Here is a 47,162-nt window from a genome sequence, read left to right on the forward strand (position 1 = left end):
CCTGTTATTTTTAAAGGGACAAGTAAAGATATTAAAATTGCTCAAAAAGAATCAAAAGGTAAATTAACTGAAACGTATAGCATGAAGTTAACAGCAAGCAATGGCGCAACATTGACAAGAAATATTGCCTATGAATCAGATGTAGTGGATTATGCAGTTCTTGGTCAAAAAACATCCAATGGTGAAGTGAAGAAATACACTGAAAAAATCACAATTGGCGCCATTACTTATTCCTTAGTCGATTATCAATTTTCACAAGGAACAGTTACTGATAATCGTGCAGCCTCTGATTATTACTCAGGAAATATTATTTCTAGAAAAACCTATGCTTTTGAAACAGGAAAAGGAAAAAATGCTGTTCAAAACACAGTAACAATTGAAACAGATAGTCGACATGCAGGCTATGAGAACTTCTGGGGTGCGACAGAAACTCAAATCACGGAATCTGTTTATTCTTATAGTGATGGTAAAACAAGTCATGTGAAAAATCGTTTATCTACAAGTAAATCACGTGTTTTAAATTATGAGGAAAATCTCGGTAGCTTAGGGAGTTTTGAAGGTGGATATGCAGTCGTAAGTGAAAAGGATGTTATTTCTGAATATACATACGACCTATCTTCAGGACAAAAAGGTACACTTGATTTAGATACAGAGTACATGCCGACAATTGAACGTCTTATCATTCCTAAATTCAGAGATTTAACAACCCATTATGCGAAAGAAGCAATTGAAAAACTTTATTCTCTAGGTATTTACTCAGATTCAAGTAACTTCTTTTCTCCTAATACACCAATGAAACGTGTTGATTTTACGACGGCTATTGGTAAAGCGGTTGATTTACGTGTGTTTGAAGAAAAGAAATCAAAAAAGACACCTACTACAAGTGTTTTTAAAGACTTGAAGCGTTCTATCAAAGATTACGGTTATATTGAATCAGCGTTAAATAAAGGGATAATCAAAGGTGTATCAGCTGACTACTTTAAGCCAGACAATGCTATTAATCGCGCACAGGCTGCAACTATCTTTGTCCGTGCCTTAGGACTTGAAAATAGAGCACCTGATCCTGGCTACTTAACTAAATTTACAGATGACAAACAGATTCCAAATTATGCGAGAGATGGCATCTATATAGCGAATGAACTTGGCTTAATGATTGGTGATGCTGCTGGTCGTTTTAATCCAAATAAACCACTAACGCGTGCAGAGGCGTCAGTTGTTTTAGAACGATTCTTGAAATATTTAGAGGATGACTTAAAACAAAACTATCGTGATGACATATTGTTCTTTAACTAAAGAAAGGATGGAACAAAAATGACATATGTAAAAAAAGCATTGCTTGCTATGCTTTGCTTCATGCTTCTACTGATGACAGCTACACCTACTGTTACGCAAGCAGCTACAACAATTAGAGATGTTCCAACAAATAGCAATAATTATAAAGCTATTTCATGGGCGGTCGATAATGACCTGATGTCCTTAAATAGTGCAAGTAACTTTTTACCAAATGATCAAGTGACAGATCGCGATCTTGTTCTGATGTTTGCCAAACTAGATCGTAACTATGCTTTATCTTATATTGATAGTGTTGCTTATAATTTCTATAGTGATTTTTATTTACCATTTAATGGTACACATGTAAATACGAATCGAACAAAAGCTGTAACACGTGGCCAATTTGCCCAAATTTACGCGGCTTTTAAAGGCTTAGATTTAGATGAGCCACAGGCAGTTCAATATTTATATTCAAATGATTTATCTACAAGCTCTACAGGCAAAAACACTTTCGCTAGCTTTAACCCATCCACAAAACTAACACGGGGTGATGTTGCTGTATTTTTCTATCGTGCTGTTCAAAATAGCACTTTCGCAGTACAAGGATTAAAACGTAGTCCAGCTGGTCGTGATAATGATAGCATTACGTTACCACCTGGTTTTATGGGATCTAGTAGTGCTGATTTTGAAGAGCCAAAGGATAATTCAAATGATTTTACTGGACCAAATAATGTTAATAATGCATTGCAGAGTATCTTGGTGGAAAAGCCTGATTTAATTGCAAATAATGTGGATACAACACTAGTTACAGTTTCTTTAAAGGCTTGTAATGGTGATCCTATCGCTGATGATAAATCTTATTCATTCCGCGTGAAGGCATCCTACGGAAATATTGTTGATACTTCAGGTGAAGCAGTTGACATTGTCCAATCGGATGGTTCAACGGTATCTGCTATAGTGGTAGCACCAAAATTAACTAAATCAGTACGTGATACAATAACTTTTGAGCTGATTAATAATACGGACCCAGCAATGAAGTGTCTTGTTGGTGAGAAACTAAACGCAGAAGTGCGTTATGCACCACAGCCTGAATTGCGTATTGATTACCAAGTATACGACCCAGCAAATACAGATGATAATGGGAGCGTGATTCCTGAATTTCCAAAAAGTGAAGATATTCCAGAGTTCTTTACGCAAAACTTAATTGATGTTTATAGCCCAGTTCCTCTAAATGCTAATTCAGATAAAAAATTATTTAGTATTGGGCAGCAAACAAATGTGACGGACGTTTTAGGGAATGTGCAAAACATCTATTTGCGTTACGGTGGATCTGATCCTAAATATCCGGCATTAGGTTATGAAAATGCTATTCTTCAATTTGAAAACTATGATATTTCTGTTCACTTATTTGAGGAACTTTTAAAGACACGTTTTGAGAACTCTGTTACAACGCCAGCTAAAACGGAAATAATGTATTTAATTGCTGACGATGGTCGTCCTATTTATCGCGTTCAGGGCATAGATGATGATATTGCCTCACAGGTAGAGAACATTAATCCAGTCGGCGCCATTATTCAGCTTATGAAAGAAATGCCAGATGAAAAAGATTTAACATTAGAACATTATGATAGTGTTATGAAGATTTATTCGATCTTCACAAACTTAAGTAACTATGACCGCACGGTTTTATTAAAATACCAAGGCGGTAAATTACTTGGACAAGTAGAGGCGTTTAAAAAACGAGTAGAGGCCCTAAAGGAAAGTGCGGATGCTGCATCAAGACCATCAGGAAAAGATCGTTATACAAAAGTAATGGTGACTTTAGTGCGTCCTGGTGGAGAGCCTATTACAGATTATCAAGGAACAGTCAAAATTAAGTATGACGGAGTAGAAAAAACAGCTTCATTCATTACGAACACTTCTGATCCATTAAATAATACAGGGAATCCAGGTACTGCTGTAGCCTACTTTGATTCAGTTATATATGGCAAATCTAAAGTGGAAGCAAGACTTGTCAATCCAATAGACCCTCGCTATGCAACGTCCTTGAAGGGTTTAAAAGATAAAACAGTGACGAAAGATATTTTTACGAATCCATACTTCAGTAAAAACTCTTGTTCTTTAGCAACAGAAATTGCCTATGTAGTGGATTATTCTTCTTCCATGAAGGCTGTTGATCCAACAAATTATCGTGGGAAGAAAATGATTGAACTAATCAATCAATTAAAGGCTAAAAATAACATAGTCATTGAAACCAATACAAAAGCGACAGTACTTGGAGAAGGTACAACAGAAAATGTGTTGAAAAAAGATCTTTATAAAGCATCGAAAGATAAGGGTGCAACCGATATTTTTGCAGGCATCGATATTGCTTTAACAAAATTCTCGAACGATTCGAAAACATCCAAAGCGATTGTCGTTGTATCTGATGGTAAAACGAGTAAATCAAAAATGACAAAAGTTATAAATGAAGCGAAAAAGCAAGGTGTCAAAGTATACACAGTAAGTATGGGCAAAAAATCACAAGTAAATGACGCCACTTTAATGCAATTATCTTCAGAAACGGGCGGAACGTACTTCCATGCAATTGATAATTTGCAATTGCATCAAGTCTTCCAGAAGTTAATTGATACAATTTTATGTAAAACGCAAGCTTCAAGCTGTATCAATCCAGAAGATTTATTTGAAGAGACAAGTGTTTCGCTACGAAAAGGTTATATTACAATGAGTGCTCGAGTTGATGGTAACTGTCAAAACGTTGCGAAGATGAATGTACGTTTTAATTCAATCAGTGGAGATGTCCAGTTTGATTTGCAAAAGCGTAGTGATCAAGTGTATATGTTAACAAAAACTGTTCAAACTATGCAGGACTTTAAAGTCAATGATGAGATTGAGTTTATAGCATACGATAAAGATGGAAATATGATTGCAATAAAGAGTGTTACAATAACAAATTAATGAGAAAACTGCCTCCGATAATGGGGGCAGTTTTTTAATTTGAAACAACACGTATAATTTGTTACACTTAGTTTATAATAATTCTAATGTAGATGACGAATTGCAGTTCTTCATGACATGTTCACAAATTATTGATGAACTCTTGTCGAACTGTGCTATAATGAGATTTGTGAATTAGAACGTGTGAGGTGTTATTCATGCATACCATCGTAGTAGGCTTGAATTATAAAACAGCGCCTGTTGAAATACGTGAGAAGTTATCATTCATTGAGAGTGAACTGCCACAAGCAATGGAAGCGCTGCAAAAGCAAAAAAGTATATTAGAGAACGTAATTGTTTCGACATGTAATCGTACAGAAATATATGCTGTTGTGGATCAATTGCATACTGGACGTCATTTTGTGAAACAATTTTTAGCCAACTGGTTTGATTTGCCTGTGGAGACATTTTCTTCGTATTTAACGATTCGTGAAGAAGATGAGGCAGTCGAACATTTATTTAAAGTGACAGCTGGAATCGATTCAATGGTTCTAGGTGAAACACAAATTTTAGGGCAAGTAAAAAAAAGCTTTTTAAGTGGACAAGAGATTGGCACAACAGGAACGGTATACAATCAGCTATTTAAACAAGCAGTAACATTTGCAAAGCGTGCTCATAATGAAACAGCGATTGGTGAGAATGCGGTATCCGTTTCCTATGCGGCCGTAGAATTAGCAAAGAAAATTTTTGGCTCATTACAACGCAAGCATGTAGCTATTTTAGGTGCAGGAAAAATGGGGGAACTTGCAATTGAGAACCTTTACGGTAGTGGTGTAGGGAAAGTTACTGTCATTAACCGTACATTTGAAAAAGCAGAAAGCTTAGCAGCTAAATTCCATGGTGAAGCTAAATCAATGAAGGAATTACAATGTTCTTTGTTAGAAGCGGATATTTTAATTACTTCAACAGGTGCTACTGATTATGTTATTGATTATGAGCTAATGCAATTTGTGGAACGTTTACGTAAAGGAAAACCATTATTCATGGTAGATATAGCGGTTCCTCGTGATATTGACCCACGAGTTGGCGACCTACCAAATGTATTCCTATATGATATTGATGATTTACAAGGTATTGTCGAAGCGAACTTAGCAGAGCGTGAACGTGCAGCTGCTGATATTACTAATATGATTGGCGAAGAAGTTGTGCAATTTAAAGACTGGGTAGCTACTCTTGGGGTAGTGCCAGTCATCTCAGCATTACGTAAAAAAGCAAATCGTATTCAACAAGAGACTATGACAAGTATCGAAAATAAAATGCCAGATTTAACGGAACGTGAACGTAAAATTTTAAGCAAACATACAAAATCTATTATCAATCAATTGTTAAAAGAGCCAATCTTGCAAGCTAAAGAAATGGCTAATTCTCCAAAAGCAAATGAACAGTTACGTTTATTCCAACAAATTTTTGGTATAGAGGATGCTGTGGAAGCTGAAGTTCATGAGATGACAAAGCAAGAGCTTGAGCGCAAAGAACGCGCACAGGTATCTCAGACTTCTACTGAACCAAAGTACTCTTTCTAAATTATCTATTGCGCTCACGTAGAAAGCTGTGATTGTACATGGGTGTTACGCGCAATTGGATTTTCTACTGATATTACATGAGGCGTTTTCGTATCTGTATGGTAAACTAAGGATACGAAAACGTTTTTTTGTTTTCTATGCTAAAATAGTTTATTAATTTCACGACAAAGAAGGGATGTCTATTGGCTGATTTGACCATGACGAGGCTCTATGAAGTGATGATCGTCTTGTATGCGATCAGTCTAGTTTTTTACTTTACTGATTATTTTTATAAGCAAGTACGTGCAAGACGCATTGCTTTTTGGCTTGTTTCATTTGTATGGATGATTCAAAGTGCCATTATCATTTTAACGTTTGTGGAAACGAAGCGTTTTCCGATTTTATCCTTGTCTGAGGGAATACTTTTTTATTCCTGGTTACTCGTGACGTTATCCATTATCCTTCATTGCATAGCAAGGGTGGATTTACCTGTGTTTATTATTAATATACTAGGATTTTTATTCGCTAGTATATTTACTTTTATGCCGAAACGTCCTACAGGAGCTGTCGGGGATACTTTAATTTCAGAGATGCTTTTTATTCATATATCATTTGCAATATTGTCTTATGCAGCGTTTACATTAACATTTGTGTTTGCCATTTTGTATCTCGTTCTATATCGATTGCTGAAAAAGAAAAAGTGGTCGCATTTATGGACTAGATTGCCTTCCTTGCAGCAGACAAGTAGCTGGATGAATATTTCATTTTTCATTGGAATTCCGATGTTATTTATAAGTTTAATATTAGGGTTTGAATGGGCACTATTAACATTAGAGAGTCTTTCGATTTTCGATGCGAAAATCATAGGGTCCTTCATTATTTTAATTTTGTATTGTTTTATCCTATATGTGAATCGCAAAAGCAAGCTGACAGGTACAACTTATGCATGGGTACATATTTATGCCTATCTATTAGTTGTTGTAAACTTCTTCTTAGGTAGTAGTTTATCGCGATTCCATTTATGGTATTAGAAGAAAGGTTGGAGACTGTTGAGAAAAATTATTGTAGGTTCTAGGAGAAGTAAATTAGCGCTAACGCAAACAAATTGGTTCATTAATGAATTAAAAGCGGCTGGTGCACCATTCGAATTTGAAGTAAAAGAGATTGTAACAAAAGGTGACCAAATTTTAGATGTACAGCTTTCAAAAGTAGGTGGGAAAGGGTTGTTTGTAAAAGAAATTGAACAAGCCCTTTACGATAAAGAAATTGACTTTGCTGTTCATTCTATGAAAGATATGCCTGCTGTATTGCCAGATGGGCTAGTGATTGGTTGTATTCCACCACGTGAAGATGCTCGTGATGCATTTATTTCGAAAGGGCATGTTAAATTTGCTGACCTTCCTGCGGGAGCAATTGTTGGGACAAGTTCTTTACGTCGTAGTGCTCAGCTTTTAACAGTACGTCCTGATATCGAAATTAAATGGATTCGTGGAAATGTTGATACACGCTTAGCTAAGCTTGAAACAGAAGAATATGATGCCATTATTTTAGCAGCGGCTGGTTTGAAACGCCTTGGGTGGAGTGATGATGTAGTCACTGAGCTTTTACCTGTCGAACAATGTCTACCAGCTGTAGCGCAAGGCTCTCTTGGCATTGAATGTCGTGCCGATGATGCGGAGCTTTTAGCCGAATTAGGTAAGTTGACTGATTCATTCACTTGGCAAGAAGCACATGCAGAACGTGCATTTTTAGCGGCAATGGATGGTGGTTGTCAAGTTCCGATTGCTGGTTATGCCACTTCAAATGGGGAAGAAATTACATTAACAGGCCTTGTTGCTGCTCCAGATGCATCTGTTGTGTATAAGGAAACAGTAGTTGGCACAGATGCACAAAAAATTGGAGAAGAACTAGCTGCTAGTTTAACAAAACAAGGAGCTTTCGATTTAATTCAGCGTGTAAAGGCAGAGCAAGATGCCCAGTAATTTACCTCTAAAGGGTAAAACCATACTTTTAACAGGCACATCTAAGACAACAACCATTGTCGAAAATATAACAGCTTTAGGTGGACATGCCATCGTAGCCCCATTAATTGAAACTTGTGAACGATTAGATAGCAAGGATCCTGAACTATTGAACCGCGCTAAGCAATATGATTGGTTGATTTTTACTAGTCAAAATGCTGTAGAAGCTTTTGCTAGTAAAATGCTTCGACATCAATTTAATGCAAGTCATTTCAAAGGAAAAATAGCTTCCATTGGAACTAAAACAACAACAGCATTAGAAAATTTAGGATTTCAAGTGAGCTTTATGCCCTCCATATTTAGTGCTGATATTTTCGTTAAAGAATTTCCGAGTGTAGCGGGTAATCAACCTAGATGTCTGTTTATTCGAGGAGAAAAGGCGAAAAGTACGCTGAAGGATGGATTGCCTTTTGAATTAAAAGAATGGACAGTCTATGAAACGATAGAACGACATGATCAAACATCTGTTATTGTCAGTTGCATCCAGCAATATCAAAATGTTACAGTGATTTTTGCTAGTCCTTCAGCAGTTGACGTGTATGCAATGGAAGTTGTGCCACATATTGGCTGGGAAGCAGCTCACATTGCAGCCATCGGCCATATTACGGAAGCAGCTCTTGAACAATACGGTGCTACTGTGGATATTATGCCAAGCGTTTATACAATGCAAGCAGTCATCGAAGAAATTATGAAAGTAGGGGACAAATCATGACAAAACTACAATTTCAAAGACACCGTCGTTTGCGTGCCAATGCAACGATGAGATCAATGGTAAAAGAAACATACTTACATAAAGAGGACCTGATCTATCCTATTTTTGTAATAGAAGGCGAAAATATTAAAAATGAAGTACATTCAATGCCTGGCGTTTTTCAATTTTCATTAGATAAACTAGAGGCAGAGGTGGATGAGGTTGTAGCATTAGGTATTCCTGCAGTTATTTTATTTGGCTTGCCAGCTGAAAAGGATGCGGTTGGAACAGGTGCATTTCATGATCATGGCATTGTGCAAGAAGCGACTCGACTCATTAAAACACGTCATCCTGAGTTGTTAGTCATCGCGGATACATGCTTATGTGAATTTACGGACCATGGACATTGTGGCTTAATTGAGGGCGATCAAATTTTGAATGATCCTTCATTAGATGTTTTAGCCCGCACGGCAATATCACAAGCAAAAGCTGGCGCTGATATCATTGCTCCATCTAATATGATGGATGGCTTTGTAACGGCAATTCGCGCTGGTCTGGATGAAGCTGGTTTTGAACATATCCCGATTATGTCCTATGCAGTCAAATATGCTTCCAGTTACTATGGACCTTTCCGTGATGCTGCAGATGGTGCTCCGCAATTTGGTGATCGTAAATCCTACCAGATGGATCCATCAAATCGTCTAGAGGCATTCCGTGAAGCAGAGTCAGATATCGAAGAGGGCGCAGATTTCCTAATTGTCAAGCCTGCCCTTAGCTATTTAGATATTATTCGAGACATGAAAAATAACTATCCATTACCGCTTGTTGCGTATAACGTTTCAGGTGAATATGCAATGATTAAAGCGGCTGCTATAAATGGTTGGATTGAAGAGAAAAAAGTTGTGCTTGAAACATTATTAGGCATGAAACGTGCAGGCTCTGATTTAATTATTACGTATCATGCAAAAGATGCTGCACGTTGGTTGGAGGAGAAATAAATGACACGTTCTTACGAAAAATCAAAACAAGCCTATGCTGAAGCTGTTCAATTAATGCCGGGCGGTGTAAGTAGCCCAGTACGTGCGTTTAAATCAGTAAATATGGACCCGATTTTCATGGAATCTGGCCATGGGGCAATCATTAAAGACATTGATGGCAATGAATATATTGATTATGTATTGTCTTGGGGTCCGCTAATTTTAGGACATACGCATCCAGAGGTAGTGAAAGCAATTGCAGATACAGCTGCGAAGGGTTCTTCCTTCGGTGCTCCAAGCTATACAGAAAATCGCTTAGCTCAATTAGTATTAGACCGTTTACCAGGAATGGAAATGATTCGCTTTGTTTCTTCTGGAACAGAGGCTACTATGTCTGCATTACGTGTAGCACGTGGTGTGACAGGACGTGATAAGATCTTAAAGTTTGAAGGGTCTTATCATGGTCACGGTGACTCCTTATTGATTAAAGCTGGTTCTGGTGTTGCCACATTAGGCCTACCTGATAGCCCTGGCGTACCTGCAGATATCGCCCGCAATACGTTGACAGTTGCCTATAATGATTTAGAAGGGGCAAAAGTGATTTTTGAGAAATTTGGCACAGAGTTAGCTGCAGTAATTGTGGAGCCAGTAGCAGGAAATATGGGTGTTGTACCTCCACAACCAGGTTTCCTAGAAGGTTTGCGTGCACTTACTTCAGAGCACGGTGCATTATTAATCTTTGACGAAGTCATGACAGGTTTCCGCGTAGATTATGGCTGTGCACAAGGGTATTTTGGGGTAACGCCTGATATGACTACTTTAGGTAAAGTCATCGGAGGTGGTCTCCCTGTAGGCGCATTCGCTGGGAAAAAAGAAATTATGGAGCAAGTAGCACCAGCTGGACCAATTTATCAAGCAGGAACATTATCGGGGAATCCGTTAGCGATGACAGCTGGTTATGAAACGTTATCCCGTTTAGACCATGGTACGTATGATTACTTTAAAAAATTAGGGGATCAGCTTGAGGCTGGTTTCCGTGAAGCAGCAACTAAATATAATATCCCGCACACTGTTAATCGTGCAGGCTCTATGATTGGCTTCTTCTTCACGAATGAAGATGTCATTGATTTTGCTTCTGCTAAAACATCAGATTTACAATTATTCGCTGAATATTTCCGTCTAATGGCAGAGGAAGGTATTTTCTTACCTCCTTCTCAATTCGAGGGACTATTCATCTCAACAGCTCACACGGAAGAGCACATTGCGACAACAGTGGCAGCATTCCATAAAGTATTTGCGCAATTAGCGCAATAAAATTTGATAGAGCATGCTAGAATTATTTCTAGCATGCTCTTCTGCTGTTGAAAAACAAAACCATCACTAGAATTTTTGCGAAAGGTGAAAATGGTTTCCGTTGTAGGCTACTTGCTTTCCTGTGGCTCACCTCTTTAGCTATCCCACGGGATTCAAGCACCTTCCACTTCACCCCATAAAAATGATTCTTAATAGCAAGGTTTTCAAATAAAGTAAAAGTGTTCACTACTCATTTTATGTAGAGGTGTTGTCACTCACGAACGCCCCCCTGGAAAGGATGCTAGCGGAACGGAATAAACCCTCGCTTTGTAAAATTGCTTTATATCCCATTGACATTACCTTTTTTAATGGATTAAGCAGAAGGCATTATAGTGCTTGAGGAATACATGAGTAAAAAGGAACAATAGCATATATTTACTAGTAAGTACGCTCAACTATACTGGATGAAGGACCTGCTTTTGTCAAAATTACATCTTTCAGCATAGCCAAATTGTGGGCGATATCGTTTATAATATAGCTATTCATAAAAGAAAGTAGTGAATTGATATGGCAACAGGCACACACACGGTCGAAGTACCCGTAGGGATTGAACATGTATGGGATTTCGTTAGTGATATGGAAAAATGGGCAAAGCTTGTCCCTGGTTATAATGCACATGAAATGATTGATGAGAAACACTCCACTTGGACTTTTAAAGGCAATGTTGGCGTTTTGAAAAAAACAGTTGAAGTAGAAATTACAATCTTAGAATGGATAGCACCATCAAAAGTTACATTTGAATTAAAGGGGCTTTCTGATAACTTCACAGGAAATGGCTATTTCCTCGCAGAAAGTATCGACGCTGAAAATACTAAAATGACAGGATTCTTAGAAGTCATTGCAGGCGGGTTAGCTGGCCCTGTTCTCAATCCGATTTTTAAACCGATCGTACCAAAGGCAACACAAATGCTAACAGATCGTGTAGCTAATAAAATTAAATTAGTAAATGTTTAATGATACGAACATCCATGGGAATGGCATGCTAGACTATTACTTCTAGCATGCCATTTTTTTAGTAGTATCTATTTTTAACTCTGTTCAAATGGCAACATCCTAGCATACTATCCTTCAAATCGTCATATGATGCAAAGGGAGGGATTATTATCGAACACAAAACTTGGAATATGCGCGAAACATTTTGTTTTCCTGGATATGGCTGCCCAACTGAAATAGCAGCTGTTCAAATTAAGCCACAGTGGCAGGCAATGCAGTTAGAGGATTCTTTGCGACTTATGGGCATCTATCATATCACCGCACACGTTCGCTTTGATTTTCAAGATATGCAAGCATTTGCGGAAAATGAAGATTTAATTACAATTGATGCCCTTGATATTCAAGGAGATACTGGTTATTTTGAGTATGCCGTTCCTTTACATGTGGATTTACCAAAAGAATCAGATGTCAAAGATTTAATGGTCAAGGATATTCGCCCTAGTCTAACAAATCAGATGTGTCAGCTTGAGTGGACAGTCACAAGCGCTTTCAATGAATATGAACCTGTTGTTGAAAAAGATGTGTTAGACAATCCGCACCTATCAACACATGCTTTCGAACAAGAGGAGACATTGGCTGCAATTGAAGAAAGTGTTCAAGTGAAACAACCTGCCGCAGTAGCAGCAGCTTCACGCCAAGAGAATTCTACAACAGTTGACCAAAAAGCTGTATTAAGAGAATCCTCAAGCCATATTGTTGTACGCGAATCCAGTACTTGGCATGAAGTGCCTTCTATGATTTGGGATCTAACAGAAGAATATACACCGCTTAAAGTTCGTGTTTCAAATGATGTCTTTCAAAAGTAAATAGCAGAGAAGTAGCAGGAGTAATAAGAAGACTAAATCACCTGATGTTGGCACAATAATGACACGGATAAACTGAAAAGCACAAATCGGCACGATGATGGTTCTGCAATAAAAACGAACTTGTCGTAGCCAAGGTGGTAAAAGCCAAGGGTTATACTTGCGTCGTCGCATTTGAATTGTCACTTCCTTTTCTATTTACTTTCCTCTTACTAAAAGATGACTAAATCACTTGAAAAATGACACGATCCTGCGGTACAATAAGGAAAATCAAATACAGATGCTATGATAGGGAAGAGTAAATTTTGACTACATTTTCAGAGAGGAAACGGTAGCTGAGAAGTTTCTATTTGTACGAAATTGAAGGTAGCCCTTGAGCAGCTTTAGTGAACTAATAGTAGTTAAAGCCGGTTAAACACCGTTACCGAATTGAGAGCCAGTAGAATAGGCTGAGAAAATATGTTTTTTAACATTTATCTTAACCCTGCTGGAATTAAAGGTGGTACCGCGAACTAAAACTCCTTCGTCCTTTTAGACGAGAGGAGTTTTTTTATTGGGTAAAAAAATAAATAGTATTTCTTTACCAACAGTTTTCAAACAATAGGAGGAGTCAATATGACAGAAAACATTTCAATGCCAACTAAATATGACCCACAGTCCATTGAAGCTGGTCGCTATGAATGGTGGTTACAAGGGAAGTTTTTCGAGGCACAGCCTGAAAGTGGGAAAAAGCCCTATTCAATCGTTATTCCACCACCGAACGTAACAGGTAAATTACACCTTGGTCATGCTTGGGATACAACATTACAAGATATTCTCATTCGTATGAAACGCATGCAAGGCTATGATGCCCTATGGTTGCCAGGTATGGACCATGCTGGTATAGCAACACAGGCAAAAGTAGAAGCCAAGCTGCGTGAGGATAATATTACACGTTATGATTTAGGACGTGAAAAATTCCTCGAAAAAACATGGGAATGGAAAGAAGAGTATGCTGGACATATTCGTGATCAATGGGCAAAGCTTGGTCTTGGATTAGATTATACACGTGAACGTTTCACATTAGACAAAGGTCTTTCAGATGCGGTAAAAACAGTTTTTGTTCAGTTATATGAAAAAGGTTTAATTTATCGTGGTGAACGTATTATCAACTGGGACCCAGCAGCAAAAACAGCATTATCTGATATCGAGGTAATTTATCAGGATGTGCAAGGTGCCTTCTATCATATGAAATATCCATTAGCTGATGGCTCTGGCTATGTAGAAGTTGCTACAACACGTCCCGAAACAATGCTTGGTGACTCTGGGGTAGCTGTTCACCCGAACGATGAGCGTTATCAGCACTTAATTGGTAAAAACGTTATTTTACCGATTGTAGGTCGCGAAATTCCAATTGTTGCTGATGAGTACGTTGATATGGAATTTGGTACTGGGGTTGTAAAAATGACACCAGCCCATGATCCGAACGACTTTGAAGTTGGTAATCGTCATAATCTAGAGCGCATTCTAGTAATGAATGAAGACGGCACAATGAATGATCTTGCTGGCAAATATAAAGGAATGGATCGCTTCGAATGCCGCAAGCAAATTGTTGCTGATTTACAAGAAGCAGGTGTGTTAATTCGCATTGAAGAGCATATGCATTCAGTAGGACACTCTGAACGTTCTGGTGCTGTTGTTGAGCCATATCTTTCAGCACAATGGTTCGTTAAAATGCAACCACTTGCTGATGCTTCCCTAGAGCTGCAAAAGGACGAAGAAGGGAAAGTAAACTTTGTTCCCGCTCGTTTTGAAAACACATATTCCCGCTGGATGGAGAATATACGCGATTGGTGTATTTCTCGTCAATTATGGTGGGGCCATCAAATCCCAGCCTGGTACCATAATGAAACAGGCGAAATATACGTAGGTAAAGAAGCCCCAGCAGATGCAGAAAACTGGACGCAAGATGAAGATGTACTAGATACATGGTTCTCTTCAGCACTATGGCCGTTTTCTACTATGGGTTGGCCAGATGAAGCAAATGAAGAATATAAACGTTACTATCCAACAAATACATTAGTAACAGGCTATGATATTATTTTCTTCTGGGTTTCTCGAATGATTTTCCAAGGCCTTGAGTTTACAGATCAACGTCCATTTAAAGATGTGCTAATTCATGGTTTAGTACGTGATGGTGAAGGGCGTAAAATGAGTAAATCACTTGGCAATGGTGTTGATCCGATGGATGTCATTGAACAATACGGTGCAGATTCATTACGCTACTTCTTAGCTACTGGTTCATCACCTGGTCAAGATTTACGCTATACAACTGAAAAAGTTGAAGCAGTATGGAACTTTGCCAATAAGATTTGGAATGCATCACGTTTTGCGCTTATGAATATGGATGGTATGACATATGATGAGATCGATTTAACTGGTGAAAAATCTGTAGCTGACAAATGGATTTTAACGCGCTTAAATGAAACGATTGAACGTGTAACCTCTCTTGCAGAGCGTTATGAATTCGGCGAAGTTGGCCGTGAATTATACAATTTCATTTGGGATGATTTCTGTTCTTGGTATATTGAAATGGCAAAATTACCACTTTACGGTGAAGATGAAGCAGCTAAAAAGACAACTCGATCTATTTTAGCTTACGTACTAGATCAAACAATGCGTCTTTTACATCCATTTATGCCTTTCATTACAGAAGAAATCTGGCAGCACTTACCACACGAAGGTGAATCTATTACAGTGGCAGCATGGCCAACAGTACGCACAGATCTTCATTTTGCTGATGAAGCAGATAATATGAAGCTCCTAATGGATATTATACGTTCAGTACGTAATATTCGTGCGGAAGTAAATACACCGATGAGCAAAAAAGTACCGTTGTTTATTTCAGCGAAAGATGCAGCAACAGCAGCTGTACTTAAAGATAATCAAGCATATCTAGAAAAATTCTGTAATCCTGACACTTTAACAATTGGTGAAGGTTTAGAGGCCCCAGGACAATCAATGACCGCTGTTGTGACAGGAGCACAGGTATTCCTGCCTCTTGTTGGACTGATCAATCTTGAGGAAGAAATTGCCCGTCTTGAAAAAGAATTAGAGAAATGGGCAAAAGAAGTAAAGCTTGTTACAGGTAAATTATCGAATGAGAAGTTTGTATCGAAAGCACCGGAAGCGTTAGTCAACGCAGAACGTGAGAAATTAGCAGATTACGAAAGCAAGCATGCAGTTGTGTTAAAACGTTTAGAAGAATTAAAAAATATGTAAAGACGAAGCAATGGATGACGAAAAAGTCATCCATTGCTTTTTTTATGTAGAGCTAAAGATATACATTGAATTAGGAAAAAATATATAGTATTATTTTAAATAAATTGGTCTAATAGATGATGTGCAGCGCTGAACTAATAGGAAACAAAACCTAATTTCATGTTATTTAGCCGTGAAAAACCAAATCTAAATAGATGGTTTTTTAGATAGACAGTCTTTATTAGTAAAGAAAATAAGAGCCAATGGAGGTGTTGAGAATGTCAGGAAATATTGCAACCATTATTACAAAAGTCAACAAAGCATGTGATGAATTAGACTTTGTAAGCGCGAGAGTATTGATCGAAACGAATCTCTTAAAATTATCCGAAGCAAAGTATTATCGTTTATTGAATACAAGTGGCCGTGTCCTGATTAAGCACATATTAGCAAATAGTAATCCCCAACAGGATAGCACTAAATTATCACGAACAGATTTATTAACGATCCAAAAAATTAATGAATATTGCTCAGATTTTGATATATCGATGCTAAAAAGAACGTTAAAAAATGCTTTTGACTTAGTGCAACGCCCAGATGTTCATCCATTATTAAATAGTGATGCAAAAACCATTTTAAATAATATGGGTGCTTTATTAGGTGCTCACAAAGTACACTAAAATAATATTAATACGAACACGCAGTTGCTAGCTGCGTGTTTTTTGTATTTTGTCATTTTGCTATGTTATTAAACGTTACTTGTACTAAAATAAAGATATTGCAGTAAGAAGGAGTGTTTCTTTTGTTTAACACAATGAACGAATGTACAAAATTTATTTTTACATTAAAAGCAGTTGATCATAAACGTGCGCCACTTGTCCTTATGCGAGAAGTACTAGGGCATTTAGATGAACCTCACAACAAGCTAAGAGTAATCCATGTAGCAGGTTCAAATGGTAAAGGTTCTACGGTGAACGCATTAAGAGAAATGCTTCAACATGCAGGCTACACTGTAGGGGCATTTACGTCTCCACATTTAGAGCGAGTTAATGAACGTATGACCATTAACGGCCACCAAATTTCGGATGAGCAATTTCTCTACTATTTCAATAAACTTGCGAAAATTATAGAAGAAAAATACAATGGTGAATTTCCAAGCTTTTTTGAGGTAGTTACACTCATTATGTTTCAGTATTTTGCACATGAAGGTGTAGATATAGCGCTTATTGAGACAGGGCTTGGAGGGCGTTTGGATGCGACAAATGTCGTAACACCGCTTTTAGCTATTATTACAACGATCTCGTTAGAGCATACAGCCTTTTTAGGCGACACTTTCGCAAAGGTTGCCGCAGAAAAAGCTGGCATCATCAAGGAAGGCATACCAGTTGTTGTAGGTGTTCATAATGAGGAGGCATTGGCTGTCATTAAAGCCACGGCAGAGGAACGACATGCGACGTGCTATGTTTTAGGTCAAGACTTCATGGTGACAAATAGTTGGCAAAGTACTGACTATCAGCATTTTACATATGAAAAGGACCCTGTCTTGATGAAGGATGTACCATTAAAAATGGCTGGTCAACATCAAATAAATAATGCAAGTTTGGCCATCACAGCCATACTAACATTACGTGAGCAGGGGGCAATTGTCATTACTGATGATTCTATTTGTCAAGGTCTACAATGTGCGCAATGGGCAGGCCGCTTTGAGCAATGGCCGAATCAAATTGTGCTAGATGGTGCTCATAATTCAGAGGGGACAGCTGCTCTGATCCAAACACTAAAAAATGTCTATCCAAGAAACAATTATCACTTTATTTACGCGGCATTAGCAGATAAGGATCATGCTAACAGCATAGAACTAATGGATGCTGTTGCCACCTCGATCACTTTTACACAAATAGATCTACCGAATGCAATGCCTGCTGAAAGCTTAGCGATGTTGTCGACTCATGCAAATAAAACGGTTCATACAGAATGGCTAAAAAGCCTTCAAACAGTATTACAAGAACGCCAAAAAGAGGATATTGTTGTCATTACAGGCTCATTATACTTTATAGCACAAGCTCGACAGTGGCTACAGGAGGAAGGACGATGATCCCAAACTTTGATCATTATAAAGAGAAATGGCAGGTTAAAAGTGAGGATATCATTAAACCAGGTCTTACAGCGATTGAAGAGGCTTTATCATATTTAGGTAATCCTGAGCAAACTTTGCGTGTTGTCCACTTAGCGGGCACAAATGGCAAAGGCTCTACGTTAACATTTCTAGAGGCAATTGCACAAGAACATGGCTTACGCGTGGGCAAATTTATGTCACCATGTATCGTTGATGTTCATGACCAAATTCAAATAGCTGGTCAACCTATAACAGAGGCTGAAATGGATCAAGTTTTCCAACAGATGCATGAGGCTGGGCTGAGTGGCAAACTAACCGATTTTGAATTGCTGACGGTGGTGGCATTTTTACATTTTGTCAATGGGCAGGTGGATATTGCGCTGATTGAAGCGGGAATGGGTGGTTTATTGGATAGTACAAATGTGGTAACACCTATTGTCTCTATTATCCCAAGTATTGCTTTAGAGCACACAAAGTTTTTAGGGGATACGCTTGAAAGCATTGCACACCATAAAGCAGGTATTATTAAACAACAACGTCCAGTTATTATTGGTGATTTGCCTGATGAGGCGAAGCGAGTTGTGGATGCAGTAGCCGTTCGAAAAAAAGCCACTCTATTTGCATTAGGTCAGCATTTTGCCATTAAGCAAACAACTGATGGAGAAAGCTATATGAATGACGTACAGCAGTTCCAAATTGCGAACCTGAATCGTTCTATGAAGGGGACACATCAGGGAAACAATATGGCTCTCGCCATTACAGCATTTTTTGAAGTGGCGTCAGAATTAGACGTGTCTATTGATCAAACAGCTATTCGTCAAGCTGTGCAAAAGGCCTCTATTTTGGGACGCTTTGAAGAAATAAAGCCTTTCGTTATATTGGATGGTGCGCATAATCCTGCAAGTGCTGAAAAATTAATAGAAACGATTCAGTGTGAATATCCAAATGAGCAGATAACATTTGTCGTTGGCATACTAGCAGATAAAGATGTTGAGCAGATTCTCGGAATTCTAGAGCAGGTGAGTGATGACTTTTACTTCGTCGATTTTGCTAATTCACGAGCAATGCCAGCCCATCAAATGGTCAAACTTTCTCATGCAACAGCGAAAACAACCTTGCTTGACTATGCATCCTTTATACAGGCACAATCACATAGACAGCAGAGAACCATTGTAGCAGGCTCGTTATATTTATTAACAGAGGTTCGTCATAGATTAAAACAATGAAATAACTAGGGCTCTTGATAGGGAGTCCTAGTTTTTTTATGGCTGCAAATTTAGATTGCAATGAGTTCCGTATCAAAAAATAATAAATTCGCATTTACCCTTTGGAATGTACATATAATATCATATGATGTTGGCATAGATAGGTGGAAGGATGAGGTGATAGTTGAATGAAAATTGTAAGTCATGTGATGAAAAAACAAATATTTCGAGCAATGATTATTGGTGGATTTGTTGGTCTATTAGGTGTAGCAATTTTTCTGGGCGTTTTACAAGCCAGCACACAGTTACCTTTAAAGAAAAATGGTAGTGAAGTGGCAAATAATCAATCACAAACAGAAACGATTCCAACTGCCGGGGAGACAACCAATACATCTAATGCATCGATGTTTTATGCAAGCCAAGCTGGCGTGTATTCAAACTTTGAGAGCGCAAGTTCATTTGTTGCTGAGTATCCTGCCTTAAAAGAGAGCGCGATCGTTCAAGTTGATGACAAGTTTTATGTGTGGACAAGCATGGTGACGGAGGAAAGTCAGCTAAAATTTTTACAGGACCCCGCAACCTTTAAAAAGGCATTTAGCGTCAGTGGTGAAAGCTGTAAAGAACCTACCTTGGCAGAACTACCAACTGCTTTAGCAGATAAAAATGCCGCAAAATTAAATTTTAAGGAAAATGGCAAGGACTCAACGCTACCTGAGGATTGGCAGTCCATTGGCGCAGCGGCCTCTACTATTTCCAACGATATCAACATCATTCGTCTGCATGTTTTTGCACATTACCAATCTAAAAATAGGTGTCTTCAAGTGAAGTTTTAACAATAAAAAATAATGAAATCTTCATTATCTTGTTTTTTTGAAAATTTTCAAATTGTGCATTCTTCTGTATCATAAGGATAAGGAGGAATGATCAGATAATGTTAAAAACAAATCATAAGCTTGTCCTTGCTTCTGCTTCCCCTAGGCGCAAGGAATTGCTTAACATGCTAGCACTCCCGTTTGAAGTCTTGACAAGTGAAGTGGAAGAAACAAGTGTACAAGCTCATACAATGCAGGATTATGTAAAAGGAGTAGCTTTATTGAAGACGCGTGATGTAGCCAAAAAAGCAGTTAATGCCACGATTATTGGTGCAGATACAATCGTTGTTTACAATCAAGAGCTACTACATAAACCTAAAACGCGTGAGGAAGCTATTTCTCACTTATTACGTTTGTCAAATAACAAACATAGTGTGATGACTGCGGTCGCTATAATCGAACCGAATGGAAAGGAAACGACCTTTGTGGAAGAGACTACAGTTGTTTTCCACCGTCTATCGCAGGAATTAATCGAAGCTTATGTAGATTCAGGAGATCCTTTTGATAAAGCGGGTGGTTATGGCATTCAAACGATTGGTACACTATTAGTTAAAAGAATTGAAGGAGATTATAACAATGTTGTAGGTTTACCACTTGCAACTTTGTTTTCGCAATTGGTGGATCTACAGATAGTCCAATTTGCGAAGGAGTGAATATTTTTGCTAGAAGACGCTTTACCAACTTTGATGATACGTGATGTCAATATAGAGGATCGTCCCCGTGAACGGCTATTACGACAAGGAGCTGAAAGTTTATCGAATCAAGAGCTACTCGCTATTTTATTGAGGACAGGCACAAAGGAAGAATCTGTGCTTGTTCTTGCAAATAGGGTGTTAAATGTTTTTGAACGACTCCATCATTTGAAACATGCAACCATCGAAGAAATGATGGCTATTAAAGGAATAGGCGAGGTGAAAGCCATTCAATTAATGGCTGCTGTTGAACTTGGTAGAAGACTGGCTCAAAAACATAATGATGAGAAATTCACAATACGTTCTCCACAAGATGCAGCAACTTACTTAATGCCTGATATGACCTCGCTTAATCAGGAGCATTTTGTAGTGCTTTTTTTAAATATAAAAAATCAAATTATTCATAAGCAAACGATTTTCATTGGCAGTTTAAATGCATCCATCGTTCATCCTAGAGAAATATTTCGAGAAGCTGTCAAAAGGTCTGCCGCTTCTATTATATGTGCCCACAACCATCCAAGTGGGGTGCCAACACCGAGCACGGAGGACATTGAAGTAACAAAGCGAATTGTTGAAGCAGGCTATATTATAGGGATAGAGTTAATTGATCACGTCATCATCGGCGACCATCAATATATTAGTTTAAAGGAAAAAGGATATTTTTAACTCTGCATACAATATGCAGAGTTTTTTATGATGAATCCATTTTGTTGTATAGAAGATTCTATTACTATAAATGACCTTAATTATAACCAGTCATAAAATTTTTGTATTTTTTTGTGGTATATTGGCGAACCTTTTTTCTTACATAACGTTAATGTATTCATAGAAAAGCAATTATCTTCACAAAAATTGGTAGCCTGATACACATTGTCTTATGGGAATAAAAATTATATGCTAATCTATACGTACTATTTTTAGTTTAAGAGGGAATTAAAATAGTATCTTTTCTGTGAGATGAAGTATGTGATACTACAAATTCTTGCGTTTTTCCGTTATAATGAACGGTATGAATTTTATCTTTATTCAGGGAGGACTCCCATCAAAATTGGTGGTGAGGTGAATGAGTGTGTAGTTTTTTCATAGGTGTAAACTACCAACTGACTGGAGATAAAAAAATTTGACAGGTGTTATGGACGTTGAAAGGAGTCAATTGTGTATTTACACAATTCAATTTCCTATACATTGTCGTCAAATATATTGGATGTCAACGAAAGTATGGCTTATATAGAAAGGGAGTACACAATTTGTTTGGACTAGGAAGCAAAGATGTCGGGATTGACCTCGGCACAGCGAATACATTAGTGTTTATTAAAGGAAAGGGAATAGTATTACGTGAACCTTCAGTTGTAGCAAAAAATACAAAAACAGGGGATATTGTTGCCGTTGGTAATGATGCGAAAAATATGATTGGTCGAACACCTGGCTCAATCGTAGCGATTCGTCCAATGAAAGATGGCGTTATTGCTGACTTCGATATTACAACAGCAATGATTGAGTATTATTTAAAAGAAGCATGTAAAAACTCTGGAGGCAACTGGAAAAAACCAAATGTTATGATTTGTGTACCTTATGGTATTACTTCAGTGGAGCAGCGTGCTGTTATTGATGCTGCACGACAAGCAGGTGCAAAAGAGGCGTTCACAATCGAAGAGCCATTTGCAGCAGCAATCGGTTCAAATCTTCCTGTATGGGATCCTACAGGGTCAATGGTTGTTGATATCGGTGGAGGTACAACAGAAGTTGCCGTTATTTCTTTAGGTGGTATTGTAACGAGTGAATCTGTACGTGTTGGTGGTGATGCAATGGATCAATCCATCATTTCGTATATCCGTAAAACGTATAATTTAACAATTGGTGAACGTACAGCGGAAGCCGTAAAAATGGAAATTGGTACGGCATTGGCAGAAGGACCAGAAGCACGAATGGATATTAGAGGACGTGACCTGTTAACAGGTTTACCGAAAACAATTGAAATTTCTTCACAGGAAATTTCTGAATCATTACGTGAAGCGGTTTCCTCTATTATTGACGGTGTTCGTAAAACATTAGAACAAACACCTCCAGAATTATCTGCTGATGTAATGGAGCGCGGTATTGTATTAACTGGTGGTGGGGCACTGCTAACAAACTTAGACAAAGTAATCAGCCAAGAGACAAATATGCCAGTATTCATTGCAGAAGATCCTTTAGACTGTGTAGCGATTGGTACAGGTAAGGCATTAGATCATATCGACTTAATTCGTCAACAACAAGTTAAAGGGTAAGGAGGTTTAGGCAATGCCACACTTTTTTTTCAATAAGAAAGTAATTTTGCTGCTCATAGGCATGGTTTTTCTTGTGGCATTGATTAGCTTCTCATTACGTGATCGGACGAATGCAACTTTACCAGAGCAAATTATTAAAGATACTGTCGGTTTCGCACAATCGCTTGTTGCGAAGCCGGCGAATTATATTAATGGTGTTTTTAATAGTATTGACTCCCTCTTAAACACGTACGAAGAAAATAAACGTTTAAAAGCACGCTTAGAAGATTTTGCAGTTGTACAAGCTGAGGCTACGGATTTAAAATCAGAGAATAACAAGCTTCGAGAGCTTTTGGATAAAACTGAGAGCTTAAAGGCATTTAATCCAATTCAAGCAACAGTGATTGCTAGAAATCCTGACCAGTGGGAAGAGAAAATTATTTTAGATAAAGGGTCTTCTCATGGAGTCAAAAAAAATATGGCAGTTATGACCGCGAAAGGGTTAGTGGGTAAAATTACCCTAGTTACACCTTTCACATCTGAGGTAGAGCTTTTAAATACAAATAATCCAAACTATCGTGTTTCCGCGATGGTGCTAGGAGAAAAAGAAGCATACGGTTTAATCGAGGGCTTTGATGAAGAACGTAATGAACTCATTATGAAGCGAATCGATTCTAGCATGAAGGTGAAAGAAGGCGAGCAAGTAGTTTCTTCAGGTCTTGGTGGTATTTTCCCTAAGGGAGTGCCGATAGGAGAAATTACGGAAGTTAGTACAGATGACTTTGGTTTAACGAAAATGGCGTATGTCAAACCATCTGCTGATTTTTCAATTTTAGAGCATGTTGTGATTGCCAAGCGAACATCCACAAGTATTGATGGATCAGATGGCAATGCAACGAATGAGGATTTATCGAATCCGCAAGAGGCAAGTGAAGAGGAGGCGGAGTGATGGTTCGATTTCTCATCCCCTCTGTAGCGGTTTTACTATTCCTGTTAGAACCAGAATTTGCTATGCTTTCCCCGATTGAAATTAAAGGGGAAGTCTATTTTCTGGTACCGCGTTTTTTAATCTTATACCTTATTTTTATATCCATCTATTACAGCCGTCAACGTGCGGTAATGTATGGACTTTTTTTTGGTGTCTTGTATGATGTGTTTTACATTGATATTATTGGATTATATTCAGTACTTTATCCACTTATATGTTTTTTGGCAGGGTCTATCGTGAAAGTTATACATCAGCACTTAGTTGTAACAACTACAATTTCAGTTGTACTAGTAGCGATTTTAGAATTTATTCTCTATCAATTCTTTTTCCTAATCGATTTTACAGCAATTCCTTTAGCGGATTTCTTACGTTCACGACTACTACCAACAATCATTGCGAATGCTTTATTTTTAATGATTCTTGGGTGGGCCTTCAAGTATCTAATTAATGCGCGTGTCTTACAGAGAGCACGTGAGGTTTCTTAACAAAGAACAACGTGAGGTGAGGCATTCATGAAAAAACAGTTAGTTAATATGAAGGGAACGAAGGACGGTTTTGTACTACGCCTAGACGACCAATGTGCGTATGGTGAACTAGTGGAAGAATTAAAGAATAAGGTTTTAGAGGGCGGTATCGATGGTAAAGTTGATGTACAATTATACTTAGGCTATCGATACTGTACTGAAGAACAATTAAATGAACTTATAAAAATTATAGAAGAAACAGAACAGCTTATTGTATCGAAGGTGCAAAGTGAAGTACTGACTGTCCACGAAAGCAACCAGAAGATGTTTGAAAGCCAACAAGATACATATATAGGAGTGGTCAGATCAGGACAAATTCTGCGTTCATCCGGGGATATTACCATCATAGGAAATGTCAATCCAAACGGTCGTGTTGAGGCTGGAGGTAATGTATATGTCCTAGGTAGACTTAAAGGGATTGCACATGCTGGTATGCAAGGCAATAAAGAAGCAATCATTGCAGCATCTCGATTTGAAGCCACGCATATCATGATTGCCGATCAAGTTCAGGTAATGTCAGATGAACATGTAAAAGCGATTAATCAAGTAGAAATGACTTGTGCATTTATTGGCTACGATGGACGCATTACGTACGATCAAATTCATGCCTTAAAAAATATTCGACCATTGTTAAATGTGTCTAAGGGAGGAAGCTAGTGTGGGAGAAGCGATCGTCATAACTTCAGGTAAAGGCGGTGTCGGTAAAACAACGACAACGGCTAACCTTGGGACTGCATTGGCTCTACAAGGTAAAAAAGTATGTTTAGTGGATACAGATATTGGCCTACGTAATTTAGATGTGATTTTAGGCCTTGAAAATCGTATTATTTATGACCTAGTCGATGTGGTGGAAGGACGCTGTAAAATTCATCAAGCATTGATTAAGGATAAACGCGTAGATGAGAAACTATTTTTATTACCTGCTGCTCAAACAACAGATAAAAATGCTGTTACCCCTGAGCAAATGAAGAGCTTAGTAGAGGAATTGAAAAGAGACTATGATTATGTATTAATCGATTGCCCAGCGGGAATTGAGCAAGGCTACCGTAACGCTGTTGCTGGTGCAGATCATGCGATTGTTGTCACAACACCTGAAATTTCTGCTGTTCGTGATGCAGATCGTATTATTGGTTTACTGGAGCAGGAAGAGATAACAGCACCTAAACTCATCATTAATCGTATTCGACAACATATGATGAAGAGCGGTGACACACTGGATGTCAATGAAATTACAACTCATTTATCTATTGATTTATTAGGCATTATTATAGACAGTGAAGGTGTCATTTCATCTTCTAATAAAGGTGAACCAATTGTAATGGACCCCTCAAATAAAGCGTCATTAGGCTATCGAAATATTGCCCGTCGTATTCTTGGTGAATCAGTGCCATTAATGGCTATACAAGATGAGCAAAGAGGGATGTTTTCAAAACTTAAAGCCCTTTTCTCAAAATAAATTAAAACCTTTTCGTGCAATTGTACGAGAAGGTTTTTTCTTGTGCATGTTTGGACATGCAATCACATATAGTGAGGAAAAAAGGATGAGGGCTTGTTTAAAAAATGGAAATGGTTTGTCACGATACTTCTTGTGGCGGCGATCATGCTTGTAATTCGTTTAGAGGACCAGGGTGTAGTGGATACACCTGTTCGGAAGCTTGTTACAACCTCTGCTGATTTAACGTATTTAAGTGAGCTCGGGCAAAGCTGGTTCGAAAAAGAAAAAGAGACCATCATGGTTTCTAGTGATGTAGGGCAAGCAGATCTTTTAACATTTGCGAATGCCCAAGTATTTAAAGAAGGCTATCTATTGCAGTATGATGTTGGCTTACCTATCTATGCTGGTCAAAATGGATTAGTCGTTTTTACTGGCCATACAAAGTACACAGGTAAGACCATGACCATCAGCTATGAAGATGGTACAACCGTTTCCTATGGTATGTTAGATAGTTTAGCTCAACTACCATACACATCTATTCAAGCAAATGATTTAATTGGCATGAAAGAAGCGGGTCAACTTTATGTGTCCATCGAAAAGGGAGATGCCCATTATGATTTAGAGCAAATTGTACAATGGCTTGAAACGACGGAGACCAATGAGGATTAAATTACATCTTCTGTGTATCCCTCTCGTATTTGTCATGATTTTTAGTGGCCAGTTAGCCTATTACGCGATCATTCTGTTTTCCTTACTGTGGCATGAGGCTGGTCACTTAGTTGCGGCAGTAATGTGTGGAGTGAAGGTGAAATCCTGCGTAATTACACCATACGGGGGAGAAATTCAATTTGAAAATCCAGCGGTTGTGCAAGCTTCGTCACTCCTATGGATTGCATTAGGAGGGCCAATCGCTACGATTATTGGGATTGGCCTCGCTTTTTTTATGCCTGATTTACTCGCTACTAAGCTTATAAATGTACAACTCGTGTTATTGGCTGTAAATATTGTACCCATCATACCGTTAGATGGTGGAAGGATATTGTTAGCCTGCCTATTTTTAAAATATCCAAGAGCTCACGTGATAGAGCTATATTATTGGTTATCATTCATCGTAGCTACTATACTATTACTTGTCACTTTCAAGTTCTTGCCACAATCTATTTTTTTAGCCATCATAAATTTATTCATTTGGTTGCAAGTGTTGAAAGAATGGCGTTATCGAAAATATCGAGTTGCTTTTGAAAAATATGTTATGAATAGATTGACTTGAAAAAATTCGTGTGGTAATATTTTAATGTTATTGTTTGTAGCACCCGTGCTACTACAACCGCTCTGTAAAGGTTTAAGTGTCTAGTAAGATCACCTTATGAAACAGGCGAGTCTGAGTCTAAGAGGAGGTGCAGTAAAATGTACGCAATTATTGAAACTGGTGGTAAACAAGTCAAAGTAGAAGCTGGTCAAGAAATCTATGTTGAAAAATTAGGCGTAGAAGCTGATGAGGTTGTAACTTTTGATAAAGTTTTATTCGTAGGTGGCGAAAACGTTAAAGTTGGCGCTCCATTCGTAGAAGGCGCTACTGTAACAGCTAAAGTTGTTAAAGAAGGCCGTGCGAAAAAAATCGTTGTTTTCAAATTGAAAGCTAAAAAGAACTACCGTCGTAAACAAGGTCACCGTCAACCTTACACAAAATTAGTTGTTGAAGCAATCAACGCTTAATTGTGAGGTATAGCGAATGATACAAGTTACGATTCATCACGATGAAAATAGACATGTGTCAGCATTCGAATTTTCAGGACATGCTGGTTATGATGAATCTGGTAAGGATTTAGTATGTGCAGGAGCATCAACTATAGCCATTGGTACAGTGAATGCTATTTATGCATTATTACAAATTCAGCCAGAAATCGAACAAGCTGCTGAAGGTGGAGGCTATCTCAAGGTAGATTTACCATCAGACATAGAGCCTGAAGTAGATGCAAAACTACAGTTAATTGTTCAAGTAATGACTGCCCAAGTGTATTCTATGGTGCAAAATTACGGACAATACATCCAAATCAACTACAACCAAGTAGGAGGTGGAACTCGATGAAATTATTATTAGCATTAGACCTTCAACTTTTTGCATCGAAAAAAGGGGTAGGTTCTACTAAAAACGGACGTGACTCTGAGTCTAAACGACTTGGTGCAAAACGTGCTGATGGCCAATTCGTAACAGGTGGTTCAATTCTTTACCGTCAACGCGGTACAAAAATTTACCCAGGTACAAACGTAGGTCGTGGTGGTGACGATACACTATTTGCTAAAGTTGACGGCGTTGTTAAATTTGAACGTTTAGGTCGCGATCGCAAACAAGTATCTGTTTATCCAACAACACAAGAAGCTTAATCTTTTATAAGATAACATAAAGCGGAGGACTGCATTTATTGCAGTCCTTTTTTTGGCTAAATTTCAAAAAAGCCATTGGACGCAATGACACCAAGGTATAATTGATTAAAGAATTAAGGGAAAAATACAGCAAAACTTGTTATACTAGTAAGGATAACTTTATTGGAGTGAATGGGATGAACAATCAATCACTAACCATTAGTGAAGTATTACGTTTTGCAAATCATGATTATGTGAATCAACTGCAACTGATTCGCATGAATTTAGATTTAGGTAGAATCGAGGAATCGAAAAAACTTATTCAACATTATTCAGAACAATTACGAGTATTTTCTATCCTCAATCGACTACAATTACCACAAACAATTGAATGGCTTCAAACAGCAGGATGGCGTTACCCATCATTAGCTTGGAAGCTAAGCGGTGAGATAAAAAAGCCTGTGACCAATGATATTGATCAGGAAGTTGTAGATTATTTAAACAAAACAGTTATGCATGTTTATGATACATTAGATCCATTTACAGAGCAGATCCTAACGCTTGATGTACGTGTTGACGATCATACATTTGCCGTGACATTCACGCTAAATGGGTTATGGAGTGCTGATGCATTCACCGAAAAAGGTTTGAAACAATTCGACATTCAAACAATTGAGCAGACAACTACACGCTGGCAATATGTCTTGAGTGCAAATAGGGAGTGAACTAAATGTTTGTCGATCACGTAAAGATTTATGTTAAAGGTGGCGATGGCGGAGACGGTATGGTAGCCTTTCGCCGTGAAAAATATGTACCAAATGGTGGTCCAGCTGGTGGAGATGGTGGAAACGGTGGTAACGTTGTATTTGAAGTAGAAGAGGGCTTACGAACATTAATGGATTTCCGCTATAAACGCCATTTTAAAGCACCTCGTGGCGAGCATGGGATGAGTAAAGGCATGCATGGTAAAAATGCGGAGGATTTAATTGTTAAAGTACCACCAGGCACAGTGGTTATGAATGAAGAAACAAATGCTGTTATTGCTGACTTAGTCGAGCATGGGCAAAGAGCAGTTATTGCGAAAGCAGGCAGAGGTGGACGAGGTAATTCTCGCTTTGCTACACCTGCCAACCCGGCGCCAGAACTTTCTGAAAAAGGTGAGCCAGGACAAGAATTAAATGTTATATTAGAGTTAAAAGTTTTAGCAGATGTAGGGTTAGTTGGTTTCCCAAGTGTTGGTAAATCAACACTTTTATCTGTTGTTTCCGCGGCTAAGCCAAAAATTGGTGCTTATCATTTCACAACAATTGTACCGAACTTAGGCATGATTGAAACGGATGACCATCGAAGCTTTGCAATGGCTGATTTACCAGGGCTTATTGAAGGAGCACATCAAGGAGTTGGACTAGGTCATCAATTTTTACGACATATCGAACGTACACGCGTTATCGTTCATGTCATTGATATGTCAGGGATGGAAGGCCGCGATCCATATGAAGATTATTTAACAATTAATGAAGAGCTAAAACAATATAATCTTCGTTTAACAGAGCGTCCACAAATTATCGTAGCCAATAAAATGGATATGCCAGATGCAGAAGAGAATTTACAAGCATTCCGTCAGAAGGTTGGAGAAGACGTTCAAATTTTCCCAATTTCTGCTGTTTCACGTCAAGGTTTAAAAGAGCTACTTTTTGCCATTGCCGATCTATTAGAAGTAACGCCTGAATTCCCACTATATGATGATCTAGAGGAGCAATCAGACGCAACCGTAATGTACAAGCATGAGGCAAAAGGTGAAGATTTCGAAATCACACGTGATGATGATGGTACATTTATTATTAGTGGTTATGCAATTGAGCGTTTATTTAAAATGACAGACTTTAGCCGTGAGGATGGTATACGTCGTTTTGCTCGTCAATTGCGTGCAATGGGTGTGGACGAGGCTCTGCGTGAGCGTGGAGCACAAGATGGCGATACAGTACGCCTACAAGAGTTTGAATTTGAATTTGTCGATTAAGACATGAGTTTTAGGGGGAAGCGTATGAAGAATGTTGCGAATCAGCGATATTATTTAGTTCGTGAGGATGTTTTAACGGATGCAATGCAAAAAACTTTGGAGGCGAAACACTTACTATCAAGTGGTTCAGTATCTTCCATTTGGGATGCGGTAAAGCAGGTGGATTTATCGCGAAGTGCGTTTTACAAATATCGTGATGCGGTTTTTCCTTTTCATTCAATTGTGCAGGAACGCATTTTAACAGTCTTTTTACAGCTTCAAGATAGAAAAGGAACACTTGCCAAGCTTTTAGAAACTGTGACAATTACACATTGTAATGTCTTAACGATTCATCAAACAATCCCTATTCAGGGACGTGCGAATGTTACATTGTCTTTAGATGTAACAAGCATGACTTGTGATCTTGATGATCTTATCCAGCAATTAAAACGCTTAGATTTTGTGGAATCAGCGGAAGTGATTAGTTCTGGAGCATTATAAGCACAGAGAGTGTTCAATCCTTTAATTTTTGACAAAATGACAAACATCGTGTTGAATAACCCCAATGGGTAAAGATACGATAACAAAGCTCAAATAAGGAGCTGTCCCAAGCGTTTTTCATCACGAGGGACTGCTCCTTATTGTGCCATAAAGGAGGTATTTGCAATGACAAAGCAACAATGGGAAAATCGAATCGCCTATCTAGGACCAGAAGCATCATTTACATACTTAGCAACAAAGGCTACTTTTCCAAATGAGTGGCTCGTACCGTGTGCCACGATTCCAGAATGTATAGAGGCTGTTGCAGAGGGAAAGGTAGATTTAGCTGTCGTGCCGCTAGAAAATGCTCTAGAGGGCTCTGTATCATTAACATTAGATTACTTATTCCATGAGGCAACACTTTATGTAACTGGAGAGTTATTGCTGAAAATTCAGCAGCATTTAATGGTCAATAAAGCGCAGAAGGATGATTGGCAGTCAATCGAAGGTGTTTATTCTCATCCGCATGCACTAGCTCAATGTCATAAATATTTATTTTATCGTTTTAGTCATGTACCATTACATCAAACAACTTCAACTGCAGCAGCAGCAAAATATGTATCAGAGAATCCACAAGAGTGTATAGCGGCAGTCGGTAATGCAGCCGCAGCAGAAAAATATGGTCTTGAAATAGTGGAGCAGAATATCCATGATTTTCATTTTAATCATACACGATTCTTCGTACTGTCTAAGCAAAATAAACGATTGCCACAAGAGCTATCAGATGGGCAAGCGAAAACAACATTTATGATTACCTTACCAACAGATCGTTCAGGTGCATTACATCAGGTGCTTTCTGTTTTTGCATGGCGTCAGCTAAATTTAAGTAAAATCGAATCACGTCCATTAAAAACTGGATTAGGTGATTATTTCTTTATGATTGATGTATTAGCAGATGAAAAGGAACCGATGATGCGTGGGGCAATGGAAGAATTAGCTGCGCTAGGCTGCAAAGTAAAGTCACTGGGTACCTATTTTACTTATGTAACATCAGACGAAGCATAGTAATGTGAAGGAGGAGGAAAGAAGATGGGTGGGATTATTTTATTCGATGGTGTCTGTAATTTTTGTGATAGCACTGTTCAATTTATCATCAAACATGATCAAGCTGGCTATTTTCAATTTGCATCGCTGCAAAGCGAGGCTGGTCAATCGCTTCTCACTCAATATCATATACCAAAGAATATAGATAGTGTAATTCTTATTGAACAAGGGAAAGTGTCTGTTGAATCTACCGCTGCGTTAAACATTTGCCGTAAATTTGATGGATTGTGGCCTTGTTTCTACGCCTTCATTCTTGTACCACCATTTATTCGCAATGCATTATATCGATTATTTGCAAAGCAACGCTATCGTTTGTTTGGAAAAAAAAGTGAATGCTTATTGCCTACGCCTGCTCAACGTCAAAGATTTCTTTCCTGATAGGGAAATACTTGCCTTTAAGGGAACAATAGCTTCGGACGGAAGCCCGCGCTTAACGAGACAATACCAGCATTAAAAAACAGAAAGCACCGTTTGAAATCAATTTTTCAGACGGTGCTTTTACTATTCATTGATCTGACACTAAGTAGCACTTTTTTTGTAAAGCTCGCTCAATTAATGTTAAAACTTCAACAGAGGGTGCTGTGATGACATGTAGATGGATGCCACCAGTGAGAGCAGATAAATAGTTGGCCTGTGTTGCATTCACACGTTCGATAAATTGTTTCACCTCATGGCGGTTGGATACCATGATAGAGGCTGTCAGTTCACCATATATTGGATGTTCGACAATGACATTTTTGACGGTTCCGCCACAGTCTACAATCGTCATTAATTCATCTTCCGTCTGCTCTGATGTATGCAAGCAAGGGAATGTTCGTTCAACGGTTTGCTGTATTTGTTCTTGATGCATATAAAGATAACCTTGGCTTGTGGCAATAATGGGCTCATTTCTTGCCTTTAATAAAGTCATATCATTGACGATTACTTGTCTAGAAACATTGGCGAACTTTGCTAAGTCTGTCCCAGTTATAGGTGCTTTATTTTTTTTTAATTGCGTTAATAGTTGCAGTCGGCGTTCTTCGCCTAACATTTTTTTCATAAGAGATCACCCCTGCTCGTAATAAAGGAATCAGCGTTCCTTATGAATTAGTGTACCATGAAGCTTTTCTAACTTGCTGAAATTTTTGTATCCAAATGAAACATTGAACATATGATACGTAGAGAGGAAGGGAGGAAAAAATTGCGTATTCATATTGTTCAAAAGGGAGATACATTGTGGAAGATTGCGAAAGAGTACGGCATTTCGTTTGAAGATTTGAAGCGGCTCAATGTCCATCTTGCCAACCCAGATTATATTGTTCCAGGCATGGAAATTATATTGCCTGAAAAAATAAACAAAGAGCCGCATAGAGATTCACATAAAGAAATGCCGAAAAAGGAAACACAAGTGCATAAGGAGACACCAAAGGAAAGTCCTAAAAAAGAGGTACAGCGACCAATGCCACCACCACCGCCAATTGTACCGCCACCACCAGCTCCTATGCCAATGCCAGAACCACAAATGATACCGATACCAATACCGATGCCAATGCCAATGCAGATGCCACAACAGCCGATGTGGGTACCGCAGCCTGTGGAAATGAATTGGCACCAGCAATTGGTGATGCCACAAATGGAGCAAAATGTTACAACACCACCTGTACAAATACAGCCACCACCACCGCCAGCACCTACACCGCCACCACCGCCTGTAGCTAAACCAAAGCCAATGCCAATGCCACAACCAGCACCACATCCACCAATGCATATCATGCCACAAATGCCTGCCGTACCACATTGTTCAAGTTGCCATCAGCCAATCTATCATCAGATGTGGTGGCCGATGCCAATGCAGCCGCAGGTCGAGCATTATACGATGCCACAGCAGCCAATGTCCTATGACATGCCAGATCATAAAGTTGGTGGAATGGAAGACTTTTTAGAGTCCACATCACCATTCTTCCATACACAAGATCACCAAAAGCCACAAATGGATATGATGCCCGATATGAATATGGGGCAATCCTGTGGTTGTGGCACACAACCAATGATGATGCCTGATATGAACATGGGTCAATCTTGTGGCTGTGGCACACAACCAATGATGATGCCAAATTGGCAAATGGACCCTTGTCATTGCCCGCCACCACCATGTCCGACCCATTGTCCACCACCATGCCCATCAGCAGCAGGTCCTTGGATGTCTCCGCATTATTTCCCAGGCGGGATGACGCCTTATCGATGGTGAAAAAGCGTATATTGTAGAAGAAGTAAAGCCAAATATTTGGAAATATAAATATCGATCGAAAAATTATTTTGTCAAACGTGCAAAGCAAGTGGAAATTGCGGAGAAGGTAAGAACCATTCATCGCCAATTAGGACGTATGGAACCTTCTTTGATCCTACCATTAGTTCAGAGCGATGATGAGCAGTTAATTGTGCAAATGTGGCAAGAAGGAAGCCACGGTGCTAACTTTGCACATAAAAAAGATCGTAAGGAATCTCTTAGACTACTAATCGCTTTACATGACACACATAAAAAGATTGCTTGGCAGCGCGTGCCAGGCTTGCATACCTACTCACAGCTTTTAAAATGGCAAATGCGTCATATGCGTTTTAAAAGTAGAAGAAATGAGTTTCGAACATTTTTAACGAAAGAAGAAATTGATCAAATATTGCATTATAGTGATAAGTCATTACAATTGATTGCATTGGAAGATGCACCTGAAAAAGAGATTACGCTATTGCATGGGGATGTAGTTCATCATAATTTTTTATGGTGCTCCGATGGACAATTACGTTTAATTGATTTTGATTTAGCGCACCTTGGTGAAGCGGATGACGAGTATATTTTATGGTTACATCGTGTGTTACCTGCTGTAGATTATGATCTTGGAAAGATTTTTGCAGAGTTACCTGAGCTGAAACGACTGGATAAAAGAAAGCTTCATCGCTTGAAATACCCGAATGAGTTATTACGAGAATGGCTGTTTGCTATAGATTTACCACTAGAGCAACAGCTAGTATTTTTAGATTATTTAGTACCATTTACAAAACGAGCCCTCACCTACTGGCCAAAACTGTGGTACGATATTGATAGATTTGTCAAGAAATGACCGTCAATTGGCGGTCATTTTTGTCTGCGAACGGCGTTTAGACGCTACTTTTTGTCGAGCATTCGTTCGCTATATGCTATAATCGAAGACGATGATTGTGAGGGATTATAGATGTATGATTATTTAAAAGGACAAATTACTCGTATTACACCTGAATTTATTGTGCTGGAACAACAGGGGATTGGGTGGCAACTTAATACGCCCAATCCATTTGCTTTTCGAACATCTGCCCTTGAGCAACAGATATATGTTCATTTGCATGTGCGAGAGGATGCGCAAGTTTTATATGGCTTCCCTAACCTAGATCAGCGTGAGTTATTCCGTAAGCTTATTTTAGTGTCAGGAATAGGACCAAAGGGCGCTTTAGCGATTTTAGCTACAGGTAATCCACAACAGGTTATTAGCGCAATTGAGCGGGAGGACGAAGCGTTTTTAGTGAAGTTCCCTGGAGTTGGTAAAAAAACAGCACGTCAAATGATCCTCGACTTGAAGGGCAAACTTGGTTCATTATTAGATACACTTGAATTACCTAGTGCAGAAGATGAATTACCTTTGTTTGGTGTGCATGCCTATAAACATGAATTAGAAGAAGCCCTACTTGCCTTAATGGCTCTTGGCTATTCTGAAAAAGAGCTAGAAAAAATTAAACCACAGCTAGAGGATAACGATAAACTTGAAACGACAGATGCCTTTATGAAACAAGCATTGCAACTACTGCTAAAATTAAAATAAGGAAAGGAGGAAAGGTGCATGTCTGAACGTATGATGGCAAGTGAAGCAGGGAGCTATGATGAGCAGTTTGAGTTATCTTTACGTCCTCAAAAATTAGCACAGTATATTGGGCAACATAAAGTAAAGGAAAACTTACAAATATTCATTGAAGCGGCAAAGCTTCGCCAAGAAAGTTTAGATCATGTGTTGTTATATGGACCTCCAGGACTTGGTAAAACGACCTTAGCGGCTGTTATCGCAAATGAGATGAATGTTAACGTACGCATGACAAGTGGCCCTGCGATTGAGCGTCCAGGAGATTTGGCAGCTATTTTAAGTTCACTAGAGCCTGGGGACGTTTTATTTATTGATGAAATTCATCGACTGCCCCGTGCTATTGAAGAAGTATTATATCCAGCAATGGAAGACTTCTGCTTAGATATTGTGGTAGGAAAAGGTCCTGAAGCACGTTCTGTACGACTTGATTTACCTCCCTTTACCCTTGTAGGTGCAACAACAAGAGCGGGTGCTTTATCAGCTCCTCTAAGAGATCGCTTTGGTGTGTTGCTGCGCCTAGAATATTATGATGACCGATCGCTTGCTGAAATTGTTGTGAGAAGTGCACATTTATTTGAGGTAGAAATAGAGCAAGTAGCAGCAATGGAAATGGCGAGACGCTCACGTGGAACACCTCGAATTGCCAATCGTTTATTGAAACGAGTGCGAGATTATGCACAAGTGCTTGGAGATGGTATGATAACGGAGGGTCTTGCACAGCAAGCATTAGAGCTGTTACAAGTAGATCCTAGAGGGCTTGATCATATTGACCATAAACTTGTAACCAATATGATTGAGCGATTCCGAGGAGGCCCAGTAGGCTTAGATACTCTTGCTGCATCAATTGGTGAGGAACGGGTTACGATAGAAGATGTATACGAGCCTTATTTGATGCAAATTGGTCTTATTCAACGTACCCCGAGAGGAAGAGTAGCCACACATTTAGCCTACGAACATTTTGGATATGAGTATCCCCAACAAACATAAAGAAGGAAGTTATTTTCATGCGTGTAGAAGATTTTGATTTTGAATTACCAGAGGAGCTTATTGCCCAAACACCATTAGTGGATCGTACAGCAAGTCGATTAATGGTCGTGACACCGGGCTCAAATAAAGTGGAGCACCACCATTTTGCCCATGTATTAGACGAGCTACATGCTGGAGACTGTCTTGTACTAAATGATACAAGAGTTTTACCTGCTCGTTTAATGGGTGTAAAAGAAGAAACAGGTGCACATATAGAAGTATTGCTACTGAAGCAAATGGCTGGTACAGATGAGTGGGAAACACTTGTAAAACCAGCAAAGCGTGTAAAAGTAGGAACAGTCATCACATTTGGTGACGGTTTATTAACAGCTACATGTACAGGTGAGCTTGAACATGGCGGACGTACATTTGAATTTCAGTATAATGGTATTTTTTATGAAATATTAGAGCAACTTGGTGAAATGCCATTACCTCCCTATATTCGTGAAAAACTAGAGGATAAGGATCGTTATCAAACCGTTTATGCCAAAGAGCGTGGTTCTGCTGCAGCGCCTACAGCTGGGCTGCATTTTACAGAGGAGCTATTAGCTCAAGTGAAGGCTAAAGGCGTAGAGGTTGTCTTTATTACGCTACATGTCGGTCTTGGCACTTTCCGTCCCGTTAGTGTAGACTCGATTGAGAACCATGAAATGCATGCGGAATTCTATAGTGTTACAGAACAAGCAGCAGATACAATTAATCGCGTAAAGCGTAACGGTGGCAAGGTAGTAGCTGTTGGGACAACCTCTACTCGTACATTAGAGACAATTGGTTCTAAATATGAGGGAGAAGTGCGAGCAGAACAAGGTTGGACGTCTATTTTCATCTATCCAGGCTACAATTTTACGGTGGTGGATGGGTTAATCACAAACTTCCATTTACCAAAATCAACACTAGTCATGCTTGTTAGTACGCTAGCTACTCGTGAGACCATTTTAAGTGCTTATCAGCAAGCTGTAGAAGAAAGATATCGCTTCTTTAGTTTTGGTGATGCAATGTTTATACGTCCCAAAAAATAATAGTGGATAAAATCGGAGTACTGTTTTTACTTCAGATAAGAAAGGATTATTTATTTTATGACACAACCAGCAATTCGATATGAACTACTTCATACATGTAAACAAACAGGAGCACGTCTTGGCATCGTCCATACACCACACGGCTCCTTTGAAACACCAGCATTTATGCCTGTTGGTACACAAGCAACGGTGAAGACCATGTCACCAGAAGAATTAAAAGAGATGAATGCCGGTATTATTCTGTCCAATACGTACCATTTATGGCTTCGTCCAGGTAATGATATTGTCAAAGAAGCAGGCGGACTTCATAAATTTATGAACTGGGATCGTCCAATTTTAACGGATTCAGGTGGTTTCCAAGTATTTTCACTTAGTCAATTCCGAAAAATTGAGGAGGAAGGAGTTCATTTCCGTAATCACCTCAATGGAGATAAATTATTTTTGAGCCCAGAAAAGGCAATGGAAATTCAAAATGATTTAGGCTCTGATATTATGATGGCCTTTGATGAATGTCCACCATATCCTGCGACACATGACTATATGCTGAAATCAGTTGATCGAACAACTCGTTGGGCAAAACGCTGTAAGGAAGCACATCAGCGTCCAGAGGAGCAAGGTTTATTTGGCATTATTCAAGGTGGAGAGTACGAAGATTTACGCCGCCGCTCAGCAGAAGCGTTAGTAGAACTAGATTTCCCAGGCTATGCAATTGGTGGATTATCCGTTGGAGAACCGAAAGATGTGATGAACCGTGTTTTAGAATTTACTACGCCAATGATGCCTGAAAATAAACCTCGTTATTTAATGGGTGTTGGCTCACCAGATTCTTTAATTGATGGGGCAATTCGTGGGATCGATATGTTTGACTGTGTACTGCCAACACGTATTGCACGTAATGGAACACTGATGACATCAGAAGGACGTCTAGTAGTGAAAAATGCAAAATATGCACGTGACTTTGGGCCGATTGATCCGAACTGTGACTGCTATACATGTAAAAATTATTCTCGTGCCTATGTTCGTCACCTTATTCGCACGGAAGAAACGTTCGGTATTCGTTTAACATCCTATCATAATCTACACTTCCTATTAAAATTGATGGAGCAAGTACGTGAGGCAATTCGTCAAGATCGCCTTGGTGATTTCCGTGAAGAGTTCTTTGAAAAATACGGCTTTAATGGGCCAGATGCAAAAAACTTTTAAACTAGACGAATAGGATCATTCATGCGCTAAATTAAAAAAAGGACATTAGGCATCCCCTAATGTCCATAATCAATAGCAATAGTTTTGCAAATCATTCAAAACTTTGTAAAAAGTGAATATTTCTAGCAAAATATTGTCAATCATAGAAAAAATATTAGTAATTGAGAAAATTTTTGGGCTTGTCCATCGCTTTTTAATGGTGGAATAGTCTATACTAAAAAAGTGAGATTTGGAAAGGGGGCAAGATGCTATTATGGATCAATTATTAGGATTAGCACCAATATTATTAATGTTCGTTGCAATGTGGTTTATCTTAATCCGTCCAGCTAAAAAAAGACAGCAGGAAACACAAAATATGCAAAGTAGTTTGCAACGTGGAGATAAAGTCATTACGATTGGTGGTTTACACGGTGTTATTGATGCAATTGAAGACACAGCAGTGACATTAAAAATTGCTGACAATGTACGAGTGAAATTTGACCGTCAAGCAATTGGACGAATTGTCAATGACAATCAGTAACAAAGAAGAAAAGGCTTACAATAGGCGATAGCTATATTGTAAGTCTTTTTTATACAATATTAGAAGGCAGTGTTTAGATGTTTTTTGCAGTTGTAGTTTTTAATTTATGAATGAATGCCTCACCAGTATCATTGCCATTAATCGTTATTCGGCTTAACGTAAATAGGGAATCGCCTTTTTTCACATGTTTATTTTGTATGACAAAGGCCATCTTAAAGCCAGCTTCCTTGGCTAATTTGATGGTGGAGGGTGAGTAAATCCCATAAGGATAGCTTATTGCTATTGGTTCATATCCTAACTTTTCTTTGATTATTTTTCTTGAATGAATAAAATCATTTCTTACTCTTTCTTCATATTCAACCTGACTCTCTAGTTGCCCATTTACAATACTAGGACCAAATACTGCGCCATTTAGTTTACCATTTTTTGAAGGTAATTTATAATGTAAGTCCCAAGTATGACTCTGGATTGTAATATAATCCTTCATTTCCTTTAATTGATCCCAACTCATCTTTGCTGTTTCATTTGGATGGTAATTGTTTCCATTCATCTCTAAGATTCGGCTTGCAATCACAAAGATTTCTGCATGCATATCATATTTTTTCAATATCGGGTAAGCTTTTTCATAATTACTAAAATACCCATCGTCAAAAGTAATTAACACGGGCTTTTGAGGTAACGGCGCTTGGTCGTTTAAGTAATCATATAATTGCTGAGCAGAAATGGCCTGATAGCCTTCCATTTTAAGTAATTTCATTTGATTTTCGAAGCTTTTGGGTGAAATAACTGTAGTATTGTTTATATTGTCCTCTAAATGATGGTACATAAGAATAGGTATTTCCTGTTCTTGATACCCGTAAATAGGATAAGGTCTAATAAGAAAAAGGATATAAACAAAAACGAAAACGATTATTTTTTTTGTCATGTCCTCACCTTGTTTGCATGTTTATTGTGATAAGCATCTAAGCTCTATGTTAGTGTGTACGAACAAGTAGGGACTATTCCTTGAAAACTGTATAAAAAACAATAAGTAAGGTCACCTTGATAGTATGGGGGTGTTTATATGGAAGAATATTACCATATTATTTTTAGAACTTGCTTTTTGTATGTGTTTATCATCATCGTTTTCCGTTTAATGGGTAAACGAGAAGTAGGTGAATTATCAGTCATCGATTTGGTCGTATTTGTATTAATTGCAGAAGTAGCGGCCTTTGCGCTAGACGATTATAAAAATCCTCTCTTTAATGCCATACTACCTATCATTATTTTGCTCTTTATTCAAATATTAAGTGCCTTTTTGTCATTAAAGTTCAAAAAAATACGTGACCTAGTGGATGGTGACCCTGCTTTATTAGTAAAAGACGGTGTTATTTTAGAGAGTGAGATGAGAAAACACCGCTATAATTTAGATGATTTATGTCAGCAATTACGAGAAAACGGAATTGCATCTGTGACAGATGTAGCCTTTGCGTATTTAGAGCCTTCAGGCAATCTTTCTGTCTATAAAAAAGATGAAAAAGCCTTTGTGTATCCATTGATTATCGACGGTGATATCCAAGAAAGACATTTATTTACCATGCATAAAGATGTGGAATGGCTAATGGGTGAGCTAGCAAAAAATAATATTACTGACAGTGAAACAGTATTTTTTTGTATTTGGGAAGACAATAAGCTGCATATTCAATTAAAGGAATCCTAGACTTTCTTCGCCAATTTTTTAATGTAACGGAAATCTGTAATACGCAACTGATTGGTAAATAATAAAAAGGTAAATAGCAAAAATAATGTCACACCACTACTTAAAATAAATGGTAGTGATAGTATTGGAATAAGGAAATACTGGGCGACGCAAACAGCAATAAAACAACTATAAGGCACGACAAACATTCTGAAGCCAGCACGGAGGTTTTTACGTTGTCTAACTGTTGCTATATGCAAGAATGACGTTAGTAATACCCCAAAGCCAATAGCTACAACGGCTCCTTTTTCTTGGATACCTGGTTGAGAGGCAAGTACAAACATCACGAAAAGTTTACCTAGCCCACCATAGATGGAGTTCATCATGGCAGCTCTTGCCTCACCAATTGCCTGTAAGATGGAGTGTAGAGGACTTTGAATATAATAAAAATAAAAAATAGGTGCTAAAATTTTAACGTACCCACGATTTTCTTCTAAATGGAAAAGCTTCATCGCTAATTCATCTCCATGCACAAAGAAATACGTAGCAGCAAAGCACCCCACTAGCGAAGACAATCTTAGGGACACCGAAATTCGTTCCTGTAATAGCGGGGTGTGCTGACGAGCGACGGCATCACTAACAGCTGGAATGAGCACAATCGATAAGGCTGTTGATACAAACGCAGGAAATAACAGTAATGGCACCAAAACACCGGAGATGACACCATATAAAATAGTGGCAGCAGAAGCGGTTAAACCGGCCACAGTTAAAGCTTTTAAAAAGATAATCGGCTCTAAAAACCAAGTGAAAGAACCAAAAAGCTTACTGCCTGCAGAGGGAAGGGCAATACGTAACATTGGTGATGCAGGATACCCTTCAATTTTAGTTTTTCGTGTCAGTAATTTCTTTTTGGAAACGATATAGTGTAGCCATAAATACAAGAATGCTACAACTTCGGCTAGCAGTGTAATGCCCATTGCCGCCGCAGCCGTGACAGCAGCATTATTGTAATTAGCCACATAGGGTAGCATTAAAGTAATGAAGCTAATACGTACAATTTGTTCGATCATTTGTGCCCATGCTGTCGGTGTAATCTTTGCAACACCTTGTAAATAGGCACGTAATAAGCCAGATCCAACTGATACTGGTACAGCAAAGAGTGCAATCCATAGTGTAAATGTTGTCTGTTCATTATGTAATAGAGTTGTTGAAATATATGGTATTGTTAGTGCAACGAGTGGCATAAAAATGATCATGCCAATGAATGACCAAAGAATGGCTGTACGCATGACACCAAAGATGTTCTCACGTTTATTTTTTGCTAGTAATTCAGCCACTATTTTAGCCACAGCGATAGGTAGTCCTAGTTGAATGAGTGAGATGAAGAAAATAAAAGCTGGATAGACGGTCATATAAATACCGACAGCCTCTTCACCAGCAATCCGCATAAATTGCATTCTATAAAAGAAGCCAAAAAGTTTAGATAAAAAAATCACAAACATTAAAAATAATGTACCTCGTACAAAAGAACTCATGCCATCCGTCCCTTCTCAAGCCGCAAAAATTCATTTACACTATTTGTATGCAAGCATGTCTTACGTTACGACTTTGATTGGAGATGATTCAAAATGAGTATGCAATATGAGCAACTATTTGAAAAGATTCGTCCGGCAATTGATAGTAAGATAGCAGAGTTCCAGCATTATCAATATAATGCTATTACAGCCGAAGAACTCTGGCGCTACTGTATTGAAAAAAAATGGCGTAAAAAGAAAGTTGAGCAACTACGTTTACATGAAGTCATTTCTACCATTTTTTCGGTATCACCATCTGATATCGTCTCATTTAATCAAGTAGAGTTTTTACAAAGTAATAATTGGTTTGAAGAAGTCAATACAGACGAGTTACAATTACTGCTTGGTCCAGTCAGAACGTAATCAATGATGTGTCAAATTTTACAATAATTCTAAGAATCCTATACGTGTTGAATTGACACCAAGCGCAACCTGTTTCATAATAAGTGTGTTGCGCTTTTTTTATTTTGAATAAGTTCTTACTTACATAAGTCTTCATTGCTTTTATTGACATTTAGAAGGCTAGTACCTAATAATACTAAGATAAACTTGCGCGTTATGAACGATTGAAATAAGTATAGCAACCTTTTTGAAGCACAGGTAACACGATTCTAGATGAAAAGGAGGATTAAACGTTTCAAAAGGTATTGCTAGTTACTTGTTTGGCGTGTAAGGACAGCCCTTACACCAATTCGAGGAGGATTTATTGATGAAACTAAAAAGTCGTATAGTTGCATTCCTACTGATTATCGTGCTATTGGCAGCAGGTATTAGTACGACTGTAAACGGCGTGTTAAAGGACATCAAGCTTGGTCTTGACTTACAGGGCGGGTTTGAAGTGCTTTACGAGGTAAATGAATTAAAAGAAGGACAAAAAATTACACCAGTAGTTGTTTCGGCAACTGCGAAGGCACTCGATAAACGTATTAATGAAATTGGTGTAAGTGAGCCAAGCATTGAAATTGAAGGTGAAAATCGTATTCGTGTGCAATTAGCAGGTGTTGAGGATCAGGAATCGGCACGTAAGTTATTGTCTACTTCTGCAAATTTAACATTCCGTGATGTTGATGACAATTTACTATTAGATGGTGACGACTTAAAGCCAGGTGGCGCTAAAGATTCCTTTGACCAACAAAATCGTCCAATTGTTTCACTAACACTAAAGGATGCGCAAAAATTTGCTGATATTACAAGTAAAATTGCTGCAAAGCCAGCAGGTCAAAATTTACTGGTTGTATGGTTAGACTTTGAAGAGGGTGTCGATTCCTATAAAGCGGAATCGCAAAAAGCAAAGCCTCGCTATGCATCTGCTGCAACAGTTAGTCAAACATTAAATACAACAGATGTTATGATTAGCGGTAATTTCTCTGTTGAAGAAACTAAAAATTTAGCAGGTATTTTAAATGCTGGGGCACTTCCTGTGAAGCTTAATGAAATTTATTCTACTTCAGTAGGTGCACAGTTCGGTGAGGATGCTTTGAAAAACACTGTATTCGCAGGCATTGTGGGTGTAGTAATAATTTTCTTATTTATGCTATTCTACTATCGTTTACCTGGGGTAATTTCCATTATTACACTAGCCATTTTTACTTTCCTAGTACTCGTTGTATTTGACTGGATTAATGCGGTGTTAACACTTCCAGGTATCGCAGCTATTGTGCTTGGTATAGGGATGGCAGTAGACGCGAATATTCTTGCGGCAGAGCGTATTCGGGAGGAATTACGTGTCGGTTATTCGGTTAAACAAGCATTCCAGATTGGCTCGAAGGAGTCTTTATCAGCTATTGTTGATGCACAGCTAACTACACTATTAGCAGCTGCAGTATTATTCCAATGGGGTACAAGTTCTGTCAAAGGGTTTGCCACAACATTAATTATTAGTATTTTACTAAGCTTCTTAACAGCTGTTTGGGGCTCTCGTGTACTACAAGGATTACTTGTAAATAGTGGCTATTTCAACAATCCAGCATGGTTTGGTATTCCAAAATCTAAACAGCATAGCTTAGATGAAAATATCGGAACATTAGATTTGTCAACGAAATTCGATCGTTTTGACTTTGTACACAACCGCAAAAAATTCTATACATTCTCATTAGCTATTCTAGTAGCAGGTTTAGTGGTTCTTGGTATATTCCGATTAAACCTTGGTGTTGATTTCTCAAGTGGTACCCGTGTTCAAATTGAAGCAGATCAAACGTTAAATAAAGAAGAAGTATCAAAATATTTAGATAGCATCGACCTCTCATCGGAAGATATCGTTCTTTCTGGTGAAAAAAGTAACAATGCAGTAATTCGCTATAAAGATGATTTATCTCAAGCAAATATTTTAAAATTACAAAAAGATGCTACTGAAAAGTATGGGCATAAGCCAACAGTAAGTACAGTATCTGACACTGTTGGTAAAGAGCTTGTGAAAAATGCAATCAAAGCTCTATCTTTTGCGGCTATAGGTATTATTATCTATGTAGCGGTTCGTTTCGAATGGCGCATGGGTGTTGGTGCAATTGTTTCATTATTACATGACATATTCTTAATTGTTGCTGTATTTAGTTTTATGCGCTTAGAAGTTGACATTACGTTCATTGCAGCTGTACTGACTATTGTCGGTTATTCTATTAATGATACGATCGTTACGTTTGACCGTATGCGTGAAAACTTAGATCGGTATGATACGATTAAAGACCGTGAAGTGTTAGCGAATATCGTTAACAAATCATTACGTCAAACAATGGGTCGATCTGTTAACACAGTGTTAACGGTTATTATTGTAACAGTGGCACTTCTTATTTTAGGTGCACCATCAATTCAAAACTTCTCAATCGCGTTATTAGTTGGTTTAATCACAGGTATGTATTCTTCAATTTGTATAGCAGCACAAATCTGGTATTCACTTAAGATTCGTGAAATGAAAAAATCAGATGGTCAAATACACAAAAAAGAGAAAAAACAATGGGGTACTGACGAACCAGTGGTTTAAGCGATTTTAGAAAATCAGAAATACTTTTTTGTTTCTTATGTATCATCCCTAGTTAGATGTAAAATTTAGTAAATAGGAACTGTATTGACAAAAAGCATCGAGAATTTATTCTTGATGCTTTTTTTTATTCCCAGTATGGACATAAACTAATGGGATGGGTGAAATTCTAGAGCTTGGGGACTAAAATATAGGTTAATGGTGTCAGTGGAGAAGTGAAATCTGAAGGAAGTAGGCAGCAAATTTCCGGTCAGCTGAATCTTAGAATCATCAATGGCCTTTCAGTTTGAAGTGACATCAAGTAAATGAAGTTCGAGTTCCATAGTACCATTCATTTCTAGTACTTGAACATATCAATAGCGCCCATGGCAATATCTATTGATTACGTCAAGTTTTTTAGAATGATCTCATCATTTGCTAGATGAGATGAGTTCATAAAATTGTTAGTTTAAACCAAAAAATTCTATTTACCTACAATTAATACTCCTTTTATGTAAAACTATGTAAAAAAGTGAATAATATGTTATTATTGATTTGTATTTAGTTAATAAATACAATACATAAATAGGAGGTATTTGGTATGGCGTGTTCATGTCCTTTTTTAACTAGTTTTGAAAGTAACAAGAGACAGGTGGCTTGTGCTACATTTGGATGTAAGGGAGATTCTGGTCGTCAGAAAAAAGTGGAAAGAGATTACACATGGTGTAAAGAATGGGGTTTTAATGATGTGAAGAAATTAATAATGTGTAATGAAACTCAAATTGGTTGCTGTGGCTAATTAAAAAAGTAAAGAGGCTAGGTAACAACTAATTAGTCAGTCTTTGAGAAAGCCGAATTATTTTCAAAAAATTAAGCGCTATATTTAGAAAGCCCGAACAATGGCAAAACATCGTATGTTCTTGCAAATTCGTTCGGGTTTTACTTTAGCAAAAATAATACTTTTGTGCCAGTTTAATTTTTAAAATAGTGATATTTTAAATTATGGACATGCCCCGTACTTTTTTTACCCTTTTAACCTCTTCTAATAATCTATTTTCTCCAACAAAGAGTATAGAATTGAACATTCGAGTTTGCTGTTATTAGCCTACGATAATGCTCATTAATAATTATTTATTCATTCATTCCATGATCCCGTTCCGAAATGGATTGGGATTGATAACTAGTATATGCTCTTTTCATCTTCTTTCAGGTTAATATTCAGAGAAATAAATTACATTAAAATAGAACTGTAAATATTGTTAGTTTAACCAAAAAATTCTATTTATATACAATTAATAAACCTTTTATGTAAATCTATGTAAATAATTGATTTATATGTTATTATTGATTTTGTATTTAGTTAATAAATACAATACATAAATAGGAGGTATTTGGTATGGCGTGTTCATGTCCTTTTTTAACTAGTTTTGAAAGTAACAAGAGACAGGTGGCTTG

Annotated in this window: 47 protein-coding genes and 2 other annotated features (1 of these 49 only partly in view); of the genes, 43 read left to right on the forward strand and 4 right to left on the reverse strand. The window is 38.1% G+C overall.

The genetic code is table 11. The features are described from left to right. The 10 genes from VK91_RS19120 to VK91_RS19165 all read left to right on the forward strand — a co-directional run. Positions 1 to 1,293 carry the 3' portion of an S-layer homology domain-containing protein gene (locus VK91_RS19120; RefSeq protein ID WP_048395125.1) on the forward strand. It extends 156 nt beyond the left edge of the window, so 1,293 of the gene's 1,449 nt are visible here — the last part of the coding sequence; the start codon falls outside the window, past its left edge; it ends in the stop codon at positions 1,291 to 1,293. An 18-nt stretch (positions 1,294 to 1,311) separates the two neighbouring features. Next, the gene (locus VK91_RS19125) at positions 1,312 to 4,230 is read left to right on the forward strand and encodes a VWA domain-containing protein (RefSeq protein ID WP_048395126.1); all 2,919 of its coding nucleotides are present in this window, start codon (positions 1,312 to 1,314) and stop codon (positions 4,228 to 4,230) included. Between the two features lie 197 nt (positions 4,231 to 4,427). Then, the gene (gene hemA, locus VK91_RS19130) at positions 4,428 to 5,792 is read left to right on the forward strand and encodes a glutamyl-tRNA reductase (RefSeq protein WP_048395129.1); all 1,365 of its coding nucleotides are present in this window, start codon (positions 4,428 to 4,430) and stop codon (positions 5,790 to 5,792) included. A gap of 182 nt (positions 5,793 to 5,974) precedes the next feature. After that, positions 5,975 to 6,802 carry an inner membrane protein YpjD gene (locus tag VK91_RS19135; RefSeq protein WP_004226624.1) on the forward strand — a complete coding sequence of 276 codons (828 nt, stop codon included), beginning with the start codon at positions 5,975 to 5,977 and terminating at the stop codon, positions 6,800 to 6,802. An 18-nt stretch (positions 6,803 to 6,820) separates the two neighbouring features. Further along, positions 6,821 to 7,753: a hydroxymethylbilane synthase gene (hemC, locus tag VK91_RS19140; RefSeq protein WP_048395131.1), complete on the forward strand. Its 933-nt coding sequence runs from the start codon at positions 6,821 to 6,823 to the stop codon at positions 7,751 to 7,753. Beyond that, positions 7,743 to 8,504, forward strand: a complete 762-nt coding sequence (locus VK91_RS19145; protein ID WP_048395133.1) for a uroporphyrinogen-III synthase — start codon at positions 7,743 to 7,745, stop codon at positions 8,502 to 8,504. The genes hemC and VK91_RS19145 overlap by 11 nt, the downstream gene beginning before the upstream one ends. Next, on the forward strand, positions 8,501 to 9,481 hold the full coding sequence (gene hemB, locus VK91_RS19150) for a porphobilinogen synthase (RefSeq protein WP_048395134.1): 981 nt from the start codon (positions 8,501 to 8,503) through the stop codon (positions 9,479 to 9,481). Before VK91_RS19145 ends, hemB begins: the two co-directional genes overlap by 4 nt. Further along, on the forward strand, positions 9,482 to 10,774 hold the full coding sequence (gene hemL / locus VK91_RS19155; protein ID WP_048395136.1) for a glutamate-1-semialdehyde 2,1-aminomutase: 1,293 nt from the start codon (positions 9,482 to 9,484) through the stop codon (positions 10,772 to 10,774). A gap of 546 nt (positions 10,775 to 11,320) precedes the next feature. After that, positions 11,321 to 11,767: a CoxG family protein gene (locus tag VK91_RS19160; RefSeq protein ID WP_048395138.1), complete on the forward strand. Its 447-nt coding sequence runs from the start codon at positions 11,321 to 11,323 to the stop codon at positions 11,765 to 11,767. A gap of 170 nt (positions 11,768 to 11,937) precedes the next feature. Beyond that, positions 11,938 to 12,612, forward strand: coding sequence for a valyl-tRNA synthetase (locus VK91_RS19165; protein WP_175400699.1), 675 nt, complete (start codon positions 11,938 to 11,940; stop codon positions 12,610 to 12,612). On the opposite strand, the gene VK91_RS22600 is transcribed toward VK91_RS19165, so the two are convergent. Beyond that, complete coding sequence (locus tag VK91_RS22600; protein WP_036124009.1) at positions 12,589 to 12,783, reverse strand: hypothetical protein; 195 nt, start codon at positions 12,781 to 12,783, stop codon at positions 12,589 to 12,591. The genes VK91_RS19165 and VK91_RS22600 overlap by 24 nt on opposite strands. Positions 12,784 to 12,885: 102 nt before the next feature. After that, positions 12,886 to 13,143: a binding site (T-box leader), on the forward strand. Positions 13,144 to 13,224: 81 nt separating this feature from the next. On the opposite strand from VK91_RS22600, the gene VK91_RS19170 reads away from it, so the two are divergent. From VK91_RS19170 to VK91_RS19275, 22 genes are all read left to right on the forward strand, one after another. Continuing rightward, the gene (locus tag VK91_RS19170) at positions 13,225 to 15,870 is read left to right on the forward strand and encodes a valine--tRNA ligase (protein ID WP_048395142.1); all 2,646 of its coding nucleotides are present in this window, start codon (positions 13,225 to 13,227) and stop codon (positions 15,868 to 15,870) included. A gap of 257 nt (positions 15,871 to 16,127) precedes the next feature. Further along, positions 16,128 to 16,526 (forward strand): hypothetical protein, encoded by a 399-nt coding sequence (locus tag VK91_RS19175; RefSeq protein WP_048395144.1) that lies wholly within the window; start codon positions 16,128 to 16,130, stop codon positions 16,524 to 16,526. Between the two features lie 134 nt (positions 16,527 to 16,660). Next, on the forward strand, positions 16,661 to 17,941 hold the full coding sequence (locus VK91_RS19180) for a folylpolyglutamate synthase/dihydrofolate synthase family protein (RefSeq protein WP_197078740.1): 1,281 nt from the start codon (positions 16,661 to 16,663) through the stop codon (positions 17,939 to 17,941). Next, positions 17,938 to 19,188, forward strand: a complete 1,251-nt coding sequence (locus tag VK91_RS19185) for a folylpolyglutamate synthase/dihydrofolate synthase family protein (protein WP_048395147.1) — start codon at positions 17,938 to 17,940, stop codon at positions 19,186 to 19,188. Before VK91_RS19180 ends, VK91_RS19185 begins: the two co-directional genes overlap by 4 nt. A gap of 167 nt (positions 19,189 to 19,355) precedes the next feature. After that, positions 19,356 to 20,000 (forward strand): hypothetical protein, encoded by a 645-nt coding sequence (locus VK91_RS19190; protein ID WP_048395149.1) that lies wholly within the window; start codon positions 19,356 to 19,358, stop codon positions 19,998 to 20,000. Between the two features lie 98 nt (positions 20,001 to 20,098). Continuing rightward, the gene (locus tag VK91_RS19195; protein WP_048395150.1) at positions 20,099 to 20,692 is read left to right on the forward strand and encodes a nucleoside triphosphate pyrophosphatase; all 594 of its coding nucleotides are present in this window, start codon (positions 20,099 to 20,101) and stop codon (positions 20,690 to 20,692) included. Between the two features lie 33 nt (positions 20,693 to 20,725). After that, positions 20,726 to 21,397, forward strand: coding sequence for a DNA repair protein RadC (gene radC / locus VK91_RS19200; protein ID WP_175400705.1), 672 nt, complete (start codon positions 20,726 to 20,728; stop codon positions 21,395 to 21,397). A 581-nt stretch (positions 21,398 to 21,978) separates the two neighbouring features. Then, positions 21,979 to 22,998 carry a rod shape-determining protein gene (locus VK91_RS19205; RefSeq protein WP_048395153.1) on the forward strand — a complete coding sequence of 340 codons (1,020 nt, stop codon included), beginning with the start codon at positions 21,979 to 21,981 and terminating at the stop codon, positions 22,996 to 22,998. Positions 22,999 to 23,011: 13 nt separating this feature from the next. Next, the gene (gene mreC, locus VK91_RS19210) at positions 23,012 to 23,926 is read left to right on the forward strand and encodes a rod shape-determining protein MreC (protein WP_048395155.1); all 915 of its coding nucleotides are present in this window, start codon (positions 23,012 to 23,014) and stop codon (positions 23,924 to 23,926) included. Beyond that, complete coding sequence (mreD, locus tag VK91_RS19215) at positions 23,926 to 24,450, forward strand: rod shape-determining protein MreD (protein ID WP_004226656.1); 525 nt, start codon at positions 23,926 to 23,928, stop codon at positions 24,448 to 24,450. The genes mreC and mreD overlap by 1 nt, the downstream gene beginning before the upstream one ends. Positions 24,451 to 24,477: 27 nt before the next feature. Further along, the gene (gene minC / locus VK91_RS19220; RefSeq protein WP_004226657.1) at positions 24,478 to 25,146 is read left to right on the forward strand and encodes a septum site-determining protein MinC; all 669 of its coding nucleotides are present in this window, start codon (positions 24,478 to 24,480) and stop codon (positions 25,144 to 25,146) included. A 1-nt stretch (position 25,147) separates the two neighbouring features. Then, positions 25,148 to 25,945: a septum site-determining protein MinD gene (minD, locus tag VK91_RS19225; protein ID WP_004226660.1), complete on the forward strand. Its 798-nt coding sequence runs from the start codon at positions 25,148 to 25,150 to the stop codon at positions 25,943 to 25,945. A 93-nt stretch (positions 25,946 to 26,038) separates the two neighbouring features. Continuing rightward, on the forward strand, positions 26,039 to 26,593 hold the full coding sequence (locus tag VK91_RS19230) for a peptidoglycan DD-metalloendopeptidase family protein (RefSeq protein WP_016991889.1): 555 nt from the start codon (positions 26,039 to 26,041) through the stop codon (positions 26,591 to 26,593). Next, a complete protein-coding gene (locus tag VK91_RS19235; protein WP_048395158.1) occupies positions 26,583 to 27,194 on the forward strand; it encodes a stage IV sporulation protein FB in 612 nt (203 codons plus the stop codon). Before VK91_RS19230 ends, VK91_RS19235 begins: the two co-directional genes overlap by 11 nt. A 45-nt stretch (positions 27,195 to 27,239) precedes the next feature. Beyond that, positions 27,240 to 27,317 (forward strand) — a sequence feature (ribosomal protein L21 leader region). A gap of 14 nt (positions 27,318 to 27,331) precedes the next feature. Next, a complete protein-coding gene (gene rplU / locus VK91_RS19240) occupies positions 27,332 to 27,640 on the forward strand; it encodes a 50S ribosomal protein L21 (protein WP_004226667.1) in 309 nt (102 codons plus the stop codon). A gap of 16 nt (positions 27,641 to 27,656) precedes the next feature. Further along, entirely contained in the window at positions 27,657 to 28,013 is a 357-nt protein-coding gene (locus VK91_RS19245; protein WP_016991891.1) for a ribosomal-processing cysteine protease Prp, read from the forward strand. After that, entirely contained in the window at positions 28,010 to 28,309 is a 300-nt protein-coding gene (gene rpmA, locus VK91_RS19250; RefSeq protein WP_016991892.1) for a 50S ribosomal protein L27, read from the forward strand. Before VK91_RS19245 ends, rpmA begins: the two co-directional genes overlap by 4 nt. Positions 28,310 to 28,485: 176 nt before the next feature. Next, positions 28,486 to 29,013 (forward strand): Spo0B domain-containing protein, encoded by a 528-nt coding sequence (locus VK91_RS19255; protein ID WP_048395160.1) that lies wholly within the window; start codon positions 28,486 to 28,488, stop codon positions 29,011 to 29,013. Positions 29,014 to 29,018: 5 nt separating this feature from the next. Beyond that, positions 29,019 to 30,308, forward strand: a complete 1,290-nt coding sequence (obgE, locus tag VK91_RS19260) for a GTPase ObgE (RefSeq protein WP_048395162.1) — start codon at positions 29,019 to 29,021, stop codon at positions 30,306 to 30,308. A gap of 24 nt (positions 30,309 to 30,332) precedes the next feature. Further along, complete coding sequence (locus VK91_RS19265; RefSeq protein WP_004226679.1) at positions 30,333 to 30,788, forward strand: ACT domain-containing protein; 456 nt, start codon at positions 30,333 to 30,335, stop codon at positions 30,786 to 30,788. Between the two features lie 165 nt (positions 30,789 to 30,953). Further along, a complete protein-coding gene (pheA, locus tag VK91_RS19270) occupies positions 30,954 to 31,832 on the forward strand; it encodes a prephenate dehydratase (RefSeq protein ID WP_048395164.1) in 879 nt (292 codons plus the stop codon). 24 nt (positions 31,833 to 31,856) lie between these two features. Continuing rightward, complete coding sequence (locus VK91_RS19275) at positions 31,857 to 32,249, forward strand: thiol-disulfide oxidoreductase DCC family protein (RefSeq protein WP_048395166.1); 393 nt, start codon at positions 31,857 to 31,859, stop codon at positions 32,247 to 32,249. A 127-nt stretch (positions 32,250 to 32,376) separates the two neighbouring features. On the opposite strand, the gene VK91_RS19280 is transcribed toward VK91_RS19275, so the two are convergent. After that, on the reverse strand, positions 32,377 to 32,910 hold the full coding sequence (locus VK91_RS19280) for a transcription repressor NadR (RefSeq protein ID WP_048395168.1): 534 nt from the start codon (positions 32,908 to 32,910) through the stop codon (positions 32,377 to 32,379). 141 nt (positions 32,911 to 33,051) lie between these two features. Here VK91_RS19280 and VK91_RS23300 point away from each other — a divergent pair, with 141 nt between their 5' ends. The 7 genes from VK91_RS23300 to yajC all read left to right on the forward strand — a co-directional run bounded on the left by VK91_RS23300 (position 33,052) and on the right by yajC (position 39,502). Further along, positions 33,052 to 34,098, forward strand: coding sequence for a LysM domain-containing protein (locus VK91_RS23300; RefSeq protein WP_048395169.1), 1,047 nt, complete (start codon positions 33,052 to 33,054; stop codon positions 34,096 to 34,098). Between the two features lie 34 nt (positions 34,099 to 34,132). Beyond that, positions 34,133 to 34,966, forward strand: a complete 834-nt coding sequence (locus VK91_RS19290) for a phosphotransferase (protein ID WP_082148182.1) — start codon at positions 34,133 to 34,135, stop codon at positions 34,964 to 34,966. 111 nt (positions 34,967 to 35,077) lie between these two features. Next, complete coding sequence (gene ruvA / locus VK91_RS19295) at positions 35,078 to 35,698, forward strand: Holliday junction branch migration protein RuvA (RefSeq protein ID WP_048395174.1); 621 nt, start codon at positions 35,078 to 35,080, stop codon at positions 35,696 to 35,698. An 18-nt stretch (positions 35,699 to 35,716) separates the two neighbouring features. Then, a complete protein-coding gene (gene ruvB / locus VK91_RS19300) occupies positions 35,717 to 36,721 on the forward strand; it encodes a Holliday junction branch migration DNA helicase RuvB (protein WP_004226692.1) in 1,005 nt (334 codons plus the stop codon). A gap of 17 nt (positions 36,722 to 36,738) precedes the next feature. Next, positions 36,739 to 37,779: a tRNA preQ1(34) S-adenosylmethionine ribosyltransferase-isomerase QueA gene (gene queA / locus VK91_RS19305; protein WP_048395176.1), complete on the forward strand. Its 1,041-nt coding sequence runs from the start codon at positions 36,739 to 36,741 to the stop codon at positions 37,777 to 37,779. 57 nt (positions 37,780 to 37,836) lie between these two features. After that, positions 37,837 to 38,982 carry a tRNA guanosine(34) transglycosylase Tgt gene (tgt, locus tag VK91_RS19310; RefSeq protein WP_016991901.1) on the forward strand — a complete coding sequence of 382 codons (1,146 nt, stop codon included), beginning with the start codon at positions 37,837 to 37,839 and terminating at the stop codon, positions 38,980 to 38,982. A 253-nt stretch (positions 38,983 to 39,235) separates the two neighbouring features. Beyond that, positions 39,236 to 39,502, forward strand: coding sequence for a preprotein translocase subunit YajC (gene yajC / locus VK91_RS19315; protein ID WP_004226696.1), 267 nt, complete (start codon positions 39,236 to 39,238; stop codon positions 39,500 to 39,502). Between the two features lie 73 nt (positions 39,503 to 39,575). On the opposite strand, the gene VK91_RS19320 is transcribed toward yajC, so the two are convergent. After that, positions 39,576 to 40,427 carry a polysaccharide deacetylase family protein gene (locus VK91_RS19320; protein ID WP_048395178.1) on the reverse strand — a complete coding sequence of 284 codons (852 nt, stop codon included), beginning with the start codon at positions 40,425 to 40,427 and terminating at the stop codon, positions 39,576 to 39,578. A 138-nt stretch (positions 40,428 to 40,565) separates the two neighbouring features. Between VK91_RS19320 and VK91_RS19325 the strand changes: the two genes are divergently transcribed. Then, complete coding sequence (locus VK91_RS19325) at positions 40,566 to 41,201, forward strand: DUF421 domain-containing protein (RefSeq protein ID WP_004226699.1); 636 nt, start codon at positions 40,566 to 40,568, stop codon at positions 41,199 to 41,201. Here the strand turns inward: VK91_RS19325 and VK91_RS19330 are convergent. Continuing rightward, the gene (locus tag VK91_RS19330; RefSeq protein WP_048395180.1) at positions 41,198 to 42,715 is read right to left on the reverse strand and encodes an oligosaccharide flippase family protein; all 1,518 of its coding nucleotides are present in this window, start codon (positions 42,713 to 42,715) and stop codon (positions 41,198 to 41,200) included. The genes VK91_RS19325 and VK91_RS19330 overlap by 4 nt on opposite strands. A gap of 93 nt (positions 42,716 to 42,808) precedes the next feature. Between VK91_RS19330 and VK91_RS19335 the strand changes: the two genes are divergently transcribed. From VK91_RS19335 to VK91_RS19345, 3 genes are all read left to right on the forward strand, one after another. Next, positions 42,809 to 43,117 (forward strand): post-transcriptional regulator, encoded by a 309-nt coding sequence (locus VK91_RS19335; RefSeq protein WP_004226703.1) that lies wholly within the window; start codon positions 42,809 to 42,811, stop codon positions 43,115 to 43,117. 346 nt (positions 43,118 to 43,463) lie between these two features. Further along, the gene (gene secDF / locus VK91_RS19340) at positions 43,464 to 45,731 is read left to right on the forward strand and encodes a protein translocase subunit SecDF (RefSeq protein WP_048395183.1); all 2,268 of its coding nucleotides are present in this window, start codon (positions 43,464 to 43,466) and stop codon (positions 45,729 to 45,731) included. A 577-nt stretch (positions 45,732 to 46,308) separates the two neighbouring features. Next, on the forward strand, positions 46,309 to 46,506 hold the full coding sequence (locus VK91_RS19345) for a hypothetical protein (protein ID WP_048395185.1): 198 nt from the start codon (positions 46,309 to 46,311) through the stop codon (positions 46,504 to 46,506). Positions 46,507 to 47,162 lie beyond the last annotated feature (656 nt).

It is taken from the genome of Lysinibacillus sp. LK3, from assembly GCF_001043675.1.
Classification (GTDB): Bacteria; Bacillota; Bacilli; order Bacillales_A; family Planococcaceae; genus Lysinibacillus; species Lysinibacillus capsici.

What these genes read in the sequence shown, in the direction of transcription:
- VK91_RS19125 (WP_048395126.1), top strand. Translation starts at nt 1,312, where the DNA reads ATGACATATGTAAAAAAAGCATTGCTTGCTATGCTTTGCTTCATGCTT.
- hemA (WP_048395129.1), top strand. Translation starts at nt 4,428, where the DNA reads ATGCATACCATCGTAGTAGGCTTGAATTATAAAACAGCGCCTGTTGAA.
- VK91_RS19145 (WP_048395133.1), top strand. Translation starts at nt 7,743, where the DNA reads ATGCCCAGTAATTTACCTCTAAAGGGTAAAACCATACTTTTAACAGGC.
- hemB (WP_048395134.1), top strand. Translation starts at nt 8,501, where the DNA reads ATGACAAAACTACAATTTCAAAGACACCGTCGTTTGCGTGCCAATGCA.
- hemL (WP_048395136.1), top strand. Translation starts at nt 9,482, where the DNA reads ATGACACGTTCTTACGAAAAATCAAAACAAGCCTATGCTGAAGCTGTT.
- VK91_RS19160 (WP_048395138.1), top strand. Translation starts at nt 11,321, where the DNA reads ATGGCAACAGGCACACACACGGTCGAAGTACCCGTAGGGATTGAACAT.
- VK91_RS19165 (WP_175400699.1), top strand. Translation starts at nt 11,938, where the DNA reads ATGCGCGAAACATTTTGTTTTCCTGGATATGGCTGCCCAACTGAAATA.
- VK91_RS22600 (WP_036124009.1), bottom strand. Translation starts at nt 12,783, where the DNA reads ATGCGACGACGCAAGTATAACCCTTGGCTTTTACCACCTTGGCTACGA.
- VK91_RS19170 (WP_048395142.1), top strand. Translation starts at nt 13,225, where the DNA reads ATGACAGAAAACATTTCAATGCCAACTAAATATGACCCACAGTCCATT.
- VK91_RS19175 (WP_048395144.1), top strand. Translation starts at nt 16,128, where the DNA reads ATGTCAGGAAATATTGCAACCATTATTACAAAAGTCAACAAAGCATGT.
- VK91_RS19180 (WP_197078740.1), top strand. Translation starts at nt 16,661, where the DNA reads ATGAACGAATGTACAAAATTTATTTTTACATTAAAAGCAGTTGATCAT.
- VK91_RS19185 (WP_048395147.1), top strand. Translation starts at nt 17,938, where the DNA reads ATGATCCCAAACTTTGATCATTATAAAGAGAAATGGCAGGTTAAAAGT.
- VK91_RS19190 (WP_048395149.1), top strand. Translation starts at nt 19,356, where the DNA reads ATGAAAATTGTAAGTCATGTGATGAAAAAACAAATATTTCGAGCAATG.
- VK91_RS19195 (WP_048395150.1), top strand. Translation starts at nt 20,099, where the DNA reads ATGTTAAAAACAAATCATAAGCTTGTCCTTGCTTCTGCTTCCCCTAGG.
- radC (WP_175400705.1), top strand. Translation starts at nt 20,726, where the DNA reads ATGATACGTGATGTCAATATAGAGGATCGTCCCCGTGAACGGCTATTA.
- mreC (WP_048395155.1), top strand. Translation starts at nt 23,012, where the DNA reads ATGCCACACTTTTTTTTCAATAAGAAAGTAATTTTGCTGCTCATAGGC.
- mreD (WP_004226656.1), top strand. Translation starts at nt 23,926, where the DNA reads ATGGTTCGATTTCTCATCCCCTCTGTAGCGGTTTTACTATTCCTGTTA.
- minC (WP_004226657.1), top strand. Translation starts at nt 24,478, where the DNA reads ATGAAAAAACAGTTAGTTAATATGAAGGGAACGAAGGACGGTTTTGTA.
- VK91_RS19235 (WP_048395158.1), top strand. Translation starts at nt 26,583, where the DNA reads ATGAGGATTAAATTACATCTTCTGTGTATCCCTCTCGTATTTGTCATG.
- rplU (WP_004226667.1), top strand. Translation starts at nt 27,332, where the DNA reads ATGTACGCAATTATTGAAACTGGTGGTAAACAAGTCAAAGTAGAAGCT.
- VK91_RS19245 (WP_016991891.1), top strand. Translation starts at nt 27,657, where the DNA reads ATGATACAAGTTACGATTCATCACGATGAAAATAGACATGTGTCAGCA.
- rpmA (WP_016991892.1), top strand. Translation starts at nt 28,010, where the DNA reads ATGAAATTATTATTAGCATTAGACCTTCAACTTTTTGCATCGAAAAAA.
- VK91_RS19255 (WP_048395160.1), top strand. Translation starts at nt 28,486, where the DNA reads ATGAACAATCAATCACTAACCATTAGTGAAGTATTACGTTTTGCAAAT.
- obgE (WP_048395162.1), top strand. Translation starts at nt 29,019, where the DNA reads ATGTTTGTCGATCACGTAAAGATTTATGTTAAAGGTGGCGATGGCGGA.
- VK91_RS19265 (WP_004226679.1), top strand. Translation starts at nt 30,333, where the DNA reads ATGAAGAATGTTGCGAATCAGCGATATTATTTAGTTCGTGAGGATGTT.
- pheA (WP_048395164.1), top strand. Translation starts at nt 30,954, where the DNA reads ATGACAAAGCAACAATGGGAAAATCGAATCGCCTATCTAGGACCAGAA.
- VK91_RS19275 (WP_048395166.1), top strand. Translation starts at nt 31,857, where the DNA reads ATGGGTGGGATTATTTTATTCGATGGTGTCTGTAATTTTTGTGATAGC.
- VK91_RS19280 (WP_048395168.1), bottom strand. Translation starts at nt 32,910, where the DNA reads ATGAAAAAAATGTTAGGCGAAGAACGCCGACTGCAACTATTAACGCAA.
- ruvA (WP_048395174.1), top strand. Translation starts at nt 35,078, where the DNA reads ATGTATGATTATTTAAAAGGACAAATTACTCGTATTACACCTGAATTT.
- ruvB (WP_004226692.1), top strand. Translation starts at nt 35,717, where the DNA reads ATGTCTGAACGTATGATGGCAAGTGAAGCAGGGAGCTATGATGAGCAG.
- queA (WP_048395176.1), top strand. Translation starts at nt 36,739, where the DNA reads ATGCGTGTAGAAGATTTTGATTTTGAATTACCAGAGGAGCTTATTGCC.
- tgt (WP_016991901.1), top strand. Translation starts at nt 37,837, where the DNA reads ATGACACAACCAGCAATTCGATATGAACTACTTCATACATGTAAACAA.
- yajC (WP_004226696.1), top strand. Translation starts at nt 39,236, where the DNA reads ATGGATCAATTATTAGGATTAGCACCAATATTATTAATGTTCGTTGCA.
- VK91_RS19320 (WP_048395178.1), bottom strand. Translation starts at nt 40,427, where the DNA reads ATGACAAAAAAAATAATCGTTTTCGTTTTTGTTTATATCCTTTTTCTT.
- VK91_RS19325 (WP_004226699.1), top strand. Translation starts at nt 40,566, where the DNA reads ATGGAAGAATATTACCATATTATTTTTAGAACTTGCTTTTTGTATGTG.
- VK91_RS19330 (WP_048395180.1), bottom strand. Translation starts at nt 42,715, where the DNA reads ATGAGTTCTTTTGTACGAGGTACATTATTTTTAATGTTTGTGATTTTT.
- VK91_RS19335 (WP_004226703.1), top strand. Translation starts at nt 42,809, where the DNA reads ATGAGTATGCAATATGAGCAACTATTTGAAAAGATTCGTCCGGCAATT.
- secDF (WP_048395183.1), top strand. Translation starts at nt 43,464, where the DNA reads ATGAAACTAAAAAGTCGTATAGTTGCATTCCTACTGATTATCGTGCTA.
- VK91_RS19345 (WP_048395185.1), top strand. Translation starts at nt 46,309, where the DNA reads ATGGCGTGTTCATGTCCTTTTTTAACTAGTTTTGAAAGTAACAAGAGA.